Below are 57,671 nucleotides of genomic sequence, written 5' to 3'. Positions count from 1 at the left end.
CAGGCTCACGTTGCCGTCGAGGTCCACGCTCAGCAGCGGCACGCGCTTGAGCACGTCGGTGGCGTCGCCGCCGCGGGTGGTCTGGTCGTTTTCGGCGTTGTACACCGTGCGGTCCACCTTCTCTTCAATCAGGGCTTTCTGGCCGGTCACCACTACTTCGCCCAGCTTTTGGGCCGAGGCCGCCAGGGCCACCGTGCCCAGGTTCACCACGCCGTTGGCGGGCACCACCACGCCGGTGCGGTCCTCGTTTTTATAGCCCAGGAAGCTGACCTGCACTGTATAGGTGCCGGCCGGGATGCCGGGCAGCACAAATTTGCCGTCGTCGCCGCACACCCCGCCGTTCACGGAGCTATTGGTGGCGGGGTCAATTACGGACACGGTGGCGTAGGAAACCGGCTTGCCATTGGCCGCGTCGGTCACGGTGCCGGTGATGCGGCCCGCGGCGGCGCGGGGTGCCGCTGCGGCCGGGCGTGTGCCGGCCGGTGAGCCAGGTTGGCCGGCGGCTAAATGGTTGATGCCCAGCAGGACAGTCAGCAATACGGCGGTAGCCGGTAAGGTTCGTTTCATACAATTCATAACGGCCAAAGTGCCGTAGTCGGAGCCGGAGGTTGCATCCAGCAGCTTTTTTAATGGTTTAAAGCAGTATAACCGCCAGCCGGCCGAATCAGACTTGCTCTGTAGGCAAAGGTCCCGCAGATAACAGCTTTCCGGGATAGAAACTAGATTATCAAACCGTAAAACCCGACCAAGGCCTGAATTCCTTCGGTCTCAACAACCGCACTTCGCCCGCAACCGTACCTTTGTGCCGGCCCGATAATCTTTTAGCGGGTCAAGCGGTTACCCTCCGTCACTAACCCCACCGACGCCTGCTCTGATGATAGTTGAACCCGGCCCGCTCCTCGCGGCAATTGACTCGCCCGACGACCTCAAAAAGCTCGCCCCCGAGCAGCTAGTCCAACTGAGCACCGAGCTACGGGAGTTTATCATCGACTCGGTGAGCATCTACGGCGGCCACTTTGGCGCCTCCCTGGGCGTGGTCGAGCTCACGGTGGCGTTGCATTACGTGTTCAACACGCCCTACGACCAGCTGGTGTGGGACGTGGGCCACCAGGCCTACGGCCACAAAATCCTGACCGGCCGGCGCGATAAATTTCCGACCAACCGCCGCTACCACGGCATGTCGGGCTTCCCCAAGCGTAGCGAAAGCGAATACGATGCCTTCGGGGTGGGCCACAGCAGCACCAGCATTGGCGCGGCGCTGGGCATGGCCGTGGCCTCGGACTACAAAGGCGAGAAAGACCGCCAGCACATCGCCGTGATTGGCGACGGCGCCATGACGGCCGGCATGAGCTTCGAGGCTCTGAACCACGCCGGCGTGGCCAATTCCAACCTGCTGGTTATCCTCAACGACAACTGCATGAGCATCGACCCCAATGTGGGCGCGCTCAAGGAATACCTCACCGACATCACCACTTCCCGCACCTACAACAAGGTGCGCGACGAGCTGTGGAATGTGCTCGGCAAGCTCTCCAAGTTCGGCCCGAACCCCCAGCAGATTGCCCGCAAAGTGGAGGCCGCCATGAAGGCGACGCTGCTGAAGCAGAGCAACCTGTTCGAGGCCCTGAAATTCCGTTATTTCGGCCCCGTCGATGGCCACGACGTGCAGCACCTCGTCACCATCCTCAACGACCTGAAAACCATTCCCGGTCCCAAGCTGCTGCACTGCGTCACGGTGAAAGGCAAGGGCTACGCGCTGGCCGAAAAAGACCAGACGCTGTGGCACGCGCCGGGCTTGTTCGATAAAATTACCGGCGAGATTTACCGCAAAACGCCCTCTACCCCGCAGCCGCCCAAGTACCAGGACGTGTTTGGCCACACGCTGGTGGAACTGGCCGAGGCCAACGACAAAATCATGGGCGTGACGCCGGCCATGCCCTCGGGCTCGTCGCTGAACATCATGATGGCCGCCATGCCCGACCGCGCTTTCGACGTGGGCATTGCCGAGCAGCACGCCGTCACGTTCTCGGCCGGCCTGGCCACGCAGGGGCTCATTCCGTTCTGCAACATCTACTCCTCGTTCATGCAGCGGGGCTACGACCAAGTGGTGCACGACGTGGCGCTGCAAAACCTGCACGTCGTGTTCTGCCTCGACCGCGCCGGGTTTGCCGGAGCCGACGGCCCCACTCACCACGGCTGCTACGACCTGGCCTACATGCGCTGCATCCCCAACATCGTGGTTTCGGCCCCGATGAACGAGCAGGAGCTGCGCAACCTGATGTACACCGCCACCCTGCCCGAAAATGCCGGCCCGTTCAGCATCCGCTACCCGCGCGGCGAGGGCGTGATGCCCCAGTGGCGCACGCCGTTGCAGCGCGTGGCCATCGGCACGGGCCGTGTGGTGCGCGAAGGCGAAGAGGGCGGCGTGGCCATTCTCAGCATCGGCCACATCGGCAACTACGCCGTGAAAGCCACCGAAACGCTCCGCGCCGAAGGCCTTGATGCCGGCCACTACGACATGCGCTTCTGCAAGCCGCTGGACGAGGAAATGCTGCGCGACGTGGCCCGCCGCTACCGCGCCATCGTGACGGTGGAAGACGGCTGCCTGCCCGGCGGCTTCGGCTCGGCCGTGCTCGAATTCCTGGCCGACCACGGCTTCCACCTGCCCGTCGCCCGCCTCGGCATCCCCGACCGCGTGGTGGAGCACGGCACCCAGGACGAACTCTACAAAGAGTGCGGTTTCGATGCCGCCGGCATTGCCCAGGCCGTGCGCGAGCTGAGCGCCAAGGTGACCAGCGCAACGCGGGAAACGGTGTTGCGGTAACTAGAAGCGACGCTTTTTGAGACAGGAAGAAGCCCCCGTAGCTGCTGCTGCGGGGGCTTCTTGGTGGATTTGCCCGAGGCTATGAACGGTAGTGGCGCAAGGCATTGGCTGTACCTGACGATGGTATCGAGGCAAACAATAACCAGTATGGGTTGTCTTATTCGACGTCCTCGCCAGAACGTTGGCAAGGTTCACCTTTAAGCAAATTCCTAATGGCCGGCACCACCACTTCCCCCTACCCCACCACGTTCACCATCGGCGGCGCCTTCACCGTCAACCGCCTCGGCTACGGGGCCATGCGCATCACCGGCAAGGGCATTTGGGGCCCGCCGGCCAACCACGACGAATCCATCCGGGTGCTGCAGCGCGCCGTGGAGCTGGGCGTCAACTTCATCGACACTGCCGACAGCTACGGCCCCAACGTCTCGGAAGAGCTGATTGCCGAAGCGCTGTACCCTTACAAGCCGGGCCTCATCATCGGGACCAAAGGCGGCCTGTTGCGCACCGGCCCCGACCAATGGCCCGTCGATGCCAGCCCCAGGCACCTGGAGGAAGTGCTGCACGGCAGCCTCAAGCGCCTCAAGCTCGACCAGATTGACCTGTACCAGCTCCACCGCATCGACCCCAAGGTGCCGTTTGAGAATACGCTTAAGTTCCTGCAACAGGCCCAGAAAGACGGCTTGATAAAGCACATCGGCCTGTCGGAAGTCAGCGTAGCGGACATTAAAAAGGCCCGGGAGTACGTCGAAATCGTGTCGGTGCAGAACATGTACAGCGTGGATAACCGCAAGTGGGAAGCCGAGCTGGACTACACCCGCGAGCAGGGCATGGCCTTCATTCCGTGGTTCCCGCTGGCCGGCGGCAACAAAGAAGCCCTGGCCGCCCTCGACCAATTGGCCGCGAAGCACGGCGCCACCCAGCAGCAAATAGCCCTGAGTTGGCTGCTGCACCACTCGCCCAACATCCTGCTCATCCCCGGCACTTCCCAGGTAAAGCACCTGGAAGAGAACATGAAAACCGCCGATATCCAGCTCTCGCCCGAAGACATGAAGGCCTTGGACGCCATCGGTGCTTGATTCTGAGCAAGGGGCTTGATGCAATGAAAAGTCCCCGCAGCTACAGCTGCGGGGACTTTTTTATTATTCGGCACCGGCCCGTTCCCTACCGGCTCACCTTGTTCAGGACGGCGGCTACGTCCTTGGTCGAAACTTTCTGGCCGGTTTCGGCGGCCCGGTAGATGGCTGCGAGCAGCTGCACGTCGCGTAGGCCCATTTCACCGGGCACGCCGGCCCGGCCGGCCAGACCGGCACGCGCGGCCCAGGAAGGCCCGACAAAAGCAAAGGGCGGGATAATATTTTGCTAATCGAGGGTAAAAAAACAATCGATAAATTGATAATTCAAACAATTTACATTAACATTGTCCGACTTCTAGCCGAGTACAATGACCGCGCAGCAGTACTATATTTTGTGCAGAAGGAGTTAAAATGATTGTTTTAAGCTTATGAGCGCTGATTTCGGGTTTATTTAAGCGCTGCAGTTGTTCCTTCTTTCTTCTTAAGGATTGCCTTTCCAGTCTTATGAAATTGCCGGTTGTGGCCTCTCATTACACAATCGATTGTGTTTGTTCTCACCAATTCCCACCATGTTCTTTATGAAAAAGACAGTACCCAAGATGCCGGCGCTGGTAGTGCCGGTACTGCTCGGGGGCTTGTTGTTCGGGCCGACCATCGGCCTGGCATCAGCTTCGGCGCTCAACCACCCATCGGCCACCTCCCGCCGGGCGGCCGATGCCCCCGTCACGGGGCGCATTACCGATGAAAACGGCGCGGGCATTCCCGGCGTCACGGTGCTGGTGAAAGGCACCACCAAGGGCACCCAAACCGACGCCGACGGCCGCTACAGCCTGGAAGCGCCCGCCGATGCCACGCTGGTCTTCTCCTTCGTGGGCTACAAAACGCAGGAAGTTGCGGTGGGCGGCCGCAGCAGCATCGACACCCGCCTGGTGGTGAATGCCCAGGGACTGTCGGAGGTAGTGGTGGTGGGCTACCTGGCCCAGGACCGCCAGAACGTAACCAGCGCCGTGAGCAGCCTCGACGTGCAGGAAGCAACCAAAGCGCCGGTGGCTACGGCCACACAAGCCTTGCAAGGCCGCGTAGCGGGGGTGCAGGTGCAGGGCACCGGAGGGCCGGGCGATACGCCGGTTATCACCATTCGGGGCATTGGGACGCTGGGCAATGCCAGTAGCGCGCCCCTCTACATCATCGACGGGCTTTGGACGGACAATATTCGCGACCTTAATCCGAATGACATCGAAACCCTGAACGTGCTGAAAGATGCGTCCTCCACGGCCATTTACGGGTCGCGCGGGGCCAACGGCGTAATTCAGATTACCACCAAACGAGGCAAGAACGGGGCGCCCACCATTGGCATTAATGCCTACCGCGGGTTCGACAATATTTACAAGCGCTACAGCCTGACCAACGCCAGCGAGTGGGCCGACCGCGTGGTGCAGGCCTACGCCAATGCCGGCCTGAACCCGCTAAACGCCGGCCAGAACAGCTTGGCGGGCGCGGTGAAAGGCCCGGGCGGAGCGTTCAACCCCAACGTGGACACCGACTGGCAAAAGGAGTTTTTCCAGACCGGCGTCACCGAAGATTACAACCTGAGCTTTTCCGGGGGCAGCGCGGCCGACAAAACCGCAACTAATTTCCTTATCTCCGCCGATTATTTCCACCAGGAAGGCATCGTGAAGGGCCCGGATTTTCAACGCTTTAGCCTGCGTCTCAACTCGGGGCTGACCAAGGGCCGGCTGAAGTTTCAGGAAAATGCGCAGCTGACGCACATTAACACGACGCTGCTCAACGGTGGCGGCGACAGCGCGCCGTTCGTCAACGTGCTGCGGCAGCTGCCCAGCATTCCGGTGTACGACGCCGCCAACCCGGGTGGATTCGGCGTGGGCTCGACTACGCTCAACACCTTTGCCACCAATCCTGTGGGGGCCCAAGCCCTGCTGAACCGGCAGCAGAACGACAACCGCTTGGCCGGCAACGTAAGCGCCGAGTATTCCATCTTCGACTTTCTGACCTACCGCCTGAACATGGCACTGGACGGGCACCTGTATAGCAACGCCGACGCCCAGAAAGAAGGCATTCTGCGGCAAAACACGGCCATCAACACCTCTTCCTATTCTGAATTTCAAGGATACGATGCCTTTTTGCTGGCCGAGAATACTCTGAACTTTAACAAGACCTTGGGCGACAGCCACGTAAACGTGCTGCTGGGCTATTCCGAGCAGCGCAACATCATTCACAACACCGGGGCCCAGACGCAGGGCTTTGGGCAGTACGGTGGACAGTACTACTTTCAGCTGAGCGCCGGGCGAACTACGGGCGTGGTGACGGGCACCACGACCGAAAATTCCCGGCGGTCCTATTTCACTCAGGCTACTTACGATTACAAGAACCGCTACCTGGCTTCGGCGAGCTTCCGGCGCGACGGGTCTTCGCGCTTCCTGCCAGCTAACCGCTGGGGCAATTTCGGGGCCGGCTCCCTGGGCTGGCGCGTTAGCGAGGAGGACTTCTTCAAGGATGCGCTGCCGGCCGTTAGCAACCTGAAGTTGCGCGTCAGCTACGGGGTAAATGGCAACGACGGCCTGGTGGGCCCCTACGGCGGCAATTATTTGCCCTCCCCGGTGCTGGGACCCAACATCAACTACGTCGACGGCAACGGCAATATTCTGAACGCCAACGGCGCCGCGCAGATAACCCTCAGCAGCCCGGACGTGCGGTGGGAGGAACGGTACACCAAAGACGCGGGGCTGGACCTCGGCTTGCTGGGCAACCGCCTGCTGCTGTCGGCGGATTACTACATCTCCGAAACCAAAAAAGCGCTGGCGCCGGTCATTGTGCCGGTGTACTTGGGCAACTTCGGCGGCAGCGTGTACCAAAACCTGGGAAACCTGGAAAACCGGGGCTTTGAATTTGCCCTGGGCTACCACGACAACCGGAAGGCCTTCACTTACGGGGCCGATTTTACCCTGACCACGCTCAACAACAAAGTAACCGCGGTGCCCACCGAAGGCCAGTCGTTTCCGGATGCGCTCGGCCTGACCCGCACGCAGGTAGGGCAGCCGGTGGGCGAGTTTTACCTGATTCCGTTCGACGGTATTTTCCAGTCGCAAGACGAAGTGAACAGCTACAAAAATGCGAAGGGTACCATAATTCAGCCCTACGCCTCGGCCGGCGATGTGCGCTATAAGGATACCAACGGCGACGGCCGCATCGACACCAACGACCGGGTGTTTGCGGGCAGCCCCTTCCCCAAACTGCAAATGGGCCTCAACCTGACGGCGGCGTACAAGGGGGTTGATGTGTCGGTCTTCCTGCAGTCGGTAACCGGCAACTACATCTACAACGAGGCGAAACTGGCCTTGGAAAGCTACAACGGGCCGAACAACTACGAGGCCGACGTGCAGCCCTGGACGCCCCAAAACCATTCGACGACCACGCCGCGCTTGCTACAGGGCGGGGGCGCCGGCAACCTGGGCGCGGCGGCCTCGTCCAATGCCATGGCAAACACCACCCGCTGGCTGGAAAAAGGCGATTACCTGCGCCTGCGCAACATTCAGATTGGCTATACGCTCCCGAAAACGGTGATTGGCAAGGTGACCAACCTGAGCAACGTGCGGGTGTACGTGACGGGCCGCAACGTGTTCACGGTGACCAACTACTCGGGTTTCGACCCCGAAACCCCGGGCACGGAATTCTTTGGGCGCGGCATCGACTACGCCATCTACCCCAACGTGCGCACGTTCACGGGCGGTATCCAAGCCAATTTTTAACCTCTACTCCGGGCCGGTCCCCCAATGGCGGAGCTCGGAAACCAACCGTCTTAAATTCCCACTTGTATGAAAATCAGCTCCATTTCCACGCTTTTGCTGGCGGGCACCCTGCTGCTCGCCACGGGATGCCAAAAGGACTTGCTGGATAAATCGAACCCCAACGCGCCGTCCACGCTGCAGTTCTGGAAAACCTCGGACGATGCCGTTAAAGGCGTATATGCCTGCTATTCGGGCGTGCAGCAATATGCCTGCTACGGCCACTCCTGGCAGTTCATTACGGCCCGCTCCGACGAGTCGTACAGCCAGAGCCCTTTCGTGGACCTGGCCATTTTCACCCGCTTCATTCAAAACGACAACAACTTTTTCATCTCGGCTTTTGCCTGGAACGACTACTACCGGACCATTTACCGGACCAACCAGGTGTTGGCTAACGTGCCCGGCATTGCCATGGACGAAACGCTGAAAAAGCGGCTGCTGGGCGAAGCCCGGTTTGTGCGGGCGCTCATGTACTTCGACCTGGATTCGTTTTTCGGAAACGTGCCCTTGGTTCTGACCGAATCCACCATTCAAACCCGTGCGCCGCAGGCCACGCCAGCCCAGGTAGAAGCCCAGGTAATTGCCGATTTGCAGGCCGCTATCCCCGACCTGCCGCTCACCTACACCGGGGCCGACAGGGGCCGGGCCACCAAGGGCGCGGCCCAGGCCCTGCTAGCCAAGATGTACATGCAGCAGCATAAGTACCCCGAAGCTTCGGCGCTGTTCGCGCAAATCATTACTTCAAATACCTACTCGCTGGTGCCCAACTACCTCGATAACTTCACCGATGCCAACGAGAACAACAGCGAGTCGGTATTTGAGGTGCAGTACACGGGCTCGCCGCTGGACGTGGGCCAGGGCCAGGACAACGCCTCGGCTTCAGAAGCCTACGACCGGCCCAACTTCTTCGGCCCGCCCATCTATTCATTCTCCGATGTGCAGCCCCGCCGCTGGTTGCTCGACGTTTATACCGACTCGACGGTGGCCCTGGCGCCCGGCAGCACTACTAAGCACCGCATCGACCCGCGCCGCGATATTTCCATCATCAGCAGTGTGAACCCCGACCAGTTCTATGGCAAAACCTTCGCCCAGCTGGGCTACAACCCCAGCCAGCAGTACTGGCGCAAGTACCTGAATGACCGCACCCGCACCACGCCCGAAAACTTCACCTCGGGCATCAACTTCCGCGTTATTCGCTATGCCGACGTGCTACTGCTGCAAGCCGAAGCCCTGAATGAGCAAGGCCAGACGGCTGCCGCCGTGCCCCTTGTGAACCAGGTGCGACAGCGCGTGGGGCTGGCCCCGATAGTGGCCGGCAGCTACACCCAGAGTACGCTACGGCTGTCCATGCGCAACGAGCGGGGCCGCGAGCTGGCCGGCGAAGGCCAGCGCTGGTTCGACATCCTGCGCTGGGGCCTGCTGGACAACCAGACCGGCCTCAACGACCTGATAACCCGCGACGTGGACTTCAATAACTTCGTGCTGGGCAAGTCGAAGCTGCTGCCCATTCCGCAGTCTGACATCGACATCGACCCCAACGTCAAGCAGAACCCGGGGTACTAAGTTGTTAGTTGCTCGTTGTTAGTTGCTGGTCTGCACACAATATCTTGATTAACAACTAACAACTACTGGCTAACAACTAACAACTAACAACTAACAACGAGCAACTAACAACTAAGTAAAATAGTGGGTAGCTAGCCGTTCCGGGCTGCAACCTGGGGCGGCTATTCCGCCCGATGGTTGGTTTTGCCACCGACAGAAAAATGCCTCCGCAGTCCTTTCTTCTCAGAATTCCCACGTTCATGCGCACTCTTTTTCCTCGTCTTTTTCGGGCGCTCGGCTTGCTGGGGCTGCTGCTTGCGGCCGGCCGGCCGGCCCAGGCGCTGCAAGGCGCGCAGGGTGTGCACGACCCGTCCACCATCATCAAGAGCGGCAATACCTACTGGGTGTTTGCCACCGGCCAGGGCATTTACAGCATGTATTCGACCGACCTCGTGAACTGGACGCCGGGGCCGCGCGCCGTGTTTGTGAACAACGCCTACCCCAGCTGGATAAACATGCGCGTGCCCGGCTTTACGGGCAATTTCTGGGCGCCGGAATGCGTGTTTCAGAACGGTAAATACTACCTGTACTACTCCTGCTCCACGTTTGGCTCCAGGGTGTCGGCCATTGGGCTGGCCACCAACGTGACGCTGGACCCCACCAGCCCCAGCTATCAGTGGCAGGACCAGGGCGAGGTGATTTCGACCGACAACAGCAGTGCGGTGAATGCCATCGACCCGGCCATTTTCCGGGATGCCAGCAACAACCTCTGGCTGACCTACGGCTCGTACTTCGGCGGCATCCGCATCACGCAGCTCAATGCCACCACCGGCAAGCCCGTGGGCACCACGCAGGCCGCCGTGGCCAACGGCGGGGTGGAAGCCTCCTACGTGAAGCAGCACGGCAGCTGGTACTACCTGTTCATCAACCGCGGCACTTGCTGCCAGGGCACCAGCAGCACCTACTACATTCAGGTGGGCCGCTCGGCGTCGCCCACTGGCCCTTTTCTCGACAAAACCGGGGCCGACCTGAACAACAACGGCGGCTCGGTGCTGCTGAACGCCGCCGGCCGCTACATCGGGCCGGGCCACACCGGCATTTTTGAGGAAAACGGCATCACCTATTTCTCCCATCACTACTACGACGGTTACGATGCCGGCGCGCCCAAGCTGGGTATTGCCCAGCTGACCTGGGACGCCACCGACTGGCCCGTGGTAAGCCGCGACTGGGTAAGGACCGGCCGCTACGAAATTGCCACGGCCGGCAACGGCCTGGTGTGGGCGGGCGGCTGCGCCAGTGCCAGCACCATCACCCAGGCTGTGCGCACCGGCCAGGCCTGCCAGCAGTGGGATTTTACAGCCCTCGGCAACGGCAACTACAAGATTACGAATGCGCAAGGCGGCCTGGCCGCCAGCGTGGCCAACTGCTCCGATGCCAACGGGGCCCTGCTGCAACTGAGCGTCTACGCTGGCAACGACTGCCAGCAATACCACCTTGACCGGGCCAGCGACGGCACCCTCGTGTTTGCCAGCCTCAACGGCAACCGCGTGGTGGAAGTCCCCTTCGCCTCGGCCAACCCCGGCGTGCAGCTGGGCCTGTTCGACTACAACGGCTGCACCTGCCAGCACTGGAGCCTGACCAGCACGGCCCTGGCCACCGCGGCCGGCCAGCGGCTGGCGGGCGTCAGCATTTACCCGGTGCCGGCCGAGCGCGGGGCCTTCACCGTGGACCTTGGTCCCACGAAAGATGCGGAAGCCACCACGGTGCTGGTTTTCAATTTGCTGGGGCAGCCGGTGCACCGGCAAACCTACGCCCCGCAGCAAACCCGGCTGGCTGTAGCCGCTGCGTTATCACCCGGCACCTACCTGGTGCGGGTGCAGCGGGGCGAGGCGGTTGTGACCCAAAAACAAACGGTTCAGTAGGGTACAGTATAATTTAACTCACCGCTTACTCTAGCTTCGCGCATCCATCCTAAATTCCTGCTCATGATTTCAAAATGCTGTTCCGGGCTTCTGGCCGCCACATTGCCCGGCCTGTTGTTGCTGGCCGCCTGTGGGTCGAATCAATCTGCCGACCATACTGCGACCACCACGACCGCTGCCGATTCTACTAAAACAACCACTACCGCCATGCCCACATCCGCTCCTTTCGGCAAAACCACCGATGGCACCGAGGTGCAACTCTTCACCCTCCGCAATGCCAACGGCGTCACGGCCACCATCACTAACTACGCGGGCACGCTCACCAGCCTGCTGGTGCCGGACAAAAACGGCAAGCTCGGCGACGTAATCCTGGGGTTTGATGACGTGAGCGGCTACACCAGCCCGGCCTTCCGCAAGGCGAACCCCTACTTCGGGGCCCTGATTGGGCGCTACGGCAACCGCATCAAGGGCGGCAAATTCACCATCGACGGCAAAGCCTACCAGGTGGGCGTGAACAACGGCGTGAACTCGCTGCACGGCGGCAAAATCGGCTACGACCAGGTCATCTGGCAAGCCGAGCCCGGCACCTCCGCCGACGGCCAAACCCTGACGCTGAAATACCTGAGCAAGGACGGCGAAGAAGGCTACCCCGGCAACCTCAACGTGACCGTGGTGTACACCCTCACCAACGACAACGCCCTCAAAATCGACTACACGGCCACCACCGACAAGGCCACGCCCATCAACCTGACCAACCACGCCTACTTCAACCTGAACCACGGCGCGGGCAAGGACATCCTCGGCCACGAAGTAACTATTCCCGCCGACCGCTACACCGTGGTCGATGCCGGCCTGATTCCGACCGGCGAATTGAAGCCCGTGAAGGGCACACCCTTCGATTTTACCGCGCCCCACGCCATCGGTGAGCGCATCGCGCAGGTGCCCGGCGGCTACGACCACAACTGGGTGCTGAACACCGCCACCGGCCAGCACAGCGCCGCCACCGTGTACGAGCCCGTGACCGGCCGCACCCTGGAAGTGACCACCGACCAGCCCGGCATCCAGTTTTACACCGGCAACTTCCTCGACGGCAGCCTCAAAGGCAAGGGCGGCACCGTGTACGGCAAGCACGCCGGCTTCTGCCTCGAAACCCAGCACTTCCCCGACTCGCCCAACGAGCCCAGGTTCCCGAACACGATTCTGAAGCCGGGCGAGACCTTCCATTCCACCAGCACCTACACGTTTGGCGTGCGGAAATAGAGGGAGTTGAAAGAAAAAGAACGTCATGCTTATCTGGCGTCCGCGCAGTCGAAGTATCTCTACCGCTTCGCCTGAGCAGTTGCAACGAAGCGGTAGAGATGCTTCGGCTGCGCGGACGCCAGATAAGCATGACAGCCAGATTTTAAACTATCATCGATAATTAACTGTGGAACAACAAGCTGTCACTCCCGCCTACGTCATCGGCGTCGACTATGGCACCGACTCCGTGCGCGCCCTGCTGGTAGATGCCCGCACCGGCACCGAAGTCGCCCAGGCCGTGCACCACTACGCCCGCTGGAAAACCCTGCAATACTGCAACCCCGCGCACAACCAGTTCCGCCAGCACCCGCTCGACTACATCGAAGGGCTGGAGGCCGTGGTGCGCCGCGTGGCCCAAACCGTGCCCGCCGCCCAAATCGTGGGCCTGGCCGTGGACACCACCGGCTCCACGCCCGGCCCGGTAAATGCCGACGGCGTAGCCCTGGGCCTGCTGCCCGAATTCGCCAACAACCCCAACGCCCTGTTCGTGCTCTGGAAAGACCACACCGCCCTGGCCGAAGCCGCCGAAATCAACCACAAAGCCCGCACCTGGGGCGGCGAGGATTTTACCAAGTTCGAAGGCGGCATCTACTCCTCGGAGTGGTTTTGGGCGAAAATCCTGCACGTCCTGCGCGAGGACGAGGCCGTGGCCGCCGCCGCGCACTCCTGGATGGAGCACTGCGACTGGATAACGCTGCTGCTCACCGGCGGCGGGCTGGCCAGCTTCAAGCGCAGCCGCTGCGCCGCCGGCCACAAGGCCATGTGGCACGAGAGCTGGAACGGACTGCCCTCCGAGCAGTTTCTCACCCACCTCGACCCAAAACTGGCCGGTTTACGCAATCGATTATTCACCGAAACCTACACCGCCGATGAAGTAGCCGGCCACCTCTCCGAGGAATGGGCCAGCCGCCTGGGCCTCACCACCAATACTGTAGTCGCCGTGGGCTCTTTTGATGCCCACGCCGGCGCGGTGGCGGGCGAAATTGAAGCCTATTCGATGGTGAAGGTGATGGGCACCAGCACCTGCGACATCGTGGTAGCCCCCACGGCCGAAGTGGGCAGCCACCTCGTGGCCGGCATCTGCGGGCAGGTCGATGGCTCCGTGATTCCGGGCATGCTGGGGCTCGAAGCCGGGCAATCGGCCTTTGGCGACTTGCTGGCCTGGTTCCGCCAGATTCTGGAGTGGCCGCTGCACAACGTGCTTTCCCAATCGAAAGTCCTGACGCCGGAGCTGCAAGCCGCCCTGCGCGACGAAATGAGCGACGTACTGCTGGTGCAACTCAGCGAAGCCGCCGCCGCCGTCGACCCCGCCGAGTCGCACGTCCTGGCTCTCGATTGGGTGAACGGCCGCCGCACGCCCGACGCCAACCAGGCCCTGAAAGGTGCTCTGATGAACCTCACGATGGGCACCAATGCCCCCCAGATTTTCCGGGCGCTGGTGGAGGCCATCTGCTACGGCTCGAAGCAAATCGTGGAGCGGTTTGAGGCTGAAGGCATTCCCATAAAGCAGGTTATCGGCATCGGCGGGGTGGCCAAAAAGTCGAAGTTCGTGATGCAGACCCTGGCCGATGTGCTGGACCGGCCCATCAAAATCGCGGTATCGGAGCAAGCCCCGGCCCTGGGCGCGGCCATTTATGCCGCCGTCGCCGCGGGCATTCAGCCCGATGTGCTAGCTGCCCAGAAGGCCATGGGCAGCGGCTTTGCCGAAACCTACACGCCCAACCCCGCCCGCGTGGCCGACTACGCGGCCCGCTACGCGCAGTACCAGGCCTTCGGGCGCTTCGTGGAAAGCGCGACGGTAAGCGAGCAGGAAAGCGGAGCAAAAGACCGTCATGCTGAGCTTGCCGAAGCATCTCTACCGCAACAGTAAATCAATCGCTGCAACGGCGTGGTAGTGATGCTTCGGCAAGCTCAGCATGACGTTCAGGGTTAGTAATCAAATCAATGAGCCAACATCAAGACCTGAAACAGGCGTGTTATGATGCCAACATGCAGCTGCCCAAACTAGGGCTGGTGCTCTTTACCTTCGGCAACGCCAGCGTGGTGGACCGCGAGAAGCGCGTGTTCGCCATCAAGCCCAGCGGCGTGCCGTATGAGCTGCTGAAGCCGGAGGACATCGTCATTCTCGATTTCGCCAACAACGTGCTGGAAGGGGAGAAGCGCCCCTCGTCCGATACCAAAACCCACGCCGTGCTCTACAGCCACTGGGAGCACATCGGCGGCATCGTGCACACGCACAGCACCTACGCCACCGCCTGGGCCCAGGCCCAGCTCGATATTCCCATCCTCGGCACCACCCACGCCGACCACCTTACCGCCGACGTGCCCTGCGCCCCGCCGATGGACGACGCCATGATTGCCGGCGACTACGAGCACCAGACCGGCTGGCAAATAATGAACGAATTCCAGCGCCGCGGCCTCTCGCCCACGGAAGTGGAAATGGTGCTGCTGGCCAACCACGCGCCCTTCACCTGGGGCAAAACCGTGGAAAAAGCCGTGTACAACAGCGCCGTACTCGAGGAAATAGCCCGCATGGCCTATCTCAGCTGCACGTTGCGGCCGGGAGTGCCGCGCCTGAAAGAGGCCCTGATTCGCAAGCACTACGAGCGCAAGCACGGCGCCGCATCTTACTACGGGCAGTCGTGATGTAGCGCGGACTTTGTAGTCCGCGCGTTGCCCGCATACCCCGGCCGCCCCGGCCGTTTCCTTAACTCCACCTTACGCGCGGACTACAGAGTCCGCGCTGCTCCTCATGATTGACCTCACCCATTACGAAGCCTGGTTCATCACCGGCACCCAGCACCTTTACGGCCCCGAAACCCTCGAAGAAGTGGCCCGCCACTCGCAGGGAATCGCCAAAGAGCTGGGCACCAAGCTGCCCATCAAAATCGTCTACAAGCCCATTCTGAAAACCCCGCAGGAGATTTACAAGCTCATGCAGGAAGCCAATACCACCGAAAACTGTGTGGGCCTGATTGCCTGGATGCACACGTTTTCGCCCGCGAAAATGTGGATTAACGGCCTGAAAATCCTGCAAAAGCCGCTGGCGCATTTGCACACGCAGTTCAACCGCGACATTCCGTGGGCCGACATCGACATGGACTTCATGAACACCAACCAATCGGCGCACGGCGACCGGGAGTTTGGCTTCATCGGCGCCCGGATGCGCCTCCGGCGCAAGGTAATTGTGGGCCACTGGCAGAGCGCGGCGGTGCACGAGCGCCTCAGCATCTGGAGCCGCGTGGCCTCGGCCTGGGCCGACTGGCAGGGCGCAAAATTTGTCCGCTTCGGCGACAACATGCGCTACGTGGCCGTGACCGAAGGCGACAAAGTGGAAGCCGAAATCAAGTTTGGCTACGAAGTGAACACCTACGGCATCGGCGATTTGGTGGCCGTGGTGAACGAGGTGAGCGCCAGCCAGATTGACGAGCTGCTGAACACCTACGAGCAGGAATACGAGCTGGCCGACGACCTGAAAGCCGGCGGCGCGCAGCGCAACAGCCTGCGCGAAGCCGCCCGCATCGAGGCCGGCATGCGCAAGTTCCTGCAGGACAAGGGTGCCAAAGGCTTCACCGACACCTTTGAGGACCTGCACGGGCTGGCACAGCTGCCCGGCATCGCCACGCAGCGGCTGATGGCGGAAGGCTACGGCTTCGGTGGCGAGGGCGACTGGAAAACCTCGGCCCTGGTGCGCGCCATGAAGGTGATGGGGGCGGGCCTGCCCGGCGGCAACTCCTTCATGGAGGACTACACCTACCATTTCGAGCCCGGCAACGAGCAGGTTTTGGGCTCGCACATGCTGGAAATCTGCCCGAGCATCGCCGAAGGCAAGGTACGTGTGGAAGTGCACCCCCTGGGCATCGGCGGCAAGGCCGACCCGGCTCGCCTGGTGTTCAACTGCCCCGCCGGCCCGGCCCTGAACGCCACCATTGTGGACCTCGGCAACCGCTTCCGCATGATTGTGAACGAAGTAACGGCCGTGCTCCCCGCCGCCGACCTGCCCCGGCTCCCCGTGGCCCGCGTGCTCTGGAAAGTGCAGCCCGACCTGGCCACCGGCGCGGCCGCCTGGATACTGGCCGGCGGCGCCCACCACACCGGCTATAGCCAAACCCTCACCGCCGAATACCTGGAGGATTTTGCCGAAATAGCCGGTATTGAGTTCGTGATTATCGACGCTGATACCAAGCTGCGCACCTTCAAAAACGAGCTGCGGTACAACGAAGTAGCTTTTCGGGGTTAACAGAACGTCATGCTTCGGCTACGCGAATGCCAGATAAGCACGACGTTCAACGGGCGCCTTTGACTGGCACGAGTTACGCTCCGCTAAACCCGCGCCAGTGCAGAGCTATAATATTCTGACAATTCATCAATTCCCACCCATGATGACCGTTTCCACATCCCGATTCCTGTTTGGAGCCGCGAGCCTGGCCCTAACCACCGCGCTGGCGGGCGGCGTGGCCCGCGCCCAAACCGGCGCCCCCGCCACCCTCACCGTGCAGGTGAACAAGTCCGGCGCGGCCGTGCCCAAAAATATGTACGGCCTGTTTTTCGAGGATATCAACTTTGCGGCCGACGGCGGGCTGTACCCTGAGCTGGTGAAGAACAAGTCCTTCGAAACCGACGACCATCTCATTGGCTGGAAGGCCATTCGGGGCGCGGCCGGGCTGGAAAGCTATGTCGTGTCGAGCGACCAGCCCATCAGCAATGCCAACAACCACTTCCTGCGCCTGAGCGCCAAAACGGCCGGCCCCGATGCGGGCTTTGTGAACGAGGGCTTCCGGGGCATGGGCGTGAAAGAAGGCGCGGAATACACGTTTTCGATGTATGCCCGGCGCGGCCCTGGCAGCGTGAACGGCCTGGCCGTGACGCTGGAAGAGCCCGGCCGGGGCAACGGCCCCGAAACGCCCGGCTCGGGCCGCACCCTGGCCCAGGCCCAAATCACGGGCCTCACCGGCGAGTGGAAGAAGTATTCGGTGGTGCTGAAGCCCACGGCCACGGCCGCCCATGGCCGCCTCAAAATCGTGCTCGATGGGGCCGGCACGGCCGATATCGACGTGGTATCGCTCTTCCCGAAGGACACGTACATGAAGCGCGAAAACGGCCTGCGGCCCGACCTCGTGCAGCTGCTCAAGGACATGAAGCCGGGCTTCCTGCGCTTCCCCGGCGGCTGCATCGTGGAGGGCATCACGCTCGACAACCGCTACCAGTGGAAGGAAACCATTGGCGACGTGGCCGCGCGCAAGCCCATGATTAACCGCTGGAACAAGGAGTTCAAGCACCGCTATACGCCTGATTACTACCAGTCGTTCGGGCTGGGCTTCTTCGAATATTTCCAGCTTTCGGAGGACATTGGGGCCGAGCCCCTGCCGATTCTGAACGTGGGCATGGCCTGCCAGTTCAACTCGGCCGAGCTGGCCCCGATTAGCAGCGCGGCCAAGGGCCCGAACGCGGCCGGAGCGGGCGACGAGCCCACGCTCGACACCTTCATCCAGGACGCACTGGACCTCGTGGAATTTGCCAACGGCCCGGCCAGCAGCCCCTGGGGCGCCAGGCGCGTGGCCATGGGCCATCCCGCACCCTTCAACCTCAAGATGATTGGCATTGGCAACGAGCAGTGGGGGCAGCAGTACCTGGAGCGCTACGAGCCGTTTGCCAGGGCGCTGAAGGCGAAGTACCCCAACATGCAGATTGTGAGCAGCGCCGGGCCGTCCCCGTCCGGCGAGCTGTTCGACAAAGCCACGCTGAAGCTGCGCGGGCTGAAGGCCGAGTACATCGACGAGCACTACTATGCCAAGCCCGACTGGTTCCGCCAGAATGTGGGCCGCTACGACAATTACCCCCGCACCGGCTCCAAAATTTTCGCCGGTGAGTACGCCGCCCAAAGCGTGGCCATCGCCAGCCCCGACAACAAGAACACCTGGGATTGCGCCATCTCGGAAGCCGCGTTTATGACCGGCCTGGAGCGCAACGCCGACGTGGTGGCCATGGCCTCCTACGCGCCCATGCTGGCCCACGTCGATGCCTGGCAGTGGACCCCGAACCTGATTTGGTTCGATAACCTGAGCTCCTATGGCACGGTAGATTATTACGTGCAGCAGCTTTTCAGCCAGAACAAGGGCACCATCATGCTGCCCGTGCAGCTGCCCGGCAACGCCAAAAACGGCAGCGACAACCTCTTCGCCAGCGCCGTGGCCGACGATGCGGCCGGCGACATCGTGGTGAAGCTGGTGAACTACTCCCCCGCGCCCCGCGCCGTAAAAATCAACCTGGCCGGGGCCAAAGGCGTGGCCAAAACCGGCCGCGCCCAAACCATGGCCAGCGCCGATTTGGACACCCAGAACAGCCTGCAGGAACCCAGGAAGCTGACGCCGCAGGACTCGACGTTTCCCGTGGCCGGCTCGGCGGTGAGCTACACGCTGGCCCCCAATTCCTTCACGGTGTTGCGGGTGAAAGCCAGGCGCTAAGCAGGAGGGAGTGGCCGGCTGTTCCCCTTTTTGGGGTGGCTTAACACAATCGTTTGTGTTAGTGCATTGTATTGGTTTTCAGTTTGAATCAGAAATAGCTCATGGATAATGCTTTTACTTCCGTGGTAACCCGTTCTATTGCCGCTTTGGCGCAGCGGCCGGGCCGGGACTTTAAGCCTGCCCGCTGGGCCGGCCGGCTGCTGGCGCTGGCGCTGCTGGTGGGCTCGCTGACGCCGGCGCGGGCCTTGCAAGGGGCCTGGGGCGCGCACGACCCGTCCACCATCGTGAAGCGCAACGGCGTGTACCACGTCTGGACCACGGGCAACCAGATTTACCACATCATCAGCACCGATTTGGTGAACTGGACGGCGGCGCCCACCGTGTTTGCGGCCGGCAGCTTTCCGGGCTGGGTGAATACCTACGTGCCCGGTTTCGGCGGCAATTTCTGGGCCCCGGAGTGCGTGTTTATGAACGGGCGCTACTACATGTACTACTCCTGCTCGCTGGGCGGACGGGCCAGCGCCATCGGCGTGGCCACCAGCCCCGACCTCGCCACCTGGACCGACCAGGGCATGGTGGTGTATTCCGACAACAGCACGGCCTATGGTTGCATCGACCCCGACGTGTTTGCCGGCGCCAACGGCAACTACTGGATGACCTTCGGCTCGCATCTCACCGGCATCTGGATGGCCCGGATTGACTCTGCCACCGGCAAGCGCACCGGCAATTCCGTGCTCAAAAACGTGGCCGGCGCCAGCCCCTACTGCGAAAACGAGGCTTCGTACATGATGCCGCACGGCGGCTACTACTACCTGTTCTATAACAAGGGCGTTTGCTGCGCGGGCGCGTACGTGGTGCGCATTGCCACGGCCGACGGTGTGGCCACGCGTAAGCTGCTCACGCTGTAGTTTCGGCGCTGCCTGGCTGCTTCGTTTTGCTATGAATAAACTACATAAATCGGTGCTGGTGGGGTTGCTGTGCGTAACGGCCGGCCCCGCCTTGGCCCAAAAAGCCGCCCCCCAAACCGACTTCCACCGGTGGGCCGCCACGCCGCCCATGGGCTGGAACAGCTGGGACTGCTACGGCCCCACCGTGGCCGAAGCCGAGGTGAAGGCTAATGCCGACTATATGGCCAAAAACCTCAAAAGCAGCGGCTGGGAGTACGTGGTGGTGGATATTCGCTGGTACGTGGGCAACGACACGGCCCACGGCTACAACGAGAAAAACCCCGATTTCAACCTTGATGCTTATGGCCGCTTCATCCCGGCGGTGAACCGGTTTCCATCGGCGGCGGGCGGCAAGGGCTTCAAGCCGCTGGCTGACTATCTGCACGCGAAGGGGCTGAAATTTGGCATTCACATCATGCGCGGCGTGCCGGTGATGGCGGTGCAGCGCCGGCTGCCCATCCTCGGCACCAAGCTCACGGCGGCCGACATTTACTCGAAGGAGGGCCAGGCCCGCTGGCTGCACGATATGTACACCGTGAAAGCCGGTCCCGGCGCGCAGGAATACTACGATTCGCTGTTCAAGCTCTACGCCTCGTGGGGGCTGGATTTCGTGAAAGTCGATGACCTTTCGGAGCCTTACCATAAGCCGGAAGTCGAGATGATTCGGCGGGCCATTGACAAGTCGGGCCGCCGGATTGTATTCAGCACCTCGCCCGGCGAAACGCCGATTGCGGAAGCCGCGCACGTGGCGGCCCACGCCAATATGTGGCGCACCGTGGGCGACTTCTGGGATAGCTGGGAGCAGCTGAAGGAGCATTTCGAGGTCTGCAACCGCTGGGCGCCCTACATCCAGCCCGGTGCTTTTCCCGATGCGGACATGCTGCCGCTGGGCCGCCTGGGCATCCGCGCCGAGCGGGGCGACGACCGCCAAACCCGCTTCAACCCCGACGAGCAGCGCACGCTGATGACGCTCTGGAGCATCTTCCGCTCCCCGCTGATGTTCGGCGGCGACCTGCCCAGCACCAGCGCCGCCACGCTGGCTTTATTGACCAACAAAAACGTGCTGGCCGTGAACCGCCACAGCATCTGCAACCGCCAGCTTTTCCGCCACGGCGACCTTGTGGCCTGGACCGCCGACGACCCCGCCACCGGCGACAAATTTCTGGCTCTTTTCAACGCCCAGGACCAGGAACTGGTGCCCGAAAGCGCCGCTGCCTGGGCTAGTGGGCTGATAAATCGTCAAACATCAAGTCAGACTGCCGAGGTCAACATCACCGGCGCCACCAAGCTCTACCTGAACGTGCGCAACGGCGGCGACGGCACCGCCTGGGACCACGCCGACTGGCTGGACCCCACCCTTAGCAGTCGCGAAAAAGTAGTGCCGCTCACCACGCTGCCATGGCGCAGCGCCGGCGCCGGCTGGGGCAAGCCGACGGTGGACAAAAGCGTATCGGGCGCGCCGCTGCTGGTGGCGGGCCGGAAATACGAAACCGGCATCGGCACGCACGCCAACTCCATCATTGAGTACGACCTACCGGCCGGCTACACGCGCTTCACTACCTCGGTGGGCCTCGACCAGGCCGGAGCGGCCCAGAACGCCGGCGGCACCCTCAATTTCCTGGTCTTCACCAAAAGCCCGTTCCAGCCCGCGCCCGCTGATTCGGTGCGCGTGCCGGTGCCGCTGAAGGAGCTGGGAATTACGACCGGGGCTACCGTGCAGGACCTGTGGACGGGCCGGGATTTGGGTAAATTGACGGGAGAATTTGCGCCTTATATTCGGCGACACGGCGCGGGCCTGTACCGGATTTCAACTACCAGAAAATAATGACAGCCATGGCGTATTTGAAGAATGTTATGCTGGTGTTGGGCGTGAGCAGCGCTCTGCCCGCCCCGGCCCAGCAACGCAGCGATTACCCCATCCAGGCCGTCCCTTTCACCAAGGTGAAGCTGACGGACAGCTTCTGGCTGCCGCGCCTGAAAATTAACACCGACGTCACCATTCCGGCCTCCTTCGCCCGGTGCGAAGCCACCAACCGGGTGAAAAACTTCGAGATGGCGGCGGCCCACAGCGGCAAGTTTGCCACCACCTTTCCCTTCGATGACACCGACATTTACAAGACCATCGAAGGCGCGTCGTACTCGCTGAGCGTGTACCCCGATGCCAAGCTGGAGGCCTACATCGACGGGCTGATTGCGAAGGTGGGCGCGGCCCAGGAGCCCGACGGCTACCTCTACACCGCCCGCACCATCGACCCCGCGCACCCGCACCCGTGGTCCGGCCCCGAGCGCTGGGTGAACGAGCGCGAGATGAGCCACGAGCTCTACAATTCCGGCCATCTCTACGAGTCGGCCGTGGCGCACTACGAAGCCACCGGCAAGAAAACCTTGCTCAATATCGCGCTCAAAAATGCTGACCTGGTGTGCGCCGTTTTCGGCCCCGGCAAGCGCACCGTCGCGCCCGGCCACGAAATCGTGGAAATGGGCCTCGTGAAGCTCTACCGCGTCACGGGCAAGCCCGAGTACCTGAGCACGGCGAAGTTTTTCATCGAGGCCCGCGGCAAGTACGCCGGCTACGATGCCAAGAGCCGCGACCCCTTCAGAAATGGCTCCTACTGGCAGGACGACAAGCCCGTGTACGCCCAGAACGAAGCCGAAGGCCACGCCGTGCGCGCCGAATACCTGTATTCCGCAATGGCGGACGTGGCCGCCCTCACCGGCGATAAAAAAATGCTGACCGCCGTGGATACCATCTGGAATAACCTGGTGGCCAAGAAGTTTTACGTGACGGGCGGCACCGGCGCGGTGCCCGGCGGCGAGCGGTTTGGGGCCAACTACGAGTTGCCCAACGCCACGGCCTACAACGAAACCTGCGCCTCGGTGGCCGACGTGTACTGGAACCAGCGCATGTTCCAGCTCCACGGCGATGCGAAGTATGTGGACGTGATGGAAAAGGTGCTCTACAACGGCCTGATTTCCGGCGTGGGCCTCGACGGCAAGACTTTTTTCTACTCGAACGCCATGCAGATTAAGAGCAGCGCCAGCTTCCCGCAAACCGAGCCGGCGCGGGCGGGCTGGTTTGAATGCTCGTGCTGCCCCACCAACCTGGCCCGGCTCATGCCCGCGCTGCCCGGCTACGTCTACGCCCGGAAGGACCAGGATTTGTACGTCAACCTCTTCGTGAGCGGCCGCACCGATTTGAGCATCGGCAAACAGAAAGTCAGCATCACCCAGCAGAACAATTACCCCTGGGACGGCGGCCTGAAATTCACCGTGAACCCCGCTACTGCTACCGATTTCACCATGCTGGTGCGCATCCCCGGCTGGGCCCGCAACGAGGCCATGCCCTCGAATCTGTACACGTTTGCCGCGCCGTCCGGCCAGGCGGCCACGCTCAAAATCAACGGCAAGCCGGTGGCCTACACCCTGCGCAACGGCTACGCCGTGCTGGCCCGCAAATGGCATAAAGGCGACGTAATCGACCTGACTTTGCCCATGGAAGTACGCCGCGTGCTGGCCAACGCCAAGGTGAAAGACGACCTCGGCAAAGTGGCCTTGCAGCGCGGCCCGGTCATCTATTGCGCCGAGTGGACGGACAACAAGGGCAAAACCAGCAACCTCATTGTGCCGGCTAATACGGCCTTCACCGCCACCTACCAGCCCGGTTTGCTGAACGGCGTGATGACCCTGACGGCCCAGGTGCCCGCCGTGGAAGTGGACGCCAGCGCCACCGCCATTCGCACCGTGCCCCAGACGCTCACGGCCATCCCGTACTACGCCTGGGCCAACCGCGGCAAGGGCGAAATGACCGTCTGGTTCCCCGAGCGCATCACCGATGTGGACCTGCTCAGCCAGCCGCCCGCCACGGAAGTAACGCTGCCGAAGTAGCAGCTCCAGAAGTTGTTTGTTGTGCCCTTTGGCCCGGTTTCGCTTTGACCGGGCCGAAGGGCATTGCTATGCCCGCGCGTTTGGCCGGGCAGCTTCTGAGCGGGGTAACCATTCAGCGCAGCGCCACAGGGCACTGCTGCGGGGCTTGCCTGCAATGCACAGACTCCAGAAGGCTGTTCTGGGCTGATAGAGGGAAATATGCGGCGGTAGGACAGAGCAGTTTTGTTATTAGCTAATGCGTTGATTTTGGATTTTTATCATATACACCTGATGCCGTTAATCTGCTCGCTGGAATGTGCAACGAGTTTGTGATTAGCCGTTCTTGACTTACTTTGTATTAAATCAGCTTATTACCTTGTATAATACTTATACAAAATGAGCTGCTAAGCGTTTTCGCGCCTAACCAAGCTGCTATTGGTAATATAAACTTAACAAGTATTGCCTTTCGGTTTCAGGTGAAGCGGCTTCCACATCCATATCCATCTCATTCTTCTCCCCATTATGACACAACGTGTATTCTACCACCTTTGGGTGCTGCTGCTGGCTGCGCTGCTCATTGGTGCCCCTGCCGCGGCCCAAAATTTGGTAGCCAACCCCAGCTTTGGGGCCGGCAACACCGGCTTCACCTCCGCCTATCTCTACGTGACGCCGCCCGGCACCGACCCCGGCGCGGGCTCGTACACCATCGGGACCGATAACCGGGCTTTCAACCCAACCTTCCCGGCCAGCTACGGCGACCACACCACCGGCACCGGCCCGTACATGATAGTGAATGCGGCCACCACGCCCATCATCGCGTGGGAGCAAACCTTGACGGGCCTGCAAGCCAACCAGCCCTATAAATTCTCGTTCTGGCTGCTGAATGCTTACCCCCCGAGCAAGGCCAGCATTCAGGTGTCGGCCAACGGCGTGGACGTTGGTCCGGCGTTCACCAACCCCACCGACGGCGGCAACTGGCAGCTCAATACCGTGACGGTGAACCCCGGCGCCGGCACGCAGCTTACGCTGCGGCTGCGCGACCTGAACCTGGATGGCAACGGCAACGCCTTCGGCCTTGATGACGTGTCCCTGACGGCGCTGGTGGCCAACGCCCAGCTCACGGTGAACCCCGTGACCACGGCCAGCATCAGCACGTCGGCTACCATCAATGCCACGGCCATCAGCCCGCTGAGCGCCACCATTGCCGGGCCGGCCGGCGCCACGGTGGCGGCTTTCACGCTCATTTCGGTGCCCACGGTGGGTGCGCTGCGCATTGGCAGCACGGGCAGCGCCCTAGCGGTTGGCCAGGTCCTGACCACCGCGCAGGCCAGCCAGCTGTACTACTCGCCGGCGGGCAGCACTACCCAGAACGTAACGTTTACCTACGGCGCGACCGACAGCAACGGCAACTTCAGCGCCAACACGGCCACGTACACCCTTCCGCTGGTGGCCCCGGCCGCTCCCACGGGCTGCGGCCCGGCGTATGGCGGCGGGCCTTCGTCGAGCGGCTTGTCGGCTGATTATTACCCCGGCTATTTCAACGACAACTTAGCCTTTTTCGGCAGCACTGCCTCGGGCCTGACGCGCATCGACCCGCAGCTGAACTTTGCCACCAGCACCACCACGGCCGCTGACGGCTGGGGCCCGATTATCCCGCCTGCAACGGTTGGGGCCAGCGCCACCGACCCGGACCTGTTTTCGACCCGGCACCGCGGCAGCGTGTACATCCCGACGGCCGGCGCCTACATCTTCTACCTGACCTCCGACGATGCTTCGTACCTGTGGCTCGACGGGGTGGCTTTCGCCCCAACCACGGCCAACGCCACCATCAACAACGGCGGCGCGCACGGCCCGAACACGGTGCAGGCCACGGTGACGCTTTCGGCGGGCCTGCACAATATTCTGGTGTACTACGGCGAAAGCGTTGGCGGCAATACACTCCTCCTGGAATACAGCAGCACGGCCGGCACGGGCATTAGCCGCCGCATTGTGCCCAATGCCGCGCTGTGCGCCGGGCCCAGCGCCCTGCCGCCCGTGGCTACCGCCGTTACCAACGCGCCGGCCATGCCGAGCACCAACGGCCCCACGGCCATTCTGGCGCTGGCCGGCACCGACCCCAATGCCGGCGGCACGGTCACGGGCTACGTGGTGAGCAGCCTGCCCCCGGCTGCCAGCGGCGTTCTGTACGTGGACGTTGACCCCGTAACTGTGGGCCAGGTCCTGACGGCCGCCGAAGCCGCCACGCTCAACTTCGACCCCGCTCCGGCTTTTTCCGGCAACGCCACCTTCCTCTTCTTCGCGGTGAACAATGCCGGCATTGCTTCCAACCTGCCGGCCACGTACACCATTCCGGTGGTGGGCCCGGTGGCCGACGTGACGACTTATTTGAGCGGGCCCACCACGCTGGGCGCGGGCGTGTCGTCGGGCACGTTCACGGTCACGTTCACCAACAACGGCCCGCAGGCCGCCACGCAGGTAACCCAGACGGTGCGCCTGCCCACCGGCGCCAGCATGACCGCCGCCCGGCAAGCCGCGCTGCCAGCCACGGCTTCGTACAATAGCGCCACCAACACCATCAACTTTGGAACGGTGTCGGTGCTGAACAGCGGCACCACGAACACCTATACCTTCGGCTTTACTTCGCCCGCCACGCAGGGCGCAAATTCGCTGGTGAGCACCGTGGGCACGAGCACCAACCAGGGCGCTAACGCCGCCACCGACCAGTTTACGCTGGGCGTGACCGTGACACCGGGCAACTTCTTTGTGACCAACGACGACAGCAACGAGGTGCCCGGCAATGCCACCAAGTCGGGCAACGTTATTCTCAACGATGCCAACCCCGGCAACCTGGCCAACAGTGGCTTCACTGCCACATTGCTCACCGGACCAACTCAAGGCGCCTTGACTTTCAATGCCGACGGCAGCTACAGCTACACGCCCACCAGCGGCTACCTGGGCCCCGACAGCTTCACGTACCAGGTGTGCGTGCCGACATCTACCCCGGCCTGCTCCAACATTGCAACGGTGAGCCTGAACGTGTACGATGCCAACCTGGTCTGCACCATCGGCACGGGCACCAACCTGCTGGCCAACCCCAGCTTCACGGCCGGCAACACGGGCTTCACGTCCAGCTACGGGTACGTGGCCGACGACCCGGCCCGCAACAACGAGCTGGTGCCCGAAGCCTTCTACTCGGTGGGCAACGACGCCGCCAGCTACCACCCCAGCTTCACGGGCACGGGGCGCCTCGGTACCGGCGACAACTTCATGATTGTGAACGGCTCGCAGAACCTGTCGGTGGTGTACCAGCAAACCGTCACGGTGCGGGCCAATACCTACTACAGCTTCTCGGCCTACGCCAACGGCATCAACCCAATTAGCCCGGCCCAGCTCGGCTTTGTCATCAACGGCAAATCGACCTCGACGGTGACCACGCTTGGCGCCACGACCAGTTACGTCCGCATCGCGGACCTGTGGTTTTCGGGCAGCAACACCACGGCCGTCCTTGAGATTCGCGACGTGAACAAGCAAACCGGCGGCAACGACTTTGGCCTTGATGACCTGTATTTTGGCACTTGTGCCAAGGGCCTGGTGGCCAACAACGTGACCACCGGCACGATTAGCAATACGGCTCCTTCGGTTAACATTCTGCCGCTAAGCGCTACTGTAACGGCGGGCCCGTCCCTGGATTCGTTCACGATACAGACCCTGCCGGCCCTGGCCGCCGGCATTCTGTACTTCAACAGCGCGCCCGTTATTCCGGGGCAGGTAATTCCGGTGGCGCAGGCCAACCAGCTGTATTTTGACCCCGTCGCCGGTTTCGTGGGCACGGGCTCGTTCACTTACTCGGCCACCGACGACAGCGGCGCGGGCAGCAACAACACGGCCACCTACTCGATGCCCATTGACAACCGCCCCCTGCCGGTGGAGTTGGTCAGCTTCACTGCCCAAGTGGTGCGCGCCGTGGATGCCCGGCTGACCTGGCGCACGGCCAGCGAGCGCAACAATGCCTATTTCGACGTGCAGCGCAGCTTCGACGGCCACACGTTCACCAACCTGGGCCGCGTGGCCGGCCAGGGCAACAGCACCGCCGCCACCACCTACGGCTACACCGATGCCAACATCGGCCCGAAAGCCCCCGGCCTGGTGTACTACCGCCTGCACCAGGTGGACCGCGACGAAACGGACAGCTTCTCGCCAGTGCAAACCGTGCGCTTCGGCAAGGCCACGGGCACCATCGCCCTGTTTCCGAACCCCGCCACCGCCACCACCAGCCTCGATCTGAGCGGGCTGCCCGCCGGCACCTACCAGGTGCGCGTGCTCGACAACGTGGGCCGCGAAGTGCTGAAAACCACCGGCGACGGCGGCAGCATCAGCGCCCTCGATTTGCAATCGATGGCCAACGGCACCTACATCGTGCTGGTGCGCGGCGCCGAGGGCCAGCAGTTCGCCAAGCGCCTGGTGAAGGAATAGCCCCAGCCCGGCTGTGGTTTGTAAGAAGTCCCGACTCGCCCGTCGGGACTTCTTTTTTTGCGGTTTATCGACGGTTTTGTTGCTGGCCGGGCGAGTAGCTTTACCCAATCCTCCCGCCTTGTCAATCCCGCGCGCTATGCCACGCCTTTCCTTCCCAATCACAAGGGGCTGCTTAGCGCTGTTCGGCGCGCTTCTGCTGGCTTTTGTGGGTCCCATTGCCAACGCGACAGCCCAAACCGCGCCCGTGGCCATCACCGTGGATTTTGCAAAGCCGAAAGGCCCTATGCAGCCGCTGTGGGCCTATTTCGGCTACGATGAGCCGAACTACACCACCATGAAGGACGGCCAGAAGCTGCTCACTGAGCTGGCTGCCCTCAGCCCCGGCCCGGTGTATGTGCGGGCTCACAACATGCTGACGACCGGCGACGGCATCGCGGCGCTGAAATGGGGCTCGACCAACGCCTACACCGAGGACAAAAACGGCCAGCCGGTGTACAACTGGAAAATCGTGGACCAGATTTTCGATGCCTACATCAAGCGGCACATGAAGCCCATTGCCCAGCTGGGTTTCATGCCCGAGGCCCTGTCGACGCACCCCGCGCCCTACCGCCACTACTGGAAGCCCGGTCAGCCCTACGAATCGATTTATACCGGCTGGGCCTACCCGCCCAGGGACTACCAGAAGTGGGGCGAGCTGGTGTACCAATGGGTGCAGCACAGCGTGGCCCGCTACGGCGCCGCCGAAGTGAAAACCTGGCGCTGGGAGCTCTGGAACGAGCCCAACATCAGCTACTGGAAGGGCACGCCCGAGGAGTATAACCAGCTCTACGACTACTCCGAAGCCGCCGTGCACCGCGCCCTGCCCGCCGCCATCCTCGGCGGCCCCGAAACCACCGGCCCGCGCTGGGACAAGGCCGCCGACTACCTGCGCGGCTTCCTGCAGCACTGCGCCACCGGTAAAAACTACGTGACTGGCAAAACCGGCACCCGGCTCGATTTCATCTCCTTCCACGCCAAGGGCGCGCCCAAAGTGGTGAACGGCCACGTCCGCATGAACATGGGCGTGCAGCTCGACGACATCACCGAAGGCTTCAAAATCGTGGCCTCGTTCCCGCAGTTCAGCAAGTTGCCCGTCATCATCGGCGAGTGCGACCCGGAAGGCTGCGCTGCCTGCGGCATGCAAACCAACCCCGAAAACGCCTACCGCAACGGCACCATGTACTCCAGCTACACGGCTGCGGCCTACGCCCGCCTCTACGAGCTGGCCGACCGCTACCAGGTGAACCTGGAAGGCGCCGTAAGCTGGTCGTTCGAGTTCGAGGACCAGCCCTGGTTTGCCGGCTTCCGCGACCTCGCCACCAACGGCGTCGACAAGCCCGTGCTCAACGTATTCCGCATGTTGGGCCAGATGGGCGGCCGGCGCGTGGCCGTCACCAACGCCACGGCCCTCACCCAGGCCGATATCCACGACCAGGCCCAGACCCAGCGCGCCGACATCAGCGCCCTGGCCACCGTCGATGTCAGGGCCCACACCGCCGCCGTGCTGGTCTGGAACTACCAGAATGACGACCTGCCGGCCGCTGCCAGCGACGTTGAAATCACCCTGCAAGGCCTGCCCGCCGCCAGCCCTGAATTGCAGCACTTCCGCATCGACCACGACCACAGCAACTCCTGCACCGCCTGGCAACTGATGGGCTCGCCCGCGCAGCCCACGGCCGCTCAGCGTACCACCCTGGAGCAGGCCGGGCAACTGGCATTGCTGAATTTACCAAGCCCGGTGACGACCAAAAACGGCCAGGCCGTGCTGCATTTCACGCTGCCGCGCCAGGGCGTGTCGCTGTTGCGGCTGAGCTGGTAGCTGACGTCAAAACGCTGTAGAGACGCATAGTTGCGTCTCTACTTCGCCGCCTGCACGCCTTCCGTGGTCATCACCACGCGCTTCATGGTGCCGTCCTTGTTGTAATACAGGTTGTCGATGCACACCGAGCGGTGGAAGCTGCCGCCGTCGGCGTTGGCGCCGCCGTTGTGGTAGATGAAGTAGGACTGGCCTTTGAAGTCGATGATGGCCTGGTGGTTGGTGTTGGAATTGCCGGCCAGCTCGTTCAGAATGCCCTTGTATTCCCACGGCCCTTCGAGGCTGCGGCTCATGGCGTACACTATTTTTTCGGGGAACTCCGAGGCGTAGCTCAGGTAGTACCAGCCGTTGTGCTCGTGCACCCACGGGGCCTCGGTGTAGCGTGGCAGCCCTTTTACGGTTTGGATGGGGCCGTCCAGCTCCGTCATGCTGGACTTGAGCTTGGCGTAGTAGCAGGTGGTATTGCCCCAGAACAGGTAGCCCTGGCCCTTGCTGTCGATGAAAACCGTCGGGTCGATATCGGCCCAGCTGATTTTGTCGTCGGGCGTCGAATCGGGCGTAATCAGCGCCGAGCCCCGTGCGTCCTTAAACGGCCCGGTCGGGCTGTCCGCCACCGCCACGCCGATGGCTTTGCCGTGGATGCTGCCGTGCTCCACGGCCGCGTACCAGTAGAACTTGCCGTTGCGCGCAATCACCTGCGAAGCCCAGGCATCGTCCTTGGCCCAGGCAAAATCCGACACCTTGAGCGGTACCGGGTGCTCGGTCCAGTTCACCATATCGGTCGAGGAAAAGCACAGCCACTCGTGCATCACGTAGCGCTCCTGGCGGGCGGGGGCCTCGTCGTGGCCGGTGTAGAGATACACGGTGCCCTTCTGCACCATGGCGCTGGGGTCGGCCGTGAATTTGGCCCGGATGATGGGGTTGCCGGCTGGGGTGGGAGTGGGCGCGGGCACAGTTTGGGCCAGCGCCGCAGAGGAGACGCTGAGTAGCGCCAGAACGCCGCACAAACGATTGTGTAATTGGGGCATAAAATACAGGTTTGAGATGGTGGGTTTGCTCGTTAGAAAGGGGGCAAAGGAGCAAAAAAGAACGTCATGCTGAGCGGAGCCGAAGCATCTCTACCGCAACAGTAAACCTAATTACTTACACGGCAGAGATGCTTCGGCTCCGCTCAGCATGACGTGCTGGAAGAACTCCCTAAACAGGCTACTTCAGCTCCAGCGCCGCCAGCAGCGTCTTCAGCCCCGCCTCGGCGTCGTTGCCGAGGTTCACGCGCAGGGTGCGGCGGCCGTTGTCGTGCAGGGCCTGCAAGTCGCCCAGGGCCTGGGCATTCTTGAAGGTGCCGAAGGTGTAGGAGCGGCCGGGGAGAGCCAAATCCTGCGGATTATCATCGGTAAACTGCACGAACAGACCGGTATTCGGGCCGCCCTTGTGGTACTGGCCGGTGCTGTGCAGGAAGCGCGGCCCGTAGCCCGACGTGGTGGCAATGTGCAGCGCCTGTTGCACGCGCTGGCGCAGCTCCAGCAGGCTGGCGCTCACAGCGGGCGTCTCGGTGAGGTAGGCTTGCAGACACATAAAGTTGCCGGGCCTGGCCTGGGCGAAAAAGGCCTTCAGCACGCCGGCCGCGCCTTCGCCGTGGGCGGTGGTGTAGTAGTCCACGCCGTTTTCGCTGGCGGCGGGCTGGTCGCCTTCAGGCAGTTTGCCATCGGCTTCCACGGCCTTCATCAGCTTATCGGTAGCCGTTTTGGCGGCCTGCACGTTGGGCTGGTCGAAGGGGTTGATGCCGAACACCGCGCCGGCCACGGCCGTGGCCATCTCCCAGCGGAAGAACTCCTGGCCGAGGTCGAAGGCACCGTTCATCAGCAGCGTGATGACCGGATGGCCGGCCTGCTTCAGGGCTTCCAGCTTGCTGGCGTTGGCCTCGTCGGCTTGGTTCTTGAAGCCCACGTACACAAACACGCGGTCCGCGCCGTAGATGCCCGGGTCGCCCAGCGGCTCGCCGGCCACGGGCAAAATGCCCTTGCCTTCCTTGCCGGTGCTTTCGGCGATGAGCTGTTCCAGCCACAGGCCCAGGTCGTGCAGGGCGTCGGGCACTACGATGGTCAGCTTGTCGTGGCCCTGCTGGGCGAGCACGCCCAGCGCCGCGCCGAATTCCAGGCCGGGGTTTTTATCAGTCGGGCCGTAGGCCCCACAGGCGCGCATCATCAAAATGGCGCGTTCCAGAATCTCGCCGATGGGCAGGCCGTAGAGGGCCGCCGGCACCAGGCCGAAGTAGGTGAGGGCCGAGAAGCGGCCGCCCACTTCGGGGAAGTTCAGGAAGATGTGGCGGTACTTGGCGGCCGTGGCGTCGGTCACGAACTTGGAGCCGGGGTCGGTAATGGCCACGAAATTTTCGCCGGCGTTCTCGCCCTTGATTTCCTTCACCTTGGCGTAGAAATAGTCGCCGAATGCCAGCGGCTCGGCCGTGGTGCCCGATTTGCTGGCCACGATGAACAGCGTATCCGCCAGCGGAATCGAGGCTTCGATGGCGCGCACCGTGCCGGGGTCGGTGGTGTCGAGCACCGAAATGGGCAGGCCACCGTCGCCCTGCGGGAACGAGGACTTGAACACAATCGGGGCCATGGTGCTGCCGCCCATGCCCATCACCACGACGTGCTTGAAGCCGGCAGCTTTCACCGAGTGCACGAATTGCTCGATTTCGGTCACCGCGCCCACCATGGTCTCGGCCACGCGCAGCCAGCCCATGAAGCTGCGGATGCTGTCCTGCCCGGCGGCGTCCTGCACCCACAAATCGGCTTGTTTATTCCAGAATCCGGTCACGAAATCCTGGGCTTTCAGCTCTTGAATCTTGGCATCGACGGCGGCCTGGTACTGGCCCAGCTCCATTTTGGCATCGTCCACGGTGTCGGCCACGGCCAGCGTGCGCTTCTTCTCGATGGATTCCAGCAGCTTGGCGAAGGGCTCCTTGAATTTCTTGGCCCCGTCTTCCTCCAGATGTTGCGTCAACTCGTCCAGGTTCAGGCCCAGCTTGGGCAGGCCGGCCAGCACTTCTTTCACCTTGTCGAGGCCGTCTTCGAGGGTAACGGCGGCGGTGCCTTCCTTGCCAAACAGGTCGAGGGTTTCGACCGGCACGGTGTTCACCGTTTTCGGACCGATGAGGCCGTTGACGTATTTCAGGTTGTCGTACTTCGGGTTTTTGTTGCCGGTGCTGGCCCACAGCAGGCGCTGGGTTTCGGCGCCTTTGGCTTTGAGGGCTTCCCAGCGCGGGCCCGCGAAAATCTCCTTATACATCTGGTAGGCCTGCTTGGCGCTGGCCAGGGCCACTTCGCCCACCAGGCTTTGCGCCAGCTCGCCGTTTTCGCCGCCTTCGGCCGCAATTTTTTCCAGCATCGGGTCAATCAGCACATCAATGCGGCTGAGGAAGAAGCTGGCCACCGAGTCGATGCGGGCCAGCGATTTGCCGGCCTTCACCCGGTCCTCCAGGCCCGCCAGAAAGGCGTCGGCCACGAGGCGGTAGCGCTCCAGACCAAAAATCAGCGTCACGTTCACGTTCACGCCCTCCGAAATGAGGCGGCGGATGGCGGGCAGACCCTCCAGCGTGGCCGGCACTTTTATCATCACATTGGGGCGGTCCACCGTGTGCCACAGGCGCAGGCCTTCCTCAACGGTGCCCTCGGTGTCGTTCACCAGTTCGGGCGATACTTCCAGGCTCACGTAGCCGTCGCTGCCTTCGGCGCTGTCATAGAGCGGCCGGAACAGGTCGGTGGCGGCCTGCACGTCGGCCACGGCCAGGCTGGTGTAGATTTCGTCGGTGGTTTTGCCCTGCAAAGCCAGCGCCTTGATGGCCGAATCATAGTCGGCTGTATCGCCGATGGACTTGGCAAAAATGGCCGGGTTCGACGTCACGCCGCGCAGGGCTTCGTCGGTGATGCGGTGCTGCAACTTGCCGTCAATCAGAATCGGACGGCTAATAAAGTCTAGCCAGAGGCTCTGGTCAAACTGGCGGATTCCAAGGAGTGCGTTCATACAGGTGCGGTTGGGTTAGTGCGCCAAAGGTCCGGAAAGAACCGCGTTGTTGTTCAATCAAGACCCGGGGAATTGCGCAAGCGGGGGTAAAAAATTTCGGCCTTGCGGCAATGCTACAACGGTTAAGGCGCGGCCACGGTTGGCCAGCCGTCTTTGTCCCAGGCCAGCTTCTCGATGCGCAGCTTGGGGCGGCCGCGGTCGGCCGCGTCGTAGCCGTGGAAAACAAGGTAGTCCGCCTTATCAAACGTGCAGACGGCGTTGTGGCCCACGCCGTACCAGTTTTTGTCGCCGGCCAGCACCAGCGTGCCGCCGCCCTGGTCCAGGGCCACGCCGGCCTGGTCCACGTAAGGCCCGGTGATGGCGGCCGCGCGGCCCACCATCATTTTGTACGTGCTTTGGGGCCCGCGGCAGCAGTAGTCGAAGGAGGTGAAGAGGTAATAAAAACTGCCTTTCTGGAAGATGAACGGGCCTTCGATGGCTCCATCGCCGGGCAGCAAGTCGTTCAGCTTGGGGTCGCGCGGGCGGTGGGCGATGGTGCGCCACTGCTCGGGCTCGGCGGGCGCCAGCAGGTCGGGCCGCAGCTTCACCAGCTTGATGCCGTTCCAGAACGAGCCGAAAGCCAGCCACGGCGCGCCGGCCGCGTCGCGGGCCAGGTTGGGGTCGATGGCGTTCCACATATCGCGCCCCGGCACCGACTGGATAACCCGGCCGTGGTCCGTCCACTTGAAATCGGGCGAGGCCGGATTCAGCGTTTTAGTAGTGGCCAGCCCGATGCACGACGTGTTTTTGCCAAACGCCGACACCGAATAAAACAGGCTGTACTGGCCATTGGCAAAGGAAATATCCGGGGCCCAGATATGGCCCTTGAAGCCGGGGATGGCCGCCACCGCCCAGGCCGGCGGCGCGGCAAACACCGGCTTTTCGGCCTGCCAGGTTTTGCGGTCCTTCGACGACCAGACGGCGATGCCCATGCCGGTGCAGAACAGGTAATACGTGCCGTCCTGCCGAATCATGACCGGGTCGTGGGCCGGCACGGCGCCCAGCGGCACGGCGCCGGCGGGCATAGTTTGGGCGGCGGCGCCCAGGCTGCACAGCAGCAGCAAAAAGGAAAACAGCTTGGTCATGGCCATGGGCTGACGTGCATTAACGATTGTGTAATACCGGTTGGGTTGTATCTCTACATACTGGGCTGGTAAAGTTATAGCGTTTCACAATCGTTTGCGTAAATAATTTTTATATTGTGTCTTCTTTTCCTGAATACGATGGGTAAAATCGCAGTGCTAACTGCCATTGTCCGGAATAAGCCCTGCGCTAGAATGCCTCGCCAGGAAATGCTTCCTGCTAAGTCGCAGTAGCTTTACGTACCACATTGCATCTTTTGCCCAATTCCCATGGCCTCCCGCCGTACTTCACCCAAAGAACCAAACCCGGCCGGCAGCCCCGTTTCCATGGCCGATTTGGCCCGGGAGCTGGGCGTGTCCATGACCACGATTTCGCGGGCCCTGAGCGACCACCACAGCATCGGGCCCGCCACGAAACAGGCCGTGCTCAAGCTGGCCAAAAAGCTCAACTACCAGCCCAACCACCTGGCGGCAGCCCTGCGCAAGGGCAAAAGCAAGCTGCTGGGCGTGATTGTGCCCTACATCGAGGGGCGCTTTTTTGCCTCGGTGGTGCACGGCATCGAAACGGCGGCCAGCAAGGCAGGCTACAGCGTCATCATCTGCCAGTCGAGCGAAGACGTGGCCCACGAGCGCAAAAACCTGGAAACCCTGCTCAGTGCGCAGGTGGCCGGCATTCTGGTGTCGGTTTCGCGCACTACCATGGATTTCCGGCACTTTGAAAAGGTGAAGAAGCACGGCGTGCCGCTGGTGTTTTTCGACCGGATGCTGGACGGCGACGACGTGAACGCCGTGGTGCTGAACGACCACGCCGGCGGCTACCAGGCCACCCGGCACCTGCTGGAGCAGGGCTGCCGCCGCATTGCCCACTTTGCCGGCACGCAGCACCTGAACATCTACAAAAACCGCCGCCAGGGCTATCTGGATGCGCTTTTGAGCCACGGCATCGCCCCCGACGAAAGCCTGATTATTGAGTGCGACATGACCGTGGAAGGCGGCCAGGAAAGCATGGCCCGGCTCCTGGCCCTGCCCCAGCCACCCGATGCCGTGTTTTCGGCCGGCGACTCGGCCAACCTGGGCGCGCTGCAACTGCTGAAAAGCCGCGGCCTGCGCGTGCCGCAGGATGTGGCCCTGGCGGGGTTCAGCAACGAAGCCCTCACGCTGGTGGCCGAGCCCAACCTTACCTCCGTGGACCAGCGCTGCGAGGAAATGGGCCAGGCCGCCTTCCGCCTGTTTACGGAGCTGGTGGAGGCCGAGGGAACGCCGTTTTCGCAGCGGCAGGTGGTGTTGCAGCCGCAGCTGTTCGTGCGGGCCTCCTCGTTGCGCAGCGGCATCGATGAGTCGCCGGAAACCAACTCGGCCGCGAAAAAACTACAGCGGAGCCGGGTTCACCACACCTGATTGGGCGACGGCTGGGGCTGGGCCACGCCGCTTGGGCCCGACCGAAATAAAGGGCGTGCCCGCGAAGCCGCGTTGCAGACTCTGTTACTTTTGTGGCCATGGCTGCTCCGTCCCCTCCCCCCACCATCGTTTTCCTACACGGCTTCGCCGAAAGCCGCGAAGTGTGGACCGATTTCACCCGCGCCTTCCCCGACGGCTACCGGCTGCTGGCGCCCAACCTGCCCGGCCACGGCACCAACGTAGCCCCCGTGGCCGATTTTTCGATGGAGGCCCAGGCCCGCTACGTCATCGAGTACCTCAACCAAAAAGGCTGCCCCGACCCCGTGCTGCTTGTCTGCCACAGCATGGGCGGCTACGTGGCCCTGGCCCTGGCCGAACGCTGGCCCCAGCGCGTGGCCGGCCTGGCCCTCATCAACTCCACGGCCCTGGCCGACACCGACGAGAAGCGCCAGAACCGCGAGAAAAATATCAGCTTCGTGGAGCGCCACGGCGTGGCCAAGTTCATGGAATCCTTCGTGCGCCCGCTCTTCGCTCCCACCAACCGCGACAAGCTGACCGAAGCCCGCGGCCTGCTGGAAGAAATCGGGAAGGCGACCCTCGCCACTACCATCACCGGGGCCCTGCGCGGCATGGCCGCCCGCCCCGAGCGCACCAAGGTGCTCAGCAGCGCCACTTTTCCGGTGCTGACGGTGGCCGGCAAGCACGACGTAGCCGTGCATTTCGACGACGCCGTGCGCCAGGCCGCGCTGCCGCCCGTGGGCGCGGCCCTGTTTCTGGAGCACAGCGGCCACCTCTCGTACCTGGAACAGCCGACGGAAACGCGCCGGGCGGTGCTGGCGCTGGCCGAGGCGGTGTTTGGGCGGTAGGTGCTGAATTAAATCATCTTGAAAGTGATGGGCAACACGTAATATATGCGTGCCGGCAGGCCTTGCAGCATCGCCGGTTTGGTTGCGGCTCGGAGGCTCATGACCACGCTCAACACTTCGGCATCGAGGGCATTGCCTGCGGAGCTTACGATTACAAGATGCTCGATAGCCCCATTTTCGGCTACTTCGAAATAGACGTTCACCCGGCCTTCCTGATGGCTACGCAGGGCATCGGCCGGATACCGAACCTGTCGCTGGATATAGTTGGCCAAACTGCGATACGTAGCAGGAGCGAAGTTGACCGCTGCTTCTGAGCTATGGTTGGAATCAGTCGTAGGCAGGTCTGCCAGGTACGAAAAGGACGGTTCCTGGTCGGCGTAGGGCTGTGCACCTTTTGGCATACCAAAACGGAGGGAAAGCACCACCGTTGATTTTTTGCCCGACTTCGTTGCCGGGTCGGGTTGCCAGGCGGGCATCTGGGCCTGGAGGTATCCCAACGCAGCCAGCGTTGCTTTGCCCAGGGCCGAGTTTTTCGGTTGGTCGGGCCCCAATAGCTTGAAATTGCCGGGTTGGCGGCCCTCCTTTAATTCGAACTGCACCACGGCCAGCCCTGTCAGGCCCGGCATGGCCAGCTGGGTGCTGCGGTACACCAAGGCCCGCAGCGAATCGGGGCCGCCGGGGTAGCGGGGGCCGGTGTAGGCTCCGGCCGCGGGCGTTTGGGCGTGGACCGGGGCGAGCGAGGCCAGGAAGACCGCAGCCGCGGCGGCCACTGCGAGGAGTGGGTTTTTCAAGTGGGCAGAAGAATAGTGGATTTTATGCGCAAGCTACTGCACAAGCCTTTTCCTGCGGTTTGTAGCCACTGCTTTGGGCCAGCCGGCTGGTAGGGCCGCCGCATTGTTCTGCTTGGTAAGCCAAACAATTCGCCGACTTGCGACTTATCTTCGCGCACTTTTTATAGCCGCGGGTATCTTCTAGGTTCCTTATTCAGTTTCAATGAGATTTTTTCTATTGTTGTCGGGCCTGGCCTTAGGCCTTGCCGGGGCGGCATTTGCCCAGCCCATAGTTCCGGTTATCGACCCCATCGCTGCTCCCGTGCCGTCCACGGCTCCCATTCCACCCGAGTTGAAGCCGCACGGCAGCATCTATTTCAGCTGGGGCTACAACCGCGACTGGTACAGCCGCAGCGATATTCGCTTCAAAAACACAACCACCGACAACTACGATTTCACCTTTCTGCACGCCCACGCCAGCGATAAGCCTGATTTTAAGGATTTCTGGCGGTTCAATTCCTGGACCATCCCGCAGTACGACATGACGCTGGGCTACCTGTTTCACGACAAGCACAACCTGGGCATCGAAGTGAGCTGGAACCACCTCAAGTACGTGGTCGATGACAACCAAGTGATTCACGTGCAAGGCAATATTCGGGGGCACTACATTGACAAGGACACGCTGGTAACGCCCGATTTTGTGCACCTGCAGCACACCAACGGCAACAACTACCTCATGGTGAACCTGGTGAAGCACCAGGTGCTCTGGGACCGGCACCTCTTCAAAGTGAGCGCCGTGGGCAAGGTGGGCGCGGGACCGATGATTTCCTACACCATTTCCACCGTGCTCGGCAACCACCAGGAAGGCCCGTTCCACTACCACGGCTTCGTGGCGGGCGGCAGCGTGGGTCTGAAAGCCGATGTTCTGCGCTATTTCTTCCTGCAAACCGACATTCAGGGCGCCTTCGCCGACTACACCAACACCTACCTCGGCGATGACCGGGTGGGCCGGGCTACCCACGTTTTTGGCTCCATCCAGGCTATTTGGGCGTTCGGATTCAACGTGCCGTTGTAGTCATTTAACTGTTACTTGCTACCTGTTAAATGAAATTCATCCGCTCGAAGCCGGTGCCTAGAATGGCCGTGTCATCGGCCCCGAGCCAGTCTTTGAGCACGTTGGCATAGATGCTGCGGAAGTCGACCTGGTGGCGCAGGTCGCCCTGGTCGAGGTTCACGAGGTCGGGGGCGTCGTTTATCACGCCTTTTTTCTGGAGGGCGCCGCCGGCCAGAAACACGTTGTTGGCCGTGCCGTGGTCGGTGCCGTTGCTGGCGTTCTGGCCCACGCGCCGGCCGAACTCGCTGAACACCACCACCAGCGTGTTGTCCCACTGGTTGTTCTTTTTCAAGTCATCAGCCAGCGCGGCTAAGCCGTCGCCAAGGTCGGTGAACAGGCGCTGCTGCTGCTCATGCTGCCGCACGTGGGTATCGAAACCGGACAGAGCCAGGTAGTACACCCGCGATTCCACACCGGAATTAATCAGCTCGGCGGTGGTTTTCAGGTTCTTGCCGAAGTCGGAGTTCGGGTAGGCCACCGTCGACTTGTAGATTTTTGACTTGTCGTACAGGTAGTCGGCCGACGACGCGGTTTCGGCCAGCGTCTTGTACAGGTAGTCGACCTGGTCCTGGTGCTCCGGCGTAGTTTCCTTGCTCACCTTCGACAGAAACCGGTTCTGGGTGATTTGGTGGAATTTGTCCGGATTCTTGAGGGCCAGGCCTTTGCGCTGGCTGCCCTTCATGGCCAGGCTTAGCGTGTCGTCGATTTCGAGGGCGTTGTAGGGCCGCTGGCAATCCGGGCAATTCGAGTCGAGGTAGCGGCCCAGCCAGCCGGTGCTCACCACCTGGTCGGAGCCCGAACCGGACTGCCAGATGTCCATCGAGCGGAAGTGGGAGCGGTCGGGGTTGGGGTAGCCCACCGAGTTGAGCACGGCCAAGTGGCCCTGGTCATACAGGCTTTTCAAGCCTTTGAGCGCGGGGTGCAGGCCCAGGTCCTTCTCCAGGGCCAGAATGCCGTCGGTTTCCTTGAGGCCAAGCGTGGGCCGGGCCTTGTAGTACAGGTCGTTTTTGTAGGGGATAACGGTATTCAAACCATCATTGCCACCACTGAGCTGCACCACAATGAGGCGGCGCGCGCCGGTGGCATCGCTCAGGCGGGCCAGGCCCGGCCCCCGGTCGAGGGCGTGCAGGAACTTGGGCACCAGCAGCAAAGTGCTGGCCAAAGCGGAAGTGCGGAGGAATTCGCGTCGGGTGGAGGCCATGGTTTTGATTGGGTGGGCGAGGGTGGTAAATAATCCTGAACGTCATGCAGCGCGCAGCAAAGCATGACGTGCTTTTTATTCACGGTTATATATTTACGCCAGCTGGTATTCGGGCAGGCTCAGCAGGCTGACCAGCGTGGCACGGAGCACCTCGGCGGGCTCTTTTTGCTGAGCGGCCTGCTGCACCAGCTGCAGGTTCTCGGGCCGGATTGGCGTTTGCAGCAGGAATTCACTCAGCTTTTTGGGCTGCTGGATGGTGGGGGTTGCCCCGAGCAGCTGTTGCAGCGGGGCCAGCGGCAGGTGGGCGCCCGCGCCGGGCCGCACGGTGCGCTCGGCCTTGGTTTGGTTGGGGGCAATGTCGTTTTCGTCCTGCTTGAGCGCCACCGCGAACTCGGCGTTTTTGAACAGGATGGAGGGCAACTGCAAGCGCAGCAGCAAGGACGACGAATCAATCCAGTTACGGCCGCCGGGCCAGCCGGCCACGTTGGGCGGCTGAAACAGGTTTTGGCCCAGGGCCCGCTGGTAGCCCAGCAGCGGCTGCTCGTTGTCGATTTTGACGTTGAGCGTGCGGCGAATGCCCGCCAGCAGCTCCACCGGCGACTTAATGTGTGTGCCCACGTTGGCCGGCTCGTAAAACCAGTCGGCCGAAAACAGGCGCTCCATCAGGTCGGCGATGTCGTAGCCGCTCTTGCGGAAAGCGCTGGCCAGTGGCTCGATGTGCGCCGGATTGGGCACATCATTCACGAAAAAGCGGTAGATTTTGGTAGTCAGAAACGTGGCGGCGGCGGGCTGCTCCAAAATGCGTTTCAGCGCGTCTTCGCCCGTGAAATTACCGGTGCTGCCCAGAAAGGTTTTGGAACCGGTGTCGTGCTCCCGCTCCCGGAATTTGAAGTTGTTCTGGTAGTCGTACCCCCAACCGGTGAAGGCGCGGGCGCCTTCCTTCACGTCTTGCTCGGTGTAGTTGCCGCGGCCCAGGGTGAACAGCTCCATCACCTCACGGGCAAAGTTTTCGTTGGGGTGCTCCTTGCGGTTCTGCTGGTTGTTGAGGAATTGGAGCATGGCCGGCTCCTGGCTCACGGCCAGCAGCAAGTCCGGAAACTTGCCCAGCGCGTACTGCCGGGTGGTGTTGTGCAGGCTGAGGGCGGCATCGGGCTGGCGCACGCGGCAGGCAAAGTGCCCGTGCCAGAACAGCGTCATTTTCTCGCGCAGTTGGGCGGGTGAGGTGGCCATGCGGTCCATCCAGGCCGTGCTCATGTTGTTGAACGCGTCGCGGATGCCTTCGTTCTGCATTTTGCGCTGCTCGGGCGTGAGGTCGGCGCGGCGCAGGCGGGGCACGCCCGCCGCAATGGTGCCGCCCCTGAAGGCCGCGCGTGGGCGCATGGCCGGTACGGGGGCGGCCGGCGTCCCGGGAGGCGCGGGCTGGTCGGGCATGGTGACCATGCCATTGGGCACTGGGTTGTTTTTGGTCGAGGCCGGGTCCGTCATCACCATGCCCTGCGGGTCGGCGTAGTTCAGGTCGCGGCCCACCAATGGCTCGTACGCAGCGGAATCGTGTAGCAGCTGGCGCAGGGCTTTGCGCGGGCTGAGGCCGGCGACCACATCTTGCGGGCGCGGCCCGAAGCCGGCGCGCCAGTAGAGGTGCTGAAGTTGCTGGTTGCTATTCATGCCCCTTAAGACGCGGATGCAGGGCTGGGGTTTAACAGGAAAGAAGGCAAGCCCAACCCGGACCGTCATGTCGAGCGCAGCCGAGGCATCTCGCGTGCAGCAGTAATCAAGACCGTCGAACGGTTGAGTTGCCACCACAGGCAAGCTGTTTCGGCTGCGCTCGACATGACGGTCTTTTATTTCCCGTTAAGCACAGCCTTAAAACCGGGCGCCCAGCACCACCGTTTTTTTGTATTCGTGCTTCTCGCCGCTGCTGGGCCGGAACAGCTCGACCAGTAGAATATAGTAGCCCACCGAAGCCTTGTGGCCCTTGTCGTCGATGCCGTCCCACTGCACGAGGCCGTTGACAGGCACCGTTTCGTTGCGCACAAGGCGGCGGGTGAGGCGGCCCAGGGCGTCGTACACCGTCACGGTGGCGGCGTAGCCGGGCTGGTCGAGGTGGTAGGTGAGGGTGGCAAAATCCTGCTGGCCGTCGTCGTCGGGCGTGAAGACTTCAGGCTCTACGGTCAGCTCCTGATTGCCGCCGGGCGTGTCCTGCGCCTGCGAGTTGGGCCGGCCAGGCGTGGCGTAGCCCACCGCGCCGGCCGCCGAGTGGAAGTTGCTGCCCGTGCTGGGGCCCGCCGCCCGAATGCGCTCCAGCGAAACGCCGTCCTGCGTGGATAGCAGGCTCAGGTGCATGTCCTTGCTGTAGGCAAATCGGTCGATTTCAATGCCGTTGCCAGTGAACAGCAACGCCGTGCTCACGTCCGGAAAGGTGGGAAAGCTGCTCAGCTGCACCAGGTTGGCGGGGTCGCTGCTGGTGGAGTACTGGGCTTGAATAATGCTGGTGCTGGTGCTGAAGGCCAGCAGCTGGCCCGGCGCCAGCACCAGCGGCCCGGTGCTGAGCACGTCGGCATCGACGCTGCCATCGGGCTTGAGATTCCCAATCTGCCAGCCCTGCAGGTCGATGAACTTGGTGCTGCGGTTCAGGATTTCGGCAAACCGCACCGCGCCCACGCGGGGGTTGAATAGCAATTCATTGAACACCACATCGCCGTTCGCGGCCGCCTCGGGCAGGGCGAAGGTGGCCGACTGCAGGACGCCGCTGGCGTTGCCGGCGCAGTCGGTGGCCGTTTGCACGGCCAGGGTGGTGGGGCGGCTGGCCAGCAGCGCCGAGCCCAGCGTCAAATCAACCTGTCGGAAATCGGGCGCGACCGGCGCGGCACGCACCACGGCCAGGGCCGGATTGAGCACGTAGCGGCTGATGATGGCGGCCGAGGTGCTGTCGAGCTTCTCGGAAAAGTAAGCCCGCACGGTGGTGGCGTTCAGGGCCACGGCGCGGAGCAGGGCGGGAGCAAGGGCATCGGGGTGGGCGGCGCGCACGGAATTGGCCTTGCCGGGCGTGCCGCCGCTGGCGTCGGTGCTGGCGGTCCAGTTGTCGGCCCCGGCGCAGTAGTTGTTCGCGTCAATCATTTCCAGGCTCCAGCCGCCGTCTTTCTTGCGCGCGTCGCCGTACCAGGTGTCCGAATAATTGACTTCGAACAGCGTGCGGCCATCGCGTCCGCGCAGCACCAAATCATCGCCGCCATTGCTCAGGGATGGGAAATTGGTGGGCCCGTACACCTTGATGCCGGGCTGCACAAACTGGCTTATCCGCGTGCTGCCGCACACCACGGCATACTGGCCGGGCAGCAGCCGGGCGGTATCGGCAAACACGGCGAAGGTGGCGGTGCTGGTTTTGCCCAGGCGCACGCCGCCCAGGCTCAGCACTTTGGTAGGGCTGCGGTTATAAATTTCCAGGTATTCCGACAGTGGCAACCCTACTTGCGGCGTTTCATCGGCGAAAATTTCGGTGATGAGCAAATCGCCCACCTGCGGGGCCACCGGCGGCCCGGCAAAAACCGCCGGCAGGGGCCCGGCGGCCACGTTGCCAAAGAGGTCGGCTACGCCGCGGACTTCCAGCACGTTTGACGTCACGAAATCGGCGCCAAAGGTGAGGCGTACCACGGCCGAATTATTGGGCAGAATTTGGGCCGCCGTGGGTACGGCGCCGCTTTGCAGGCGGTAGTTGGCCAGCAACGTGGCGCTGGTGGGGGCCACAGCTTCGTTGAAAGCGACATCGAGCCGGCGTGAATCGACGGGTACGGCGCGGACCAGGAGCGGTGCGGTGGCATCGGTCACGGCAAAGTCATCGAAGGAATAGCCCCGGTTGTTGGCCGAAGAATAGAGCAGCGACACGCCGAAGTTGTTGCTGCGCTGGTAGGTGGCATCAATGGGCTGGGCGGCTTCGGCCACGAAGGCGCGGGCCCCGGTGAGGTCGCGTTCCAGGGTCCAGCGGTTGGCGGTGGTACGCGTCACCCGCACGCGCACCAGGTTATTGGTGGTGCTGGCCAGGGTGCCATCAAGGCCATCAATCACGAGCACGGCGGTGCGGGTCGAGTCTTTACGGAACAGACTCACCTCATCGGCGGTGCCGCCGAGGCGCACGAAATAGCCCGTGTTGCTGGTGTTTTTGAGGTCGGTTTGCGAGGCCATCAGCCAGATATCGGCAAGGTTGCCGGAGCTGGTGGCGAAGCGCAGGTTGGCCCAGAATTCCCACACCGTGCCGGTGCTGGCCTGGCAGGGCGTGCTGAGGGCAATCTGGGTGCCGGTCACGGCCGCGCCGTTGCTTTGCAGCTGCTGCGTGAGTACCTGGAAGCTGGCCGCGTCGCCGGCCCAGGCGGGATTGGCGGTGAAGTTGCCGTCGGTGAAATTCTCGGCCAGCTGAGCCGAGGCCAGGAAGGGCAAAAAGAAAAACAGTAGTAATAGATGCTTCATTGAGTAGCAGGCTGGTATTAGCTGTGCCCAATGTAAGCCCTTATTAATGATACTACTGCTTCGGCTGCTCTACAACCCCATTGCCGTTGGCGCATACAGCTGTTTATAAAGAAAAAAGGGGGTATTTGGAACAGCAAAAAAATGACTCAAAGCCAGTCGTTGCCCACGGGGGCAATGCCATGCTTTGGGTCGTAGGCCCGTCCCATCCGGTCGCAACAAAATAAATTCGCCGGCTAGAAAAGTAGCTAGCGGGCCTGACAAACCCGACTACCGGGTGCTGAACAGGACGTTCGAGCTGGCGCGGTTGGGGAAAGTGGGCGGTGTGGCAGCCGGGAACACCACGGCTTTCACCTCCGGGTATTTCCAGGCCAGGTCATTGGCCACGCTCACCGGGCTGTCTTCGGGAGTGGGGGCCAGGAGCAATACCGGCACTTGGTGCAAGGTCAGGTCCCTGGCTAGCTGAGCCCGCAGCGTTGGGTAGTGCGCGGTGCCATCGGTGCCTTGTACCGGGCTGGCCACCCAGTCGGTATACGCAATGCCCGGGAATTTTTGCAGCAGGGAATCGGTCGTTTCAGGCGTCCAGACCCACACGGCGTTCGTCACGTGCTCCCGCCGGAAAGCCTTCACCATTTGCTGCCAGGCCAGGCGGGAACTCATGGCAGTAGGGGCATTCAGAACAGGCCGCAACAGCACCGGGCCGGGCACTTTTCCTACTTGCCGGGCCACGGATTGCCAGTAATTTTTTTGTTGGATGTGCTCGGCGTTCACCGTCCAGCTCAGCAGCGGCACTTGGTGCTGCCTGGCAATATTGGTTACCAGCGCAGGCAATTGCGATGCGGGGCCAGGCGTTGGAATGGCAAGGGCGGCGATGTCGCAACCCGCCGGAGTGGCCGATGGCCCGGCCCACAGCCCCGCAAAAACACTCCCGGCGTTGTGGTGAATGGCAGAAGGGATTTCCTGCCCAATGTGCACGGTCTGGTCGCCGGTGAGCAGCCATTTGGGCGGGATGCGCACCAGTGCATCTTCCTGTACATAGTAAAAAGTGCCCATCGTGGCCAGGCCACTAAAGGCCACAACCTGGCTGAAGCGGCGCAAACGCGGAACCAGCATCATTGTGATGGCTGCCGCCAGCCGGTGCAAGCGCAGCACCAGCCAGCGGAATGGCCAGGTTGCCATGTCGCTGATGAAGTTACGCACTGCCTTGTGCTGCCCCATAACCGTAGCCGCCAGCATAATAGCGACATTCCCCAAGGCCAGAACCACCATGATGTTGGTGTAATGGCTGTAGGCGGTTAGCCGGCCGTACTTGCAGGCCGCCAGCAGCATCGCTGCCAGGGCCAGGTTGGGCAGGGTCAGGAGCCATTCGTTTTCCCAGCGGCCCTCCTTTGGCGTGGGCAGGTAAGCTACGCGCTTGCCTATTACCGCATAGACGAACCCCAGCGTGTACACCCACCACGAGCCAATGCGCAAAAAGCCGCCGGCTAAGTGCAAGCCGCCCTCGCCAGGCTCGCGCAACCAGCGCTGAGCGTAGCAGCGAATAAGCAGCGACATGCCAGCCAGGGGGACCGCGTGCAGGGCCAAATCCTCCAGCTTCACCATCCAGGGAAATTGGCTGAGTGAAAGCGAGAGCACCGGCAGCGTCAGGTCAATCAGGGCCACCACCCCCGAGAAGAAATACAGCGGCAGCAGCAGATAATGGATGCGCTGGGCCCAGGTAAAGCGCCCGCATACCTTGGGATACACCCGGAACAAGAGGTCGAAAGCGCCCCGCGACCATTTGAGCTGCTGCGAATAAAAGGCCACCAGCGAGGACGGTACCAATCCCCGGCTCACCACTTTGGGCACGTACACCGACTGCCAGCCCGCGGCGTGCAGCAGCATGGCCGTGTGCATGTCTTCTGTAAGCCCCGCCGCGTGCCCGCCGATGGAATCCAGGGCCGCGCGGCGAAACGTGCAATTGGCCCCAATGGCCTGCACGGTGCCGTAGCCGTTCATGCCCATCATCAGCGGGCCGTAGAAGTGGTAAGTCTGCTCAGCGGCCCCTCGGGCTACCAGGCTTTCCTGCTGGTTGCCGTAGGCCTGCACCACCTGCACAAATCCCACCCGCTCATCCTCAAAGTAGGGCATTACCTGGTCCAGGAAATCGGGCGTGGGCACGTGGTCGGGGTCCAGCACCACGCACATGTCGCCCGTGGCCTGGCGCAGTGCGTTGTTGATGTTGCCGGCTTTGGCATTGATTTTTACCTGACGCGTAACGTGCACCACCCCCAGGCGGGCGCACGCGGCCCGGAGCACCGGGTCGTCGCCTTCGTCGCACAAGTAGCTCGTGTGCGGGTACCGGATGGCCTGCATCGCTTCCAGCGTCCGGATAATCATGGCGTGGGGTTCGCCCGGGCAGGCCGTCGTCAGCACATCCACGCGGTGCTGGGCGGGTACATAGGCGGGGGGCACGGGCTCCCGCACCTGTATGTAGTGTCCCCATTCGTGAACCATGCGCAGCATTTTGAAGCCCAGCGAAACTGCCAGCATCCAGAAAAGCGGCGCGTAGCCCATGCGCAACGTCGTGAAAAACCACCACAAAAAATTGAGTAAGCACAACCCTCCGGCCACCACAAGCCACCGCATAGCGGTAAGGCCTGCTACTTTGCGAAAGTGCAGTCGATAAGATGATTTTGGTGCCTCACTAAGCCTGATAGCAATGGGAGTAGGAGTGGATATCGGGGTCATAAACCGGGGTAAAGCACAGGCTGATAGTAGAACAAATTACTGAATTACCATAAAAATAACGCAACAATCTGGATATTGGTTTGAAAAGCCACATCCGTTATTGAAAAATTGCACTAGTGGTATTTGCCACTATTGGCGCTGGTGATAGCGTAGCTAGGTTTAATTTCCGCCAAGCCCGTCTGTAGATTTGTAATAAAAAAATAAAACTAATTAGTGTAAAAGTGCCGTAAATCTTGGCGCCGCTGTTATGCCAATGGTATTGTGAAAGGCCACGATGCTAATTGAATTCTACCGAACCCATCTGCACAAAAAGCATACATGAAGAATTACCCTCAGGAATTATCCAACGCTGCAACTACCCTTGGCACGGCTGCCTGGCAAGCAGCGGCCGCCGTAGTAAAGTGGGTGCTATTGGCTGGCTGGGGAGGCGCGTTGCTCACGGGCTGCGACCAAACGCCTGCGGGCGCCGATGGCCGGGCGGCCTCCCGGGTCGGGCTGCCCAAGGAAGTAGTCGCGGTGAGGGTGCAGAAAACAGCGCACGGCTTCCAGCTGCTCCGCGGGGGGAAGCCCTATTTTATACGTGGCGGTGGCGGTTTGCAGCGGTTTGCCCAATTGCAGGAGGCCGGCGGCAATTCTGCTCGGCTGTGGAGCGTCGACTACGCTACCCCGCTCCTGGACGAAGCCCAGCACCGGGGCGTAACCATCATGCTGGGCCTGTGGCTGGAGCCGGAGAGCAGCTACTTCAGCTACTACGACCCCGGAATGGTGCAGGCGCAGCTACAGCGCCTGCGGCAGCAGGTGCTGCGCTACCGCTACCATCCGGCGCTGCTGATGTGGAATGTGGGCAACGAAGTAGAGCTGACCACGTCCGGGCCGCGGCTGTTTAAGTCCGTGAACGCCATTGCCCGAATGATTCACGAACTGGACCCCTACCATCCCGTCACCATATCCCTGGGCGATGGCGATTTGATTTTCCAAGGTGCTCAACTGCAGCAGCTGGCCCCTGAAGTAGATATTATGTCGGTAAATTCCTACGGCCGACTGCTTGATTTGCCCCAGCGGGTACAAAAAAGTGGCTGGAAACGCCCCTACATCGTGACCGAATATGGCGGCAAAGGCTTCTGGGAAACGGACTCAACATTCTGGAAAGCCCCCGAAGAGCAGACCAGTGCTGGCAAAGCGGAGTTCATCAGCAGCCGATACCGGCAGGTTATTCAGGCCGACTCCAACCGCTGTTTGGGGAGCTACTTGTTTTATTGGGGCTCAAAATTTGAATACACGCCTACCTGGTTCAGCTTATTCGAGCCGTCCGGTGAAAAAACCGAATCGGTTGACGAGATGCACTTGTTGTGGCGAAAGCACTATCCCGCCAATCGCAGCCCCCACCTGACCGAGCTGCGGCTGGCCGGCCAAGCGGCGGCCAATGAAGTGACGCTGCGGGCGGGCCAGCGCTACCCGGCCGTGGTGCGCGTGACCGACCCCGAAGGTGACTCCCTGACGGCCCGTTGGGAAGTGTTGCCCGAAATGCGGCCCGGCGCCGAAATCAAAGAAGTAGCCACGCCGCTGGAGCCCGTGCCGGGCTGCGTGGTAAAGGTTGCGGGCCGGCAGGCCATTATTCGTATGCCCAGCCGGCCGGGGGCCTACCGGGTGTACGTGCGCGTTTTTGATGGGCATGGCAGCGTTGCAACGGCCAACATTCCCGTACTGGTGCGGCCCGCGCCGAAGGCAGCAGCTTATTCGGCCGCTACCAGCAGCGACTGACGCAGCTGCTGCGTACCATTTTGCACGCGCAGCACATACTGCCCGGTTGGCAAGCCCGCTACTGGCAGCGTGAGGCCGCCGGCCCGCAACAGGCCGCTGGGCTGGGTCCAGCGGCGGCACTGGCGGCCCAGCATGTCAAACAGCTGCAGCTCGACGGCCTGTGCCGGCGCGAATGACGACGGCGCTTCGGCTACCACATGAATTTCGCCATGTACCACGGTGGGGTACACCTGGCACCAGGCAACGCCAGCAAGCCCGTTGCCAACGCCGGGCAGGGTGGCCAGCACGCCCCGGGCTTCCGATGCTCCCACATTGCCCGTCGTGCTGGCCGCGGGCGTGGGATTGCCAAAGAAGTCGCGTTGCCCGGGGTCGAGGCTGAATTCGGCTGCCAGATTAAGGCCAACTCCAACCACGGCCGATGCCGGAACCGGATTGTACCCGGCCAGTGCACTGCTGAGCGGGGCCGCGCCCGTGGCTGCTGCCACAAGGTGCGGGTCGGCGCAAAAGCCCGTGGTGCGGGTGCCCGAGTTAAGCGTTTCTTGCCCCGTGCCGGTCCGCCAGGCCGCCAGCGTATTATAGGAAGTGCCATTCCAGTCCAGGTTCAGCGCCCCGCTGGTGCTCCAGTAGCAGTTGCCCTCCAGGCGCAGCCCGGTGGTGGCCTGGCTGGCAAGTACCGTCAGGCCGGCACTCGTTTGGAAGATGTTGTTGCGCAGCGTAATGCCGGTAATGTCGCCGCTGGCCATGTACACCGCTTTCGGCGAAGAGCCGTCGGCGGGCTGGCTCAGGTAAACCGAGTTGTTATAAATATTGGCCCGAACAATGCCCCCGTTGGCCCCCGACGACCACAGTTCGATGGCACCCTGCCCGTACCCGCGTGCATCGTTTTGGCTGATGTTGTAGCGCACGGTGAGGTCGTGCATCGCCGGCGCCCCCGGAAACTGCGCCAACAGGTAGCCGGGCCCCTGGTTATCGTGCGAATAGTTGTACTGCATCACCGAATTGGTGCAGCCGCCGTCAAGGTCGAATCCCCCGCCATCCTTTGTGGTACCCGACTGATTGCCAAAGGATTCGCACTGCTGAATCACAAGGTTGTTGCAGCTCCAGCCCCAAATGCCCACCGGGCCGCCCGCCGGATTGGCGTTCAGCCAGCCATTGTGGTAGGCGGTGCACTTTTCCACCACGGCCCCGTCAATCCCCGCCAGTACAATGCCATTGCCGGTGTGCGTGGTAGTAACGGTGGTCTGCCCCGAATTGTCGTAAGACGTGCAATTGCCAACGTACCAATTGTGGTGCGCATAGCCCTGCAAAGGGTAAAAAGCATACGATTTGAGCCCCGCTTCGCCGTTGGCGTGTAGCTGGCTGTTGGTGATGCGCACGTCGTCGTACCCACTCGCGTCGTTCCAGCTGCCCACCGACAGGCCCGCGTCCCGGTAGCCGCTCACCTCCACGCTATCGACCCGCAGATGCTGCAAGTGTGCGTTCGCAGAGTCGAGGTAGAAAATAACGCCCGAACTCTGGTTGGTAAGCCGGCCCGAACCTACGAAAGCCAACTGCCGCACCTCGATGCCGGCCGCGTTGTGAGCGTAGAACCCATAGGAGTCGTTGCTTTGAATGGTGGCCTTCCCCGAACCATAAGACCTGAAGACAATGGGCTGAATGGCAGTGCCCTGGCTATTGCCGCGCACCCAAATTCCACCCGTAAAAACCTGCCCTCCGGCGAGTAGCACCTGGTCGCCCGCCTGGAAATGGGTTGCGCTAACCCGGGCCGTAGTCCGCCAGGCTTGTGCTGGGGAAGTGCCTGGGTTGGCATCATTGCCGTTATTGCTTAAGTAGTAATTATTAGCGAAAACAATTTTTGGTATCGAAAGCGCTAAAAAGAAGAAAAGTATAAGTTTGGAGTTCATAACAATTTGTAAGAATAAATTATAAGCACAAACTTATACAGAATATAATCATAAAAAAATACATTAAATACGGCAATTTTTGTGATAATTAAAGATGGTTAATCCTGAAAAATCCTAAATTGATTTATACTTGATAAATTTAGGATTATAAACGATTTAAAAATAAAATGCAATAAAATAAAATTCCCAATGGCTTCTGATTATAGAATAATTCCGCCTAAGTCAACCGGTTGAATTGAATGAGTGTGCTATTCAAAAAGAGTTGGCGTGGCAAGGCGAAGCAGGCGTGGTATCTGCGGCGGTTGCCCGTTTATTCAGGATTAGTCCCGTGGGGTACCCGACGTATTTGCTGCTTTGTTATCGATATTTGCTTTTGACGGCCGCCAGGAGGCCGTTTGTCAATTACTTATTCTCATGAAACTTGCTATTGTGGGCGCCACCGGCCTGGTGGGCACCGAAGTGCTGAAAGTGCTGGCTGAGCGCCAGTTTCCGCTAACTGAATTACTGCCTGTGGCCTCGGCCAAATCGGTGGGGCAACTGGTTGAATTTGAGGGTAAAAAATACCCGGTGGTGAGCATGGACGACGCCATTGCGGCCCGGCCCGATATTGCCATTTTCTCGGCCGGCGGCTCGGTGAGCAAGGAGCACGCGCCGCGCTTTGCCGCCGTGGGTACCACCGTTATCGACAATTCCTCGGCCTGGCGCATGGACCCCACCAAGAAGCTGGTGGTGCCCGAGCTGAATGCTGACACCCTCACGGCCGACGATAAAATCATCGCCAATCCGAACTGCTCGACCATCCAGATGGTGGTGGCGCTGAATGAGTTGCACAAGGCTTATAAGGTGCGCCGCATCGTGGTGAGTACCTACCAGAGCGTGACCGGTACCGGCAAAAAAGCCGTGGACCAGCTCATGGAGGAGCGCGCCGGCCACACGGCCAGCAACCCCGCCTATCCGCACCCCATCGACCTGAACGTGCTGCCGCACATCGACGTGTTCGAACCCAATGGCTACACGAAGGAGGAGCTGAAAATGGTGAACGAGACCAGGAAAATCATGGGCGACGAGGGCATCCGCGTCACGGCCACCTGCGTGCGCATTCCGGTGATGGGCGGCCATTCCGAAGCCGTGAACGTGGAGTTTGAGAAGGAATTTGACCTGGCCGACGTGCGGGAAATCCTCGCCAATACGGCCGGTGTGGAGCTGGTGGATGACCCTTCAACCAATACCTACCCCATGCCCAAAGACAGCCACGGCAAAGATGCCGTGCTGGTGGGCCGCCTGCGCCGCGATGAAACCCAGCCCAAGACGCTCAACATGTGGATTGTGGCCGACAACCTGCGCAAAGGCGCCGCCACCAACGCCGTGCAGATTGCCGAGTATCTGCTGGAGAAGCTGGTGCCGGTGGCCGGCTAATATGGAAAACCGATGGAGCGGCGTTGTGAAGTGATGACGGTTATAGCGCGCTGCATTTTTTTGCTTTGGTTGACACTTCCAATGGGGCCGGCGCTTGCGCAGGGCCCCATTTTGCTGCGCGGCCGGGTCATTGATGCCGAAACCCATCAGCCCATCCCGAATGCGCAGGTGGGCGTGGCCGATAACCGCATCGGCACGAGCACGAACGAGGACGGACGTTTCGCCCTGGGCATCCCGGCCGAATTCCAGCAGGCCCGGCTGGAAGTGGCGCTGCTGGGCTACCGCAAATACGCGCAGGCGCTGCCGCCACTGCCGGGGCCAGAGCTGCGCATCGAGCTGCAAATCAGCCCGGCGGCGCTGGGTGAGGTGCGGGTAACGGCTTCGGTGGAGGGCATTGTGCGGGAGGCCGTGGCGCGCATTCCGCGCAACTACCCCACGCGGCCCACGCAGCTCACGGGCTTCTACCGCGAGTCGGACAACGACGCGGAGGGCCGGCCGCGCTACCTGGTGGAGGGGCTGCTGACGGTGTTCAAGGTGCCTTACCAGCAGCGCGTCGAGAGTGGCGAAGTCCAGATTCGGCAGTCGCGCCGGGTGGATTTGCGCTCCGATAAGCAGCTGGTGAAGATTGACTGGGCGGGTGGGCCGTTCATTGTGCACATGGGCGACTTTGTGCACCGGCGTGCGCAGTTCATTGCCCCGAAGCATTTCCGGGACTACGACTACCGGCTGGCCCCCGGCAGCACCTACCAGGACCGGCCGGTGTACGTCGTCACGTTCGCGCCCCGGGCCGGCAACCACCGCGCCGATTTTGCGGGCCGGATGTACATCGACCAGGACTCCTACACGTTTCTGGGGGCCGAGTGGCATTACACCACCGCCGGCCTCAGGAATTCGACCAACCCGGCCGACTACCGGGCCCTGCGCGTAACCTACCAGCCCTACGCCGGCCGCTGGCACCTGAAAACCGTGTGGTGGCAGACCAAAGTCAAGTTAATTGGCCCGCCGCTGAATTACTTTGGCGAATTTCTGACCACGGCCATCGACACGGCCCAGGCCCCGCCGCTGAGCTACACCGAGCGGGCGCAGTACAACGACGTGTTTCTGCACAACACCGTGCCGTATGATTCGTCCTTCTGGCAGGGCCACACCACGCTGCTGCCGCCCGAAGCCGTGCAAAAAGCCCTGCTCGACCAGCAGCGCCAGCAGCGGGCCGACTCGCTGTTCCGGCCCCCGTCGGGGAGCCCGGCCCCGGACGAGCCGGCCAGCGAAAGCCCGCTGGGGAAGTTTTTCAGCCGCTTTCGGTACGGCGCTGCGGTGGGGGCCTGGCCGCTGACGGTGCCCGCCGCGCACCTCGCGTTGGGCTATGCGCCGGCGGGCTATGGCTTCCGGGCGCAGGGTACTTCCGATGTAGCGGCGCAGGACCTTACGGTTTTTTCGAGCGCGGAATACCAGTTCGAATTGACTCGGGAATTGGTCGTGCGCCTGGCTACCCGGAGTGTGTACCGGCAGTTCAGCGGCGATGGCTGGGAGGCCGGGCTGAGCTATCAGCGCAACCTGCTGCCGCGCCACCGGCCGCTGTACGGGCGGGCGGGCCTGGCTTTCAGTCGCCAAACGGTGGGCCGCAACCTGGGCACTTTCGGCAACCCCGATGCCGGGCTGCGGGTAGATGGCACCCACCTCGCCGCCGATGAGTTGATGCTGCACGTGCAATCCGTGAGTGATGCCGTGCTGCCCACCCTGGGCCTGGGCCTGGAGCTGAGCCACAAAATAGAGCTGGTGGCTGACCTGGGCTACCTGCTGCCCCTGAGCACCCGCACCCAGCTGGAGGTAGCAGAAACCAGCGGTTTCTTCCTCACCCGCCGCTCGGCCACCATCGATTTGGCCAGTCCCGACGTAAGCCTGCGCGTGAACGAGCAGCCCACCGCTACGCCGCCGTGGTCCCCGAACCACTGGCTGCTGAGCATTGGGCTGCTGTACCGCGTCCGCTGATTATCGATGAAACCTGCCAAACTACCCGCCACCTTCTTCCAGGGGCCCGACCCCCTGCAAATTGCCTGCGACCTGCTGGGCAAGCACCTCTGCACGCACATCGACGGCGTGCTCACCGCCGGGCGCATCGTGGAAACGGAAGCGTACCGGCACGAAGGCGACCATTCCCTAACCCTGCACCTGCAGCGCAAGCGGCACCAGGCCCAGGGCTTGCACCTGCCCGGCGGCCACGCCTACATCTACACCGTCTACAACCGCCACGCGCTGTTCAACATCACGACCCACGACGCCGGGCATCCCGATGCGGTCCTGATTCGGGCCGTGGAGCCCACCATTGGCCTTGATGAAATGCTGCGCCGGCGCGGGCTGCCGGCGGCCAAACGGGCCCTCACGGCCGGCCCCGGCGTACTGAGCCAGGCCCTGGGCATCACGCCCGCCCTCACTGGCCTGTCAGTGGCGGGCGATGTAATTTGGTTTGAGGACCACGGCGAAGCCATCGCGCCGGAAGGAATAACGGCCAGCGCCCGCGTGGGGCTGGAATACGCCGGGGCGGAAGCGGCGGGGCTGCCGTGGCGCTTTCGAATCAGAGACAGTAAGTGGACCAGCCCGGCGAAGTAGCAATTATCACGGCGCGGGGTACGGGTTCGGGTGCTTGATTTCGAGCCAGCGGTCGGGGCGGTCCAGGGGCTCGTAGCCGAAGCGTTGGTAGAGGGTGTGGGCGTCGAAGGTGGCCAGCAGGTGGCGGCGCAGGTTTTGCAGGTCGGGGTGGGCCAGCATCTGCTTCACCAGCCACTTGGCGAGGCCGTGGCCCCGGTGCTCGGGCAGCACAAACACGTCGCAGAGCCAGGCGAACGTGGCCCGGTCCGTGACCACGCGGGCGAAACCGGCTTGCCGGCCATCGGGGGCGTAGAGGCCGAAATTGAGGGAATTGGCGATGGCGCGCTCCACGGTGGCCCGCGGAATGTGCCGGGCCCAGTACGAGTCCTCGCTCAGCCAGCGGTGAACGGCGGCCACGTCGAGCCGGGCCGGGTCGGTGCTGAGGGTGTAGCCGGCGGGGTGGGTGGCGGTGAAGAAATCAGACATGAAAAGGGGATTTGGAATGCGCCCGCAAGCTACAAAAAGGGCCGTGCGCCGGGAATAAGGCATCCGGTCAGGCCGCGATTTCGTTAACTTAATGATTTTGAGCAGTAAAATTCCTCCTTCTAACCCCGTTGCCTATCGCCATGAAAATTCTACGCCACGCCACGCTGGTCTTCTGGGCCGCGGGATTACCCCTCGCGGCCTGCGCCCAGGCCCCCGCCCTGACCACCTTCCCGGTGGGCACCACCACGGTTACAGCCTCAGCCCTGGCCACCAACCTGAACACCGTGTGGGAACTGGTGTGGGGCCCCGACAACTTCCTCTGGATGACTGAGCGCTTCGGCCGCATCAGCCGGGTGAACCCCGCCACCGGGCAGGTGCTGCCCCTGCTCACGCTGCCCGACGTGACGCCCACCGGCGAAAGTGGCCTGCTGGGCCTGGCGCTGCACCCGCAGTTTGCCACCTCGCCCTACGTGTACGTGGTGTACAACTACACCGACGCGGGCGCCCTCAAGGAGAAACTGGTGCGCTACACGTATTCGGCTACGGCGGGCACGCTCACGGCGCCGCTGGTGCTGCTGGGCGGCATTGATGCCACCACCTCGCACAGCGGTTCGCGCCTGCTCGTGCTCGCCGATGGCACGCTGCTGATGAGCACCGGCGATGCCCAACTGCAGCCCCAGGCCCAGAACACGGCTGCCCTTAACGGCAAAATTCTGCGCCTGAACCTCGACGGCAGCATGCCGGCCAACAACCCCATTACCGGCAACCCGGTCTATACTTTCGGCCACCGCAACCCGCAGGGCCTGGTGCATCTGCCCAACGGCCGCATCTACAGCTCGGAGCACGGCCCCAACAACGACGACGAAATCAACAAGATTGAGGCCGGCCGCAACTACGGCTGGCCCAACGTGGAAGGCTACTGCGACTTGCCCGCCGAGGCCACCTTCTGCACCGCCAACAACGTGCGCGAGCCCCTCACCACCTGGACGCCCACCATTGCCCCGGCCGGCATCACGTACTACGACCACCCCGCCATTCCCGGCTGGCGCGGCAGCCTGCCGCTGGTGGTGCTCAAAGACCACAAGCTCACCCAGCTCACCCTGGACGCCGCCGGCCTCACCATTCCTTCCCGCACCGATTTCCTGACCGCATTTGGACGACTGCGGGCCATCTGCGTGTCGCCGCAGGGCAAGGTGTACATCGGTACCAGCAACCAGGACGGGCGGGGCACGCCTTCGGCCACCGATGACCAGATTCTGGTGCTCGAAAACCGGGCCTACGTGGCCAGCGCCACGCGCGCGGCCGCCGCCTTTTCATTTGATTTATTCCCGAATCCGGCCCGCCGCCAGGCCACCGTGCAGCTGCCCGCGCCCAACGTCCGCCTCACCGTGCGCGACCTGTTGGGCCGGCCCGTGCTCACCGTGCGCCCCGCCAGCACCACCGCCACGCTGGACCTTTCGGCGCTGCGTTCTGGCAGCTACCTGGTGCAGGCCGACGGCCCCACGGGCACCGCCACCCGCAAGTTGGTAGTGGAATAATTCGGGAATAACCGCTAACAAAAAGAGCCGGCAATTGCCGGCTCTTTTTGTTGAAAAAATGCGCAGGAGGTTATTCGAGGACGACTTTGCGGGTGAGGAGCTGGCCGGCGCGGGCCACGCGCAGGGTGTAGACGCCGGTGGGCAGGCCGCGGGTGGGCAGGGTTTGTTCGGCGGCGTTGGTCAGGGCTTGTTCCCGCACCACCTGGCCCAGGGCGTTGAGCAGGGTGGCCCGG

At 62.3% G+C, this 57,671-nt stretch carries 35 protein-coding genes (1 of these 35 running past the window's edge); 23 read left to right on the top strand and 12 right to left on the bottom strand.

Features of this window, described 5'->3' with window-relative positions; all coding sequences use genetic code 11:
- Positions 1-567 carry the beginning of a TonB-dependent receptor domain-containing protein gene (locus J4G38_RS00175; protein ID WP_210520042.1) on the bottom strand. It extends 2,409 nt beyond the left edge of the window, so 567 of the gene's 2,976 nt are visible here — the first part of the coding sequence; the start codon lies at positions 565-567; its stop codon lies beyond the left edge, outside the window.
- A gap of 307 nt (positions 568-874) precedes the next feature.
- On the opposite strand from J4G38_RS00175, the gene dxs reads away from it, so the two are divergent.
- From dxs to J4G38_RS00100, 15 genes are all read left to right on the top strand, one after another.
- Positions 875-2,821: a 1-deoxy-D-xylulose-5-phosphate synthase gene (gene dxs, locus J4G38_RS00170; protein WP_210520040.1), complete on the top strand. Its 1,947-nt coding sequence runs from the start codon at positions 875-877 to the stop codon at positions 2,819-2,821.
- A 212-nt stretch (positions 2,822-3,033) separates the two neighbouring features.
- On the top strand, positions 3,034-3,897 hold the full coding sequence (locus tag J4G38_RS00165) for an aldo/keto reductase (RefSeq protein ID WP_210520038.1): 864 nt from the start codon (positions 3,034-3,036) through the stop codon (positions 3,895-3,897).
- A gap of 575 nt (positions 3,898-4,472) precedes the next feature.
- A complete protein-coding gene (locus J4G38_RS00160) occupies positions 4,473-7,661 on the top strand; it encodes a SusC/RagA family TonB-linked outer membrane protein (protein ID WP_210520036.1) in 3,189 nt (1,062 codons plus the stop codon).
- Positions 7,662-7,727: 66 nt separating this feature from the next.
- Positions 7,728-9,260: a RagB/SusD family nutrient uptake outer membrane protein gene (locus J4G38_RS00155; protein WP_210520034.1), complete on the top strand. Its 1,533-nt coding sequence runs from the start codon at positions 7,728-7,730 to the stop codon at positions 9,258-9,260.
- Positions 9,261-9,499: 239 nt separating this feature from the next.
- Positions 9,500-11,161, top strand: coding sequence for a family 43 glycosylhydrolase (locus J4G38_RS00150; protein ID WP_210520032.1), 1,662 nt, complete (start codon positions 9,500-9,502; stop codon positions 11,159-11,161).
- A gap of 207 nt (positions 11,162-11,368) precedes the next feature.
- On the top strand, positions 11,369-12,421 hold the full coding sequence (locus J4G38_RS00145) for an aldose epimerase family protein (RefSeq protein WP_210520030.1): 1,053 nt from the start codon (positions 11,369-11,371) through the stop codon (positions 12,419-12,421).
- A gap of 166 nt (positions 12,422-12,587) precedes the next feature.
- Positions 12,588-14,330, top strand: a complete 1,743-nt coding sequence (locus J4G38_RS00140; protein ID WP_210520028.1) for a ribulokinase — start codon at positions 12,588-12,590, stop codon at positions 14,328-14,330.
- A gap of 74 nt (positions 14,331-14,404) precedes the next feature.
- Positions 14,405-15,106: an L-ribulose-5-phosphate 4-epimerase gene (locus J4G38_RS00135; protein ID WP_210520026.1), complete on the top strand. Its 702-nt coding sequence runs from the start codon at positions 14,405-14,407 to the stop codon at positions 15,104-15,106.
- A gap of 106 nt (positions 15,107-15,212) precedes the next feature.
- Positions 15,213-16,700, top strand: a complete 1,488-nt coding sequence (gene araA, locus J4G38_RS00130) for an L-arabinose isomerase (protein ID WP_210520024.1) — start codon at positions 15,213-15,215, stop codon at positions 16,698-16,700.
- Between the two features lie 139 nt (positions 16,701-16,839).
- Complete coding sequence (locus tag J4G38_RS00125; RefSeq protein ID WP_210520021.1) at positions 16,840-18,924, top strand: alpha-L-arabinofuranosidase C-terminal domain-containing protein; 2,085 nt, start codon at positions 16,840-16,842, stop codon at positions 18,922-18,924.
- Between the two features lie 122 nt (positions 18,925-19,046).
- On the top strand, positions 19,047-19,832 hold the full coding sequence (locus J4G38_RS00120; RefSeq protein ID WP_210520019.1) for an arabinan endo-1,5-alpha-L-arabinosidase: 786 nt from the start codon (positions 19,047-19,049) through the stop codon (positions 19,830-19,832).
- Between the two features lie 31 nt (positions 19,833-19,863).
- Positions 19,864-21,696 carry an NPCBM/NEW2 domain-containing protein gene (locus J4G38_RS00115; RefSeq protein WP_210520017.1) on the top strand — a complete coding sequence of 611 codons (1,833 nt, stop codon included), beginning with the start codon at positions 19,864-19,866 and terminating at the stop codon, positions 21,694-21,696.
- Positions 21,696-23,756: a glycoside hydrolase family 127 protein gene (locus tag J4G38_RS00110; RefSeq protein WP_226163026.1), complete on the top strand. Its 2,061-nt coding sequence runs from the start codon at positions 21,696-21,698 to the stop codon at positions 23,754-23,756. Before J4G38_RS00115 ends, J4G38_RS00110 begins: the two co-directional genes overlap by 1 nt.
- Before the next feature lie 501 nt (positions 23,757-24,257).
- Positions 24,258-28,208: an Ig-like domain-containing protein gene (locus J4G38_RS00105; RefSeq protein WP_210520015.1), complete on the top strand. Its 3,951-nt coding sequence runs from the start codon at positions 24,258-24,260 to the stop codon at positions 28,206-28,208.
- A gap of 136 nt (positions 28,209-28,344) precedes the next feature.
- The gene (locus J4G38_RS00100; RefSeq protein ID WP_210520012.1) at positions 28,345-30,066 is read left to right on the top strand and encodes a GH39 family glycosyl hydrolase; all 1,722 of its coding nucleotides are present in this window, start codon (positions 28,345-28,347) and stop codon (positions 30,064-30,066) included.
- A 38-nt stretch (positions 30,067-30,104) separates the two neighbouring features.
- Here J4G38_RS00100 and J4G38_RS00095 read toward each other — a convergent pair whose 3' ends face one another.
- The 3 genes from J4G38_RS00095 to J4G38_RS00085 form a co-directional block, all read right to left on the bottom strand.
- On the bottom strand, positions 30,105-31,091 hold the full coding sequence (locus tag J4G38_RS00095) for a glycoside hydrolase family 43 protein (protein ID WP_210520010.1): 987 nt from the start codon (positions 31,089-31,091) through the stop codon (positions 30,105-30,107).
- 178 nt (positions 31,092-31,269) lie between these two features.
- The gene (locus J4G38_RS00090; RefSeq protein ID WP_210520008.1) at positions 31,270-34,089 is read right to left on the bottom strand and encodes a bifunctional transaldolase/phosoglucose isomerase; all 2,820 of its coding nucleotides are present in this window, start codon (positions 34,087-34,089) and stop codon (positions 31,270-31,272) included.
- Between the two features lie 122 nt (positions 34,090-34,211).
- Positions 34,212-35,213: an arabinan endo-1,5-alpha-L-arabinosidase gene (locus J4G38_RS00085; protein ID WP_226163024.1), complete on the bottom strand. Its 1,002-nt coding sequence runs from the start codon at positions 35,211-35,213 to the stop codon at positions 34,212-34,214.
- Between the two features lie 267 nt (positions 35,214-35,480).
- Between J4G38_RS00085 and J4G38_RS00080 the strand changes: the two genes are divergently transcribed.
- The gene (locus J4G38_RS00080) at positions 35,481-36,608 is read left to right on the top strand and encodes a LacI family DNA-binding transcriptional regulator (protein WP_210520004.1); all 1,128 of its coding nucleotides are present in this window, start codon (positions 35,481-35,483) and stop codon (positions 36,606-36,608) included.
- Positions 36,609-36,706: 98 nt separating this feature from the next.
- Positions 36,707-37,474, top strand: coding sequence for an alpha/beta fold hydrolase (locus J4G38_RS00075; protein ID WP_210520002.1), 768 nt, complete (start codon positions 36,707-36,709; stop codon positions 37,472-37,474).
- 8 nt (positions 37,475-37,482) lie between these two features.
- On the opposite strand, the gene J4G38_RS00070 is transcribed toward J4G38_RS00075, so the two are convergent.
- Positions 37,483-38,265, bottom strand: coding sequence for an energy transducer TonB (locus J4G38_RS00070; RefSeq protein WP_210520000.1), 783 nt, complete (start codon positions 38,263-38,265; stop codon positions 37,483-37,485).
- Positions 38,266-38,467: 202 nt separating this feature from the next.
- On the opposite strand from J4G38_RS00070, the gene J4G38_RS00065 reads away from it, so the two are divergent.
- Positions 38,468-39,319: a hypothetical protein gene (locus tag J4G38_RS00065; RefSeq protein ID WP_226163022.1), complete on the top strand. Its 852-nt coding sequence runs from the start codon at positions 38,468-38,470 to the stop codon at positions 39,317-39,319.
- Positions 39,320-39,344: 25 nt separating this feature from the next.
- Here the strand turns inward: J4G38_RS00065 and J4G38_RS00060 are convergent, their stop codons facing one another.
- From J4G38_RS00060 to J4G38_RS00045, 4 genes are all read right to left on the bottom strand, one after another.
- A complete protein-coding gene (locus J4G38_RS00060; protein ID WP_210519997.1) occupies positions 39,345-40,559 on the bottom strand; it encodes a DUF1501 domain-containing protein in 1,215 nt (404 codons plus the stop codon).
- A gap of 93 nt (positions 40,560-40,652) precedes the next feature.
- Entirely contained in the window at positions 40,653-42,224 is a 1,572-nt protein-coding gene (locus J4G38_RS00055) for a DUF1800 domain-containing protein (RefSeq protein ID WP_210519995.1), read from the bottom strand.
- 198 nt (positions 42,225-42,422) lie between these two features.
- Positions 42,423-45,020 (bottom strand): lamin tail domain-containing protein, encoded by a 2,598-nt coding sequence (locus J4G38_RS00050; RefSeq protein ID WP_210519993.1) that lies wholly within the window; start codon positions 45,018-45,020, stop codon positions 42,423-42,425.
- A 267-nt stretch (positions 45,021-45,287) separates the two neighbouring features.
- A complete protein-coding gene (locus tag J4G38_RS00045; protein WP_226163020.1) occupies positions 45,288-47,600 on the bottom strand; it encodes a glycosyltransferase in 2,313 nt (770 codons plus the stop codon).
- 465 nt (positions 47,601-48,065) lie between these two features.
- On the opposite strand from J4G38_RS00045, the gene J4G38_RS00040 reads away from it, so the two are divergent.
- Positions 48,066-49,508 carry a glycoside hydrolase family 2 TIM barrel-domain containing protein gene (locus J4G38_RS00040; protein WP_210519990.1) on the top strand — a complete coding sequence of 481 codons (1,443 nt, stop codon included), beginning with the start codon at positions 48,066-48,068 and terminating at the stop codon, positions 49,506-49,508.
- Here J4G38_RS00040 and J4G38_RS00035 read toward each other — a convergent pair.
- A complete protein-coding gene (locus tag J4G38_RS00035; RefSeq protein ID WP_210519988.1) occupies positions 49,481-51,235 on the bottom strand; it encodes a T9SS type A sorting domain-containing protein in 1,755 nt (584 codons plus the stop codon). The genes J4G38_RS00040 and J4G38_RS00035 overlap by 28 nt on opposite strands.
- A gap of 591 nt (positions 51,236-51,826) precedes the next feature.
- Here J4G38_RS00035 and J4G38_RS00030 point away from each other — a divergent pair.
- From J4G38_RS00030 to J4G38_RS00020, 3 genes are all read left to right on the top strand, one after another.
- Complete coding sequence (locus J4G38_RS00030) at positions 51,827-52,828, top strand: aspartate-semialdehyde dehydrogenase (protein WP_210519986.1); 1,002 nt, start codon at positions 51,827-51,829, stop codon at positions 52,826-52,828.
- Between the two features lie 81 nt (positions 52,829-52,909).
- Positions 52,910-54,817 carry a carboxypeptidase-like regulatory domain-containing protein gene (locus J4G38_RS00025; protein WP_210519985.1) on the top strand — a complete coding sequence of 636 codons (1,908 nt, stop codon included), beginning with the start codon at positions 52,910-52,912 and terminating at the stop codon, positions 54,815-54,817.
- A 6-nt stretch (positions 54,818-54,823) separates the two neighbouring features.
- Positions 54,824-55,435, top strand: a complete 612-nt coding sequence (locus tag J4G38_RS00020) for a DNA-3-methyladenine glycosylase (protein ID WP_210519983.1) — start codon at positions 54,824-54,826, stop codon at positions 55,433-55,435.
- A gap of 6 nt (positions 55,436-55,441) precedes the next feature.
- Here J4G38_RS00020 and J4G38_RS00015 read toward each other — a convergent pair whose 3' ends face one another.
- Positions 55,442-55,900, bottom strand: coding sequence for a GNAT family N-acetyltransferase (locus J4G38_RS00015; RefSeq protein WP_210519981.1), 459 nt, complete (start codon positions 55,898-55,900; stop codon positions 55,442-55,444).
- A 140-nt stretch (positions 55,901-56,040) separates the two neighbouring features.
- Between J4G38_RS00015 and J4G38_RS00010 the strand changes: the two genes are divergently transcribed.
- Positions 56,041-57,438: a PQQ-dependent sugar dehydrogenase gene (locus J4G38_RS00010; RefSeq protein WP_210519980.1), complete on the top strand. Its 1,398-nt coding sequence runs from the start codon at positions 56,041-56,043 to the stop codon at positions 57,436-57,438.
- A 70-nt stretch (positions 57,439-57,508) separates the two neighbouring features.
- Here the strand turns inward: J4G38_RS00010 and J4G38_RS29090 are convergent, their stop codons facing one another.
- A complete protein-coding gene (locus tag J4G38_RS29090) occupies positions 57,509-57,661 on the bottom strand; it encodes a T9SS type A sorting domain-containing protein (RefSeq protein ID WP_394371002.1) in 153 nt (50 codons plus the stop codon).
- Between the last annotated feature and the right edge of the window lie 10 nt (positions 57,662-57,671).

The organism is Hymenobacter terricola, from assembly GCF_017921975.2.
Taxonomy (GTDB): Bacteria; Bacteroidota; Bacteroidia; order Cytophagales; family Hymenobacteraceae; genus Hymenobacter; species Hymenobacter terricola.
The sequence above is the reverse complement of the archived record's forward strand: the minus strand, read 5'-3'. Positions and strand labels throughout refer to the sequence as shown.

What these genes read in the sequence shown, in the direction of transcription:
- dxs (WP_210520040.1), top strand. Translation starts at nt 875, where the DNA reads ATGATAGTTGAACCCGGCCCGCTCCTCGCGGCAATTGACTCGCCCGAC.
- J4G38_RS00165 (WP_210520038.1), top strand. Translation starts at nt 3,034, where the DNA reads ATGGCCGGCACCACCACTTCCCCCTACCCCACCACGTTCACCATCGGC.
- J4G38_RS00160 (WP_210520036.1), top strand. Translation starts at nt 4,473, where the DNA reads ATGAAAAAGACAGTACCCAAGATGCCGGCGCTGGTAGTGCCGGTACTG.
- J4G38_RS00155 (WP_210520034.1), top strand. Translation starts at nt 7,728, where the DNA reads ATGAAAATCAGCTCCATTTCCACGCTTTTGCTGGCGGGCACCCTGCTG.
- J4G38_RS00150 (WP_210520032.1), top strand. Translation starts at nt 9,500, where the DNA reads ATGCGCACTCTTTTTCCTCGTCTTTTTCGGGCGCTCGGCTTGCTGGGG.
- J4G38_RS00145 (WP_210520030.1), top strand. Translation starts at nt 11,369, where the DNA reads ATGCCCACATCCGCTCCTTTCGGCAAAACCACCGATGGCACCGAGGTG.
- J4G38_RS00135 (WP_210520026.1), top strand. Translation starts at nt 14,405, where the DNA reads ATGAGCCAACATCAAGACCTGAAACAGGCGTGTTATGATGCCAACATG.
- araA (WP_210520024.1), top strand. Translation starts at nt 15,213, where the DNA reads ATGATTGACCTCACCCATTACGAAGCCTGGTTCATCACCGGCACCCAG.
- J4G38_RS00125 (WP_210520021.1), top strand. Translation starts at nt 16,840, where the DNA reads ATGATGACCGTTTCCACATCCCGATTCCTGTTTGGAGCCGCGAGCCTG.
- J4G38_RS00115 (WP_210520017.1), top strand. Translation starts at nt 19,864, where the DNA reads ATGAATAAACTACATAAATCGGTGCTGGTGGGGTTGCTGTGCGTAACG.
- J4G38_RS00110 (WP_226163026.1), top strand. Translation starts at nt 21,696, where the DNA reads ATGACAGCCATGGCGTATTTGAAGAATGTTATGCTGGTGTTGGGCGTG.
- J4G38_RS00105 (WP_210520015.1), top strand. Translation starts at nt 24,258, where the DNA reads ATGACACAACGTGTATTCTACCACCTTTGGGTGCTGCTGCTGGCTGCG.
- J4G38_RS00100 (WP_210520012.1), top strand. Translation starts at nt 28,345, where the DNA reads ATGCCACGCCTTTCCTTCCCAATCACAAGGGGCTGCTTAGCGCTGTTC.
- J4G38_RS00095 (WP_210520010.1), bottom strand. Translation starts at nt 31,091, where the DNA reads ATGCCCCAATTACACAATCGTTTGTGCGGCGTTCTGGCGCTACTCAGC.
- J4G38_RS00090 (WP_210520008.1), bottom strand. Translation starts at nt 34,089, where the DNA reads ATGAACGCACTCCTTGGAATCCGCCAGTTTGACCAGAGCCTCTGGCTA.
- J4G38_RS00085 (WP_226163024.1), bottom strand. Translation starts at nt 35,213, where the DNA reads ATGACCAAGCTGTTTTCCTTTTTGCTGCTGCTGTGCAGCCTGGGCGCC.
- J4G38_RS00080 (WP_210520004.1), top strand. Translation starts at nt 35,481, where the DNA reads ATGGCCTCCCGCCGTACTTCACCCAAAGAACCAAACCCGGCCGGCAGC.
- J4G38_RS00075 (WP_210520002.1), top strand. Translation starts at nt 36,707, where the DNA reads ATGGCTGCTCCGTCCCCTCCCCCCACCATCGTTTTCCTACACGGCTTC.
- J4G38_RS00065 (WP_226163022.1), top strand. Translation starts at nt 38,468, where the DNA reads ATGAGATTTTTTCTATTGTTGTCGGGCCTGGCCTTAGGCCTTGCCGGG.
- J4G38_RS00060 (WP_210519997.1), bottom strand. Translation starts at nt 40,559, where the DNA reads ATGGCCTCCACCCGACGCGAATTCCTCCGCACTTCCGCTTTGGCCAGC.
- J4G38_RS00055 (WP_210519995.1), bottom strand. Translation starts at nt 42,224, where the DNA reads ATGAATAGCAACCAGCAACTTCAGCACCTCTACTGGCGCGCCGGCTTC.
- J4G38_RS00050 (WP_210519993.1), bottom strand. Translation starts at nt 45,020, where the DNA reads ATGAAGCATCTATTACTACTGTTTTTCTTTTTGCCCTTCCTGGCCTCG.
- J4G38_RS00040 (WP_210519990.1), top strand. Translation starts at nt 48,066, where the DNA reads ATGAAGAATTACCCTCAGGAATTATCCAACGCTGCAACTACCCTTGGC.
- J4G38_RS00030 (WP_210519986.1), top strand. Translation starts at nt 51,827, where the DNA reads ATGAAACTTGCTATTGTGGGCGCCACCGGCCTGGTGGGCACCGAAGTG.
- J4G38_RS00025 (WP_210519985.1), top strand. Translation starts at nt 52,910, where the DNA reads ATGGGGCCGGCGCTTGCGCAGGGCCCCATTTTGCTGCGCGGCCGGGTC.
- J4G38_RS00020 (WP_210519983.1), top strand. Translation starts at nt 54,824, where the DNA reads ATGAAACCTGCCAAACTACCCGCCACCTTCTTCCAGGGGCCCGACCCC.
- J4G38_RS00015 (WP_210519981.1), bottom strand. Translation starts at nt 55,900, where the DNA reads ATGTCTGATTTCTTCACCGCCACCCACCCCGCCGGCTACACCCTCAGC.
- J4G38_RS00010 (WP_210519980.1), top strand. Translation starts at nt 56,041, where the DNA reads ATGAAAATTCTACGCCACGCCACGCTGGTCTTCTGGGCCGCGGGATTA.